At 68.9% G+C, this 57,671-nt stretch carries 48 protein-coding genes (1 of these 48 running past the window's edge); 32 read left to right on the top strand and 16 right to left on the bottom strand.

Annotated elements, in window-relative coordinates; genetic code table 11:
- Window positions 1–104: the start of a DNA-binding response regulator gene (locus LZ199_RS43955; protein ID WP_253999817.1), read on the bottom strand. 310 nt of this gene lie to the left of the window's left edge; the window shows 104 of its 414 coding nt (coding positions 1–104); its start codon is at window positions 102–104; its stop codon lies off the left edge, out of view.
- A 12-nt stretch (window positions 105–116) separates the two neighbouring features.
- Window positions 117–566 carry a DMT family transporter gene (locus LZ199_RS43950; protein WP_253999816.1) on the bottom strand — a complete coding sequence of 150 codons (450 nt, stop codon included), beginning with the start codon at window positions 564–566 and terminating at the stop codon, window positions 117–119.
- 125 nt (window positions 567–691) lie between these two features.
- Between LZ199_RS43950 and LZ199_RS43945 the strand changes: the two genes are divergently transcribed.
- Complete coding sequence (locus LZ199_RS43945; protein WP_253999815.1) at window positions 692–2,071, top strand: DEAD/DEAH box helicase family protein; 1,380 nt, start codon at window positions 692–694, stop codon at window positions 2,069–2,071.
- 147 nt (window positions 2,072–2,218) lie between these two features.
- Window positions 2,219–3,436 (top strand): DUF790 family protein, encoded by a 1,218-nt coding sequence (locus LZ199_RS43940; protein WP_253999814.1) that lies wholly within the window; start codon window positions 2,219–2,221, stop codon window positions 3,434–3,436.
- 15 nt (window positions 3,437–3,451) lie between these two features.
- Here the strand turns inward: LZ199_RS43940 and LZ199_RS43935 are convergent, their stop codons facing one another.
- Window positions 3,452–3,823 carry a helix-turn-helix transcriptional regulator gene (locus LZ199_RS43935; protein WP_253999813.1) on the bottom strand — a complete coding sequence of 124 codons (372 nt, stop codon included), beginning with the start codon at window positions 3,821–3,823 and terminating at the stop codon, window positions 3,452–3,454.
- A 125-nt stretch (window positions 3,824–3,948) separates the two neighbouring features.
- On the opposite strand from LZ199_RS43935, the gene LZ199_RS43930 reads away from it, so the two are divergent.
- A complete protein-coding gene (locus LZ199_RS43930) occupies window positions 3,949–4,353 on the top strand; it encodes a response regulator (protein ID WP_253999812.1) in 405 nt (134 codons plus the stop codon).
- 60 nt (window positions 4,354–4,413) lie between these two features.
- Entirely contained in the window at window positions 4,414–5,247 is an 834-nt protein-coding gene (locus LZ199_RS43925) for a metallophosphoesterase family protein (protein WP_253999811.1), read from the top strand.
- 108 nt (window positions 5,248–5,355) lie between these two features.
- Here LZ199_RS43925 and LZ199_RS43920 read toward each other — a convergent pair whose 3' ends face one another.
- A complete protein-coding gene (locus tag LZ199_RS43920; protein ID WP_253999810.1) occupies window positions 5,356–7,575 on the bottom strand; it encodes a M4 family metallopeptidase in 2,220 nt (739 codons plus the stop codon).
- Window positions 7,576–8,152: 577 nt separating this feature from the next.
- Between LZ199_RS43920 and LZ199_RS43915 the strand changes: the two genes are divergently transcribed.
- The 3 genes from LZ199_RS43915 (at window position 8,153) to LZ199_RS43905 (ending at window position 10,773) form a co-directional block, all read left to right on the top strand.
- Window positions 8,153–9,130: an NADPH:quinone oxidoreductase family protein gene (locus LZ199_RS43915; RefSeq protein WP_253999809.1), complete on the top strand. Its 978-nt coding sequence runs from the start codon at window positions 8,153–8,155 to the stop codon at window positions 9,128–9,130.
- A gap of 127 nt (window positions 9,131–9,257) precedes the next feature.
- Window positions 9,258–9,566 carry a hypothetical protein gene (locus LZ199_RS43910; protein WP_253999808.1) on the top strand — a complete coding sequence of 103 codons (309 nt, stop codon included), beginning with the start codon at window positions 9,258–9,260 and terminating at the stop codon, window positions 9,564–9,566.
- A 28-nt stretch (window positions 9,567–9,594) separates the two neighbouring features.
- A complete protein-coding gene (locus tag LZ199_RS43905; RefSeq protein ID WP_253999807.1) occupies window positions 9,595–10,773 on the top strand; it encodes a winged helix-turn-helix domain-containing protein in 1,179 nt (392 codons plus the stop codon).
- Between the two features lie 22 nt (window positions 10,774–10,795).
- Here the strand turns inward: LZ199_RS43905 and LZ199_RS43900 are convergent, their stop codons facing one another.
- Window positions 10,796–11,200 carry a hypothetical protein gene (locus LZ199_RS43900; RefSeq protein ID WP_253999806.1) on the bottom strand — a complete coding sequence of 135 codons (405 nt, stop codon included), beginning with the start codon at window positions 11,198–11,200 and terminating at the stop codon, window positions 10,796–10,798.
- A 137-nt stretch (window positions 11,201–11,337) separates the two neighbouring features.
- Between LZ199_RS43900 and LZ199_RS43895 the strand changes: the two genes are divergently transcribed.
- The 8 genes from LZ199_RS43895 (at window position 11,338) to LZ199_RS43860 (ending at window position 20,730) form a co-directional block, all read left to right on the top strand.
- A complete protein-coding gene (locus LZ199_RS43895; RefSeq protein ID WP_253999805.1) occupies window positions 11,338–12,960 on the top strand; it encodes a right-handed parallel beta-helix repeat-containing protein in 1,623 nt (540 codons plus the stop codon).
- A gap of 48 nt (window positions 12,961–13,008) precedes the next feature.
- The gene (locus LZ199_RS43890; protein WP_253999804.1) at window positions 13,009–14,430 is read left to right on the top strand and encodes a hypothetical protein; all 1,422 of its coding nucleotides are present in this window, start codon (window positions 13,009–13,011) and stop codon (window positions 14,428–14,430) included.
- A 33-nt stretch (window positions 14,431–14,463) separates the two neighbouring features.
- Window positions 14,464–15,576 (top strand): XdhC family protein, encoded by a 1,113-nt coding sequence (locus tag LZ199_RS43885; protein WP_253999803.1) that lies wholly within the window; start codon window positions 14,464–14,466, stop codon window positions 15,574–15,576.
- Between the two features lie 278 nt (window positions 15,577–15,854).
- Window positions 15,855–16,472 (top strand): nucleotidyltransferase family protein, encoded by a 618-nt coding sequence (locus LZ199_RS43880; protein ID WP_253999802.1) that lies wholly within the window; start codon window positions 15,855–15,857, stop codon window positions 16,470–16,472.
- A 128-nt stretch (window positions 16,473–16,600) separates the two neighbouring features.
- Window positions 16,601–16,945 carry a hypothetical protein gene (locus LZ199_RS43875; protein WP_253999801.1) on the top strand — a complete coding sequence of 115 codons (345 nt, stop codon included), beginning with the start codon at window positions 16,601–16,603 and terminating at the stop codon, window positions 16,943–16,945.
- Window positions 16,946–17,012: 67 nt separating this feature from the next.
- Window positions 17,013–17,588 carry a YqgE/AlgH family protein gene (locus LZ199_RS43870; protein WP_253999800.1) on the top strand — a complete coding sequence of 192 codons (576 nt, stop codon included), beginning with the start codon at window positions 17,013–17,015 and terminating at the stop codon, window positions 17,586–17,588.
- A gap of 176 nt (window positions 17,589–17,764) precedes the next feature.
- Window positions 17,765–19,027, top strand: a complete 1,263-nt coding sequence (locus tag LZ199_RS43865; protein ID WP_253999799.1) for a hypothetical protein — start codon at window positions 17,765–17,767, stop codon at window positions 19,025–19,027.
- A 218-nt stretch (window positions 19,028–19,245) separates the two neighbouring features.
- Window positions 19,246–20,730: a sensor histidine kinase gene (locus LZ199_RS43860; protein ID WP_253999798.1), complete on the top strand. Its 1,485-nt coding sequence runs from the start codon at window positions 19,246–19,248 to the stop codon at window positions 20,728–20,730.
- Here the strand turns inward: LZ199_RS43860 and LZ199_RS43855 are convergent.
- Entirely contained in the window at window positions 20,727–23,480 is a 2,754-nt protein-coding gene (locus tag LZ199_RS43855; RefSeq protein ID WP_253999797.1) for a winged helix-turn-helix domain-containing protein, read from the bottom strand. The two genes, LZ199_RS43860 and LZ199_RS43855, sit on opposite strands and share 4 nt — an antisense overlap.
- A 518-nt stretch (window positions 23,481–23,998) precedes the next feature.
- Between LZ199_RS43855 and LZ199_RS43850 the strand changes: the two genes are divergently transcribed.
- Window positions 23,999–24,256 (top strand): hypothetical protein, encoded by a 258-nt coding sequence (locus tag LZ199_RS43850; RefSeq protein WP_253999796.1) that lies wholly within the window; start codon window positions 23,999–24,001, stop codon window positions 24,254–24,256.
- 30 nt (window positions 24,257–24,286) lie between these two features.
- Here LZ199_RS43850 and LZ199_RS43845 read toward each other — a convergent pair whose 3' ends face one another.
- The 3 genes from LZ199_RS43845 to LZ199_RS43835 all read right to left on the bottom strand — a co-directional run bounded on the left by LZ199_RS43845 (window position 24,287) and on the right by LZ199_RS43835 (window position 27,055).
- Window positions 24,287–25,171: a hypothetical protein gene (locus LZ199_RS43845; RefSeq protein WP_253999795.1), complete on the bottom strand. Its 885-nt coding sequence runs from the start codon at window positions 25,169–25,171 to the stop codon at window positions 24,287–24,289.
- A gap of 102 nt (window positions 25,172–25,273) precedes the next feature.
- Window positions 25,274–26,095, bottom strand: coding sequence for a TIGR02452 family protein (locus tag LZ199_RS43840; protein WP_253999794.1), 822 nt, complete (start codon window positions 26,093–26,095; stop codon window positions 25,274–25,276).
- A gap of 156 nt (window positions 26,096–26,251) precedes the next feature.
- Window positions 26,252–27,055 carry a hypothetical protein gene (locus LZ199_RS43835; protein ID WP_253999793.1) on the bottom strand — a complete coding sequence of 268 codons (804 nt, stop codon included), beginning with the start codon at window positions 27,053–27,055 and terminating at the stop codon, window positions 26,252–26,254.
- 280 nt (window positions 27,056–27,335) lie between these two features.
- On the opposite strand from LZ199_RS43835, the gene gstA reads away from it, so the two are divergent.
- Entirely contained in the window at window positions 27,336–27,944 is a 609-nt protein-coding gene (gene gstA / locus LZ199_RS43830; RefSeq protein WP_253999792.1) for a glutathione transferase GstA, read from the top strand.
- Window positions 27,941–28,300 (top strand): VOC family protein, encoded by a 360-nt coding sequence (locus tag LZ199_RS43825; RefSeq protein WP_163870362.1) that lies wholly within the window; start codon window positions 27,941–27,943, stop codon window positions 28,298–28,300. The genes gstA and LZ199_RS43825 overlap by 4 nt, the downstream gene beginning before the upstream one ends.
- On the opposite strand, the gene LZ199_RS43820 is transcribed toward LZ199_RS43825, so the two are convergent.
- The 3 genes from LZ199_RS43820 to LZ199_RS43810 are packed head-to-tail and all read right to left on the bottom strand — an operon-like array spanning window position 28,284 to window position 33,241.
- Window positions 28,284–28,949, bottom strand: a complete 666-nt coding sequence (locus tag LZ199_RS43820; protein ID WP_253999791.1) for a TetR/AcrR family transcriptional regulator — start codon at window positions 28,947–28,949, stop codon at window positions 28,284–28,286. The genes LZ199_RS43825 and LZ199_RS43820 overlap by 17 nt on opposite strands.
- An 18-nt stretch (window positions 28,950–28,967) precedes the next feature.
- Entirely contained in the window at window positions 28,968–32,093 is a 3,126-nt protein-coding gene (locus LZ199_RS43815; RefSeq protein ID WP_253999790.1) for an efflux RND transporter permease subunit, read from the bottom strand.
- The gene (locus LZ199_RS43810; protein WP_253999789.1) at window positions 32,090–33,241 is read right to left on the bottom strand and encodes an efflux RND transporter periplasmic adaptor subunit; all 1,152 of its coding nucleotides are present in this window, start codon (window positions 33,239–33,241) and stop codon (window positions 32,090–32,092) included. The genes LZ199_RS43815 and LZ199_RS43810 overlap by 4 nt, the downstream gene beginning before the upstream one ends.
- A gap of 295 nt (window positions 33,242–33,536) precedes the next feature.
- Between LZ199_RS43810 and LZ199_RS43805 the strand changes: the two genes are divergently transcribed.
- From LZ199_RS43805 to LZ199_RS43790, 4 genes are all read left to right on the top strand, one after another.
- Entirely contained in the window at window positions 33,537–34,595 is a 1,059-nt protein-coding gene (locus LZ199_RS43805; RefSeq protein ID WP_253999788.1) for a UvrB/UvrC motif-containing protein, read from the top strand.
- 152 nt (window positions 34,596–34,747) lie between these two features.
- The gene (locus tag LZ199_RS43800) at window positions 34,748–35,032 is read left to right on the top strand and encodes a hypothetical protein (protein ID WP_253999787.1); all 285 of its coding nucleotides are present in this window, start codon (window positions 34,748–34,750) and stop codon (window positions 35,030–35,032) included.
- Window positions 35,033–35,182: 150 nt separating this feature from the next.
- Entirely contained in the window at window positions 35,183–36,571 is a 1,389-nt protein-coding gene (locus tag LZ199_RS43795; protein ID WP_253999786.1) for an ammonium transporter, read from the top strand.
- Window positions 36,572–36,797: 226 nt separating this feature from the next.
- Window positions 36,798–39,338 (top strand): hypothetical protein, encoded by a 2,541-nt coding sequence (locus LZ199_RS43790; RefSeq protein WP_253999785.1) that lies wholly within the window; start codon window positions 36,798–36,800, stop codon window positions 39,336–39,338.
- A gap of 5 nt (window positions 39,339–39,343) precedes the next feature.
- Here LZ199_RS43790 and LZ199_RS43785 read toward each other — a convergent pair whose 3' ends face one another.
- Complete coding sequence (locus tag LZ199_RS43785) at window positions 39,344–40,792, bottom strand: hypothetical protein (RefSeq protein ID WP_253999784.1); 1,449 nt, start codon at window positions 40,790–40,792, stop codon at window positions 39,344–39,346.
- 156 nt (window positions 40,793–40,948) lie between these two features.
- Between LZ199_RS43785 and LZ199_RS43780 the strand changes: the two genes are divergently transcribed.
- A complete protein-coding gene (locus tag LZ199_RS43780; RefSeq protein ID WP_253999783.1) occupies window positions 40,949–41,332 on the top strand; it encodes a hypothetical protein in 384 nt (127 codons plus the stop codon).
- A 25-nt stretch (window positions 41,333–41,357) separates the two neighbouring features.
- Entirely contained in the window at window positions 41,358–41,990 is a 633-nt protein-coding gene (locus LZ199_RS43775) for an alpha/beta hydrolase family protein (RefSeq protein WP_253999782.1), read from the top strand.
- A gap of 3 nt (window positions 41,991–41,993) precedes the next feature.
- Here LZ199_RS43775 and LZ199_RS43770 read toward each other — a convergent pair whose 3' ends face one another.
- Window positions 41,994–42,671, bottom strand: coding sequence for a GNAT family N-acetyltransferase (locus LZ199_RS43770; protein ID WP_253999781.1), 678 nt, complete (start codon window positions 42,669–42,671; stop codon window positions 41,994–41,996).
- 162 nt (window positions 42,672–42,833) lie between these two features.
- Between LZ199_RS43770 and LZ199_RS43765 the strand changes: the two genes are divergently transcribed.
- The 8 genes from LZ199_RS43765 to LZ199_RS43730 all read left to right on the top strand — a co-directional run bounded on the left by LZ199_RS43765 (window position 42,834) and on the right by LZ199_RS43730 (window position 53,472).
- On the top strand, window positions 42,834–44,861 hold the full coding sequence (locus LZ199_RS43765) for a serine/threonine-protein kinase (RefSeq protein WP_253999780.1): 2,028 nt from the start codon (window positions 42,834–42,836) through the stop codon (window positions 44,859–44,861).
- A 60-nt stretch (window positions 44,862–44,921) separates the two neighbouring features.
- Entirely contained in the window at window positions 44,922–45,725 is an 804-nt protein-coding gene (locus LZ199_RS43760) for a hypothetical protein (protein ID WP_253999779.1), read from the top strand.
- 15 nt (window positions 45,726–45,740) lie between these two features.
- A complete protein-coding gene (locus tag LZ199_RS43755) occupies window positions 45,741–46,565 on the top strand; it encodes a hypothetical protein (protein ID WP_253999778.1) in 825 nt (274 codons plus the stop codon).
- A gap of 147 nt (window positions 46,566–46,712) precedes the next feature.
- Window positions 46,713–47,180, top strand: a complete 468-nt coding sequence (locus tag LZ199_RS43750) for a nucleoside deaminase (RefSeq protein ID WP_253999777.1) — start codon at window positions 46,713–46,715, stop codon at window positions 47,178–47,180.
- 61 nt (window positions 47,181–47,241) lie between these two features.
- Window positions 47,242–48,558, top strand: a complete 1,317-nt coding sequence (locus tag LZ199_RS43745; RefSeq protein WP_253999776.1) for a hypothetical protein — start codon at window positions 47,242–47,244, stop codon at window positions 48,556–48,558.
- Between the two features lie 72 nt (window positions 48,559–48,630).
- Entirely contained in the window at window positions 48,631–49,566 is a 936-nt protein-coding gene (locus LZ199_RS43740; RefSeq protein ID WP_253999775.1) for a vWA domain-containing protein, read from the top strand.
- Window positions 49,566–50,537 carry a vWA domain-containing protein gene (locus LZ199_RS43735; protein WP_253999774.1) on the top strand — a complete coding sequence of 324 codons (972 nt, stop codon included), beginning with the start codon at window positions 49,566–49,568 and terminating at the stop codon, window positions 50,535–50,537. The genes LZ199_RS43740 and LZ199_RS43735 overlap by 1 nt, the downstream gene beginning before the upstream one ends.
- Before the next feature lie 25 nt (window positions 50,538–50,562).
- A complete protein-coding gene (locus LZ199_RS43730) occupies window positions 50,563–53,472 on the top strand; it encodes a heavy metal translocating P-type ATPase (protein ID WP_253999773.1) in 2,910 nt (969 codons plus the stop codon).
- Between the two features lie 1,646 nt (window positions 53,473–55,118).
- On the opposite strand, the gene LZ199_RS43725 is transcribed toward LZ199_RS43730, so the two are convergent.
- Together LZ199_RS43725 and LZ199_RS43720 are read right to left on the bottom strand one after the other, a co-directional pair.
- A complete protein-coding gene (locus LZ199_RS43725) occupies window positions 55,119–56,348 on the bottom strand; it encodes a hypothetical protein (RefSeq protein WP_253999772.1) in 1,230 nt (409 codons plus the stop codon).
- Window positions 56,349–57,011: 663 nt separating this feature from the next.
- Window positions 57,012–57,557 (bottom strand): hypothetical protein, encoded by a 546-nt coding sequence (locus LZ199_RS43720; protein ID WP_253999771.1) that lies wholly within the window; start codon window positions 57,555–57,557, stop codon window positions 57,012–57,014.
- Between the last annotated feature and the right edge of the window lie 114 nt (window positions 57,558–57,671).

Genomic DNA, 57,671 nt, shown 5'->3' with positions numbered 1-57,671 from the left:
TCGCCGGTGGCGGAGATGAGCAGGCTCTCGTCATCGACAGCGAGCACGCGGCGCAGCAGCTCGCGGGACGCGACATGGGGGCTGGCGATGAGGACGCGACGCATCTGCCGGGAAACCTAACCCTTCCAGACGGCGATGGCCGCACCGGAGAAGGCGACCGCCGACCCCAGCACCCGGGCGAGCGTGGCGGGGCGGTTCTCCACCATTGCATCCCAGACGAGGCTGGTGGCGAGCTGCGCGGCCATGAGCAGCAGGACGGACTGCACGGCGCCCACGCGGCCGATGGCCCAGGGCATGCCGACGACGATGACGACGCCACACAGCCCTGGCAGCAGGTGCCAGAAGGTGAAGCCGGAGAAGCGGCCCTGTGTGGACGCGGCCTCGGGCCACAGGCCGGGCACCGAGCGCGCCACGGCGTACACGGCGAAGGTGGCCACCGTCGCCACCACCATGTTCATCAGCACCGCGCCCAGCAGGCCCCACTGGCCGGCGAAGCGCTTGTTGAGACCACCCTGGGCGACGACCGCCAGCCCACACAGTAGGGGAACGAGCGAGACAAAACGCATGGGCGCGGGTGGGTATCCCGAACGCGGGGCCTCCTGCAAGGAGACATGCGCGGCCCCGGTTTCCCTCTCGCCTTCTCATGAGGCTGGCGAAACGTGGATTGACCGGCTAGGTCCAGGCGACGCCCATGGCCGGCACCTGCGAGCTCCACTTCGACTGCGGCACGCTGGTGGCTCCCACGCTGCCGGAGGACGCGCGGCTGCTCGCCCTCTTCCAGAAGGACGGACGCACGGGGGTGTACCGCGCCCCGGCCTGGCACTACCGCGACGTGGTGCTGCGGCTGCGGGAGCTGGGCGTGGCGTACGAGGACCGGGCGAAGCGCTTCGAGCCGCTCGAGGCGGCGCTCACCGTGCCCATCCAGCCGTTTCCCCACCAGCGCGCGGCGCTGGACGCGTGGACGCAGGCGGGGGGCCGGGGCCTGGTGGAGCTGCCGACGGGCGCGGGCAAGACGCTGCTGGCGGTGCTGGCCATCGCCCACGTGAAGCGGCCCACCCTGGTGGTGGTACCGACGCTGGATTTGATGACGCAGTGGCAGGGCGTGCTCGCGCGCCACTTCGCCCTGCCGGTGGGGATGCTGGGCGGCGGGGTGAATGACCGGCAGCCGTTGACGGTGACGACGTACGACTCGGCGGCGATGCAGACGGAGTTCCACGGCAACCGCTTCGGCCTGCTCGTCTGTGACGAGTGCCACCACCTGCCGGCGCCCAGCTACCGCTTCATCGCGGAGGGCTCGCTGGCGCCCTACCGACTGGGGCTCACCGCGACGCTGGAGCGCACGGACGGCGGAGAGCGGGTGTGCGAGGAGTTGCTGGGTCCACGCGTGCACCGCACCGACATCCGCGAGCTTCAGGGCGAATACCTGGCGCCCTACGAGGTGAAGCAGGTGGCGGTGCCGCTGACGGCGGATGAGAAGGCGCGCTACGACGAGGCGCGGGCGCTCTATCTCAACTTCGTGCGCAAGCTGGGCGTGAGGTTGTCGGCGCCGGACGGGTGGGCGCGCTTCCTGGCGCAGAGCCAGCGCAGCGACGAGGGTCGGGCCGCGTACCGTGGCTATCGCGAGCAGCGCCGCATCGCCCTCACCTCCAGCGGCAAACAGGAGGTGCTGTGGCGCATCCTCCTGGAGCACCGCGAGGACCGGGTGCTCGTCTTCACCGACGACAACGAGACGGTGTACACGCTGGCGCGAAGGCTGCTTCTACCCGCGCTCACGCACCACACGCCCGTGCCGGAGCGCAAGGCGCTGCTGGCGGCCTTCTCCTCCGGCGAGCTGCCCGTGCTGCTCACCTCGCGCGTGCTGAACGAGGGTGTCGACGTCCCGGAGGCTCGGGTGGGCGTGGTGCTCAGCGGAAGCGGCAGCGTGCGCGAGCATGTGCAGCGACTGGGGCGCATCCTACGCAAGCGCCCGGGGAAGCGCGCGCTCTTGTACGAGGTGTGCTCCGCGCAGACGGCGGAAAGCGGCATCAGCGAGCGGCGGCGCCAGCATGACGCCTACCAGGAGGAACCCTGAGGTGAGCGCGCGCTCGTATGAAGTGGGCCCAGCGCAGGCGACGAACAGTGCCGACGCCAGCATGTCTCCCATCGGGATGCCCTCCGAGGTGCTGACACCCACGCGGCCTCATGGACTGTCGCGCCTTGGCCTCGCGCGAGGCCCGATGTGCTGACGCGCGAGCTGCTCGCCTTCCGCGTGAGCAAGGGCGTCCTGCGCCCGGTCTTCGTGAAGCGCGATGACGAGGCCTTGCTGTCCCTCGCTTCGGACCTGCTGGCCACCGTGGAGTCTTCACGGGGCGAGACGTGCGACGACGTGGAGGAGACGCTGGGCCTGTCCGCCGGAGCCTTCGCCCGCCCCAAAATCGCGCGCGGACTGGTGAAGCTGCTCGTGGACCGGCTCGTCTTCGAAGAGCCCGCCCCCGGCGCCTCCGAGGCCCGCTGGGAGCACTTCAAGACGGCCGCCCGAACCCTGCGCACGCTGACGCCCGACACCTCCGTGGAGGGTTATGAGGCGCGCCTGGAATCAGCCCTGGGTGTCCCGCTGACAGACGCGCGCACCGCGCTCTACGCGGACCTGCCCGGCAATCGGAAGCTCTTGGGCTGGGATGGAGACGTGCCCACGGCGCAGGTGCTCCTGGACCGCTACAACCTCGCGCTGGCCCAGGGGCCGCTGCTGTCGGCCCGGCGCCTGACGCTGCGCGCTCGCTCACCGGAGCTGCTGCGCGTGCGCAAGGTGCTGCGGTGGCTGAAGTTCTGCCGCCTCGTCGCGGAGGTGCGACGCGACGGTCCGGACTGGGAGCTGGAAGTGGAAGGCCCGGGCTCCATGCTGGCGATGCAGAAGAAGTACGGCCTGCAGCTCGCCTCGTTCCTGTCCGTCGTCCCGGTGCTGGAGCGCTGGGAGCTGAAGGCCACCGTGGAGCCCTCGCGACGCCAGGCCACGCTCACGTTGAGCGACAAGGACCCGCTCGTCTCTCCCCTACCCGCCGCGTTGGGCCACGTGCCCGAGGAGGTCGCCTCCCTGTCGGCGAGCTTCGTGGATGACGCTTGGGAGCTGGACCTCACGCCCCTGCCCCGGCACGTGGGCGCCGCGAGCCTGTGCGTGCCGGACCTGACCTTCCGCCACCGCGCGTCGCGACATGAAGTCGCCCTGGAGCTGTTCCACCCCTGGCACGCGAGCGCCCTGACACGCAGGCTCGCCGAGCTGCGCACCCGGCCCGACGCGGGACTGCTGCTCGGAGTGGACCGCGCGCTCCTGTCCAAGGAGCCCACCGAGCGCGAGACGCTGGAGGCCCACCCCCAGATCGTCCTCTTCCACGGGTTCCCCTCCGCGAAGAAGCTGCGCGAGCGCCTGGGAAAGCTGGAGGGCGCGCGCGCCGGTACGTAGGCCCGGGCCCGGAGGTCAGCCGTTGCCCTTGGGGCGGAACTGCGCGGCCAGGACGCTCAAGAGGCGGATGGCGCTGCGGTCCAATTGCTTCGCACGACGCAGGAGGCGGCGCAGCTCACCGGACTCGCCATACTCACTGGGAGGCTCCGCGGCCCACTTCACCTCTCCAGACGGCTTGAGACCCAGCGCCTCGTCCGCGGAGATGGAGAGCACCACGCACAGCCGGCGGAAGGTCTGGATGCTCGGCAACATGTGGCCGCGCTCCAGTCGCCCGTAGACTTCACTCGCGATACCGATGCGCTCCGCGACGTCGGCCTGCGTCAGATTCAGGCGGGTCCGGGCGAGTCGCGCAGCTCCTCCGAGGCGGGATGCGAGGGTCTTTTCCATGTTCGTTAACCTAACGGGTCTACCCATGTCGATATGACTTGAGAGGTTGGCATCCAAGAACTTCCCAGGTAGTCTTGAGGGAACCTGACCTGAGGCGTTCCCCTCAACCCGAGGACGTCGAAGCGATGACTGTGATTCCCGTGCTCACCTTCTTGTTCGTGGACGAAGACCCGCGCGCACTCGCCGCGCTGCGGCGACTCGCGAGGGACCTGCCAGGTGGGAAGCGCTACGCGCGAGACATGACCGAAGCGCTCGCGCTCGTGCGTGAAGAGGTGCCGCGCGTGGTGGTGAGCGGGGACCTGCTGCCGGATGGGGATGGGCTCGGTCTGCTGGAGCAGGTGCGCGCGCGCCATCCCTGCACGGCCTGCGCGCTCCACGCGGTACGCCCTCCGGCCCGGCCGTGTCTCCGAGGCATCACCTGGGTGGACCGCGCCGCGCCGCCGTCGGAGGTGCACGCCCTGCTGCGCGCCCTGGGCTCGGTGCCCTCGATGCCCTCGGGGCCCTCGGGCTCCGGGAAGTGCTCGGCCTGAGCCGTGGGCGCCCTCCGTGCGGCGCGCCCCGCCCGCCCGCGTTAAGGTGGCCGCGCCGCCATGAAGCTCTACGCCATCAGTGACTTGCACCTGCGCCACGCCGACAACCGGCAGGCCCTGCAGACCCTCCCCTTCTTCCCAGAGGACTGGCTCATCGTCGCGGGTGACGTGGGCGAGAGCCTCTCCGAGATGGACTTCATGCTGCGCACGCTGACGGCGCGCTTCCGGCAGGTCCTCTGGGTGCCAGGCAACCACGAGCTGTGGACCATGCCCTCCGAGCAGCCCCAGCTGAAGGGCGACGCGCGCTACCAGCGACTGGTGGCGCTGTGCCGCAGCCACGGCGCGCTCACGCCCGAGGACCCGTACCCTCGCTGGCCCGGCGAGGGCCCCCACCGCGTCCTCGTCCCCATGTTCCTGGGCTACGACTACTCGTTCCGCCCGGACCACGTGCCGGAGGACAAGGCGCTGGAGTGGGCGTGGGAGGATGACCTGCTGTGCACCGACGAGGTGCTGCTGCACCCGGAGCCCTACTCCAGTCGCTCCGCCTGGTGCGCCGCGCGCGTGGAGGCGACTCAAGCCCGGCTCGAGGCCCTGCCCGCGGGCTGCACCACGGTGCTCATCAACCACTACCCGCTGCGCTACGAGCACGTGCGCCTGCCGCGCATCCCCCGCTTCTCCATCTGGTGCGGCACGAAGCGCACCGAGGACTGGCACGCGCGCTACCGGGCCGAGGTCGTCGTCACCGGCCACCTGCACATTCCGCTGACGCAGTGGCGGGACGGCGTGCGCTTCGAAGAGGTGTCGCTCGGCTACCCGCAGCAGTGGAAGCACCGGGGCGGAATCGAGCGGTGCCTGCGCGAAATCCTGCCGGGCCCCGCCGTCCGCCCGCTCTGAAGCAGCCCCACACCCCGCACATGACAAAGCCCCGGACGTCCGTGAGGAAACGGACGACCGGGGCCTCTTCCGGCGCGACCCGAGGGCCGCGCCGGTCACGTCAGGTGCTTACTTGTGCGACGCGATGAACGCGATGCCTTCGTAGCCGCCCTTCGCGCCGAAGACCTCGATGTAGTACTTGCCGGCCGGCACGTTGATGAGGTTGCACACCTCGGACTGGTGCTCCTTCACGCTGCGGCAGTCGTAGTCGAACTTCGACGGCGCCGACGCCAGCTTGACGTAGATGTCCGGGTTGCCCTCACCCTCGCCCGTCTGGATGTAGAGGCTGTTGATGCCGGTGCCGGGCTTGCGCTCCGGAACCTGGATGGTGAACACGCGCGAGGAGCCCGCCGCGCCGGAGAGGTTCTTCACGGCCACGCCGCTCTGCACGGGCACGAAGCCACCCTTCCAGGTCACGGTCAGCGTCACGCCCGTGTAGGGGCTGAAGCCGTTGAGCATCACGTACCACTTGCCGTGGTTCGGCGTGGGGAACGGGCAGCTCTCCGCGTTGCCCGAGCGGTACGGACGGCAGTCGTACAGGCTCGTCGTCGGAGCATTGCCGTACCGGACGTACATGTCCGCGTCGCCCGTGCCACCGGAGATGGTGAACGTCAGGTCATACGCGCCTTCCGGCACCTCGACGTCCCAGTACTTCCGCTCGCCGCGGCCACCGGAGATGTCCGAGACGGGGACATCCTTCTCGATGGGGGTGGAGTCGATGATGATGGGAACGCCGACGCCCACGGCCTTCCAGGCGTTGCTCACCGACTCAATCTCGGCGGTCGTGTAGCCCAGCTGCGTCGCGGCCTGCTCGGTGGCGAGCTTGGCGGCCTCGAAGCCGGAGCCGGCCATCAGGATGTCCCGGTTGGCACGGTAGAAGATCTGCCCGGCCTTCTCGATGCCGATGCCAGCAACCACCGTCGTCGTCTTCGCGCGCGGGTGCGTGCCACCCTGCGAGAGGAGGTAGAAGGCCAGGTTGGGGATACCGGAGCTGTAGTGCACGTCCACGCCGGAGGAGTAGTCCGGGTAGTAGTCGAGCGAGTCGCCGTCCTGCGTGGGGTTCGCCATGTAGCGCAGGGCGTCGTTCGGGATGGACGGGGTCCAGATGTCGTCGCCCACCAGCCACGTGCGGGCGCTGACGACGCCGCCGTCGGCGAAGGACTCGCAGACCGCGCCGAAGATGTCCGACATGGACTCGTTCAGGCCGCCGGACTCACCGGAGTAGGTGAGGTTGGACTCGTTCTCCGTCACGGCGTGCGTCAGCTCGTGCGCCGTCACGTCCAGCGAGTTCGCCAGGTTGCTGGCGTTCACGCCGTCGCCATCGCCGTACACCATCTGGGTACCGTCCCAGAAGGCGTTCACGTAGGCGACGCGGTGGTGCACGGTGCTGATGAGGACGCCACCGGTGTTGTCGATGGAGTCACGGCCGTACTTCTCCTGGTAGCAGTCGTAGACGGTGCCCAGGTGGTCGTAGTTGGTGTTGACGACCGGGTCGGCGTGCTCGGGCTGCCCCTCGGAACGAACCAGCACACCCGGCAGGGTGGTGGTGTTGTTGCCGTTGTGCAGGCGGCGGTTGAGCGCCGTGTGGATGCGCGGCAGGCGGGCAATCACGTCGCCGTTCTTCGCGTTCACAATCACGTCGTCGCGAACCGGCGTTCCGTCGCGCTTCTCACCCGTCTGGGTGAGCTTGTACGACAGGATGAGCTGGTCGGAGTCGCGCCAGTAGACGAGCTCGCTCTCCTCCTGGATGACCAGACCCTCGTGCGTCTCGCGGTCGGCCTGGAGGGACGCCTTCGCGACCGACACGTCGACGCCGGCCTTGGCCTCCGCCTTCAGGTCGCTGCGGGTGTTGGTGTTCGCCGCGTAGACCTCACCGTTGCGGGTGTGGATGCGCAGCTCGCCGCCCAGCACGGGGATGTTGTTGACCCGGACGCCATAGCGGAAGTGGCTGTCGCCCTGAGGGTCCGTGTAGGCCTTCTTCAGGAACAGGTCGCCCGTGTTCAGGTGGAACAGGGGGGCCACGAGGGCCACCGCAGGGGCCAGCTCGGCCTCCCGCATGGACGCCGCGCCTGCGGGCGAAACTACCAGCTGACCCAGCTTGCCGGTGATGAACGTCGGGATGCCGGAGGCATCCTTGGCAAGAATCTTCGTCCCAGAGGACTCCAGGGCCGCGGTCTTGCTTGCGGTTTCCTGGGGCTTCGCCTCGGGAGCAGGGGTGGACTCGTTGCAACCAACAAGGAAGGACAGCGCCGCAACACCAAGTGCACCGCGCACTCGCTGATTCACCATTGTAATCCTCCTAAGCGGAAAGATTAGGAAGCACAGTGCCACGGGAGGGTTACGTATTTCAAGGTTGCGCGATAATTTTACTAAGTAGCCTATTCTCAAATTCCGAGTTTAGGGTAAATTACCCAGCCATTTCATGCACTTATGGGTGCCCTACCCGGTACTTTTGAAGAACCATGCGACGTAGTGGGTAACCCCAGCCCCCTCAGAATTTCCCGAAAAAGGCGTGACCGAAGACAGCCAGCCGGGGTCCGCGCGCGAGGCCAAGCGGCATTTTCCGCCGCATTTTCGACAGGAATTGAGGGTGGGAGGGATTCCGGCGTCCGAGTGGCGCGGCCATGCGTTTTCAGGCTCGCGCTCTACCACTGAGCTATCTCCCGGAAAGACAGTCGGGAGAGCTGGATTCGAACCAGCGACTTCAAGCACCCAGGGCGTGTAGGGCCGCACCGGCCGGACGCCGGAATCTCGCCGAAGGACGCGTGCCGCGCACGGCGCCTGACAGGGATATCCACGAGAGCGCGCTGTGTCCCTTTGCGGATGAGGTGCGGTGCGCGAGGCTCGCCCGCCGGGAGGAAGGGACATGCGCGCACTTCAGTTGCAGCGACTGGAAGGACCCGAGGGCCTCACGCTGGTGGAGGTTCCAGAGCCCGACGCAGCGGACGCGGTGCTCATCGACGTGGTGGCCGCGGGGGTGAGCTTTCCGGACCTGCTGCTCACCCGGGGGCAGTACCAGCTGAAGCCGCCGGTGCCCTTCGTGCCGGGCGTGGAGGTGGCGGGCGTGGTGCGCTCGGCGCCCGCGGGCGCGGCGGTGAAGCCGGGCGACCGGGTGATGGCGTTCAGCTTCGGGTTGGGAGGCTTCGCGGAAATCGCGGCGATTTCGCCGGACATGGTGTTCCGCATCCCCGCGCGGTGGAGCTTCGAGGCGGCGGCGGGCGTGGTGATGAACTACCACACGGCGCACTTCGCGCTGCACCGGCGCGGGCGCTTGAAGGCCGGCGAGACCGTGCTGGTGCACGGCGCGGCGGGTGGAGTGGGCACGGCGTCCGTGCAGGTGGCGCGCGGCGCGGGAGCGCGGGTGCTCGCGGTGGTGAGTGACGAGCGCAAGGCGGAGGTCGCCCGCAGGGCGGGAGCGCACGAGGTGCTGCTGTCGAGCGGGGACTGGCTCTCGCAGGTGAAGGAGAAGACAGGCGGCCTGGGCGTCAACGTGGTGTTGGACCCGGTGGGCGGCGACATCTTCGACAAGAGCCTCAAGGCGCTGGCGCCGGAGGGACGGCTGCTGGTGGTGGGCTTCGCGGGAGGCCGCATCCCCGAGGTCGCCGTGAACCGCCTGCTCCTGCGCAACATCGACGTCGTGGGCGTGGCGTGGGGCGGCTTCCTGCTTCATGAGCCGTCGCTGACGGCGACCATCGCCAAGGACCTGGAGGCGATGGCGGACCAGGGGCTCCTGGAGCCGGTGGTGGGAAGCGTCTTCCCCCTGGAGCAGGGAGCGCAGGCCCTGCGGGAGCTGGAGAGCCGGCGCGCCACGGGCAAGGTGGTGCTGCGCATGCGAGCGGGCTGAGGGCGCCTGGGTGGGCGACGGGCGGACACCGCTCGCCCACCGAGCATGCGGCCCGTCATGGCGCCGCGCCGGTTCGCTGCCGTCGTCGGGCGTCGTCCGCACGTTGCTGACAGGAGGTGTCAGCACCATGGCGGACGACCCCATCATCGACCGACAGCACCAGCGCGAGCGGGAGCAGGAGCGACAGCGGCTGCGCGAGCAGGAAGAGAAGGACCTGGCGGTGGAGGCCCGACGAGGCGCTCGTCCCCTGGAGGGCTACGCCGGAGGGCACACCACCTGGGCGAGCGCCCAGGATGACGCGGCGGCCTCCGTCGTCCACGCCCATGACGCGGAGGAGTCCTGGGAGGCCAGCCAGCGACAGGCCCGCCTGGAGCCCGAGCCCGTGGGCAGCGCCGTCGAGGAGGAGGAAGACGAGGCTCCACCCGAGCGCGACTGAGCCGGGGGCACCGGTTAACGTCCGCGCCGTGCCTTCGCCTTCGCTTCCCGCTCCCACCGTGCTGCCGCCCGACGAGGCGCGGCGCTACCTCGTCGGACAACTGGGACTCGCGCGCCCCCTGTCAGCTCCCGGGGCGCGCGGAGTTCGCGCGCTCCTCAAGTCGCTGCGCTGCATCCAGTTGGACCCGCTGGATGTCATCGGCACCAACGCGGACCTGGTGGCGCTGGCGCGCGTGGAGGGAATCACGCGCGGCGACGTGTACCGCCACCTGCTGCCGGGCCACGCCTTCGAGCACTTCGCCAAGGAGCGCTGCCTGCTGCCCGCGAGCGCCTTCCCGTACTACCGCGAGCGCGCGGCCCAGGCGCCCTGGTGGAGGCTGGAGGAGCGGCTCAAGCGCATCCCCGAGCCGGTGTTGCACGCCGTGCTGGACGAGGTGACTCAGCGAGGCCCGTCGTCCTCTCGCGAGCTGAAGGACCATGGCGCGGTGGTGCCCATCGACTGGAGCGGCTGGAAGGGCACCGCGCGCGCCACCGCCATGGCGCTGGAGGTCCTCTGGACGCGCTGCCAGGTGGTGGTGTGCGGACGCGGCCCTGGCGGCAAGGTGTACGACGTTCCCGGACGCGCCCTGCCGAAGATGGCCGAGGCCCGCGTGAAGAGCGCCTTCGAGCACTGGGCCCTGGGCGAGCGCGTGGAGGCCGCGGGCCTCTTGAGCCGCGCGAGCGGACCGCACTGGTCCATGCTGTCCGACGTGCGCACCTCCGCGCTGCCCGACACGCTGGTCGCCGAGGGCGTGCTCGAGGAAGTCACCGTGCCGGGCTCACCCCGTCGGTACCTGGCGCCCTCGGGCTTCCGGGAGCGGGAGTTCCCGGAGCCGGACACGAGGATGCGCATCCTCGGGCCCTTGGACCCGGTGCTGTGGGACAGGGGACTGGTGAGCGTCGCGTTCGGCTTCGACTACATCTGGGAGGTCTACAAGCCCGCCGCGCAGCGCCAGTGGGGCTGGTACGTGTGTCCGCTGCTCCACCGGGGCCAGCTCGTGGGACGGGTGGAGGCCCGCGTGCGCGAGGGAGTGCTCCAGGTGGACAACCTCTGGCGCGAGAAGGGCGTGAAGCTGGACGACGCGGCGTTGGACGAGGCGCTCGCGCGGCACGCGGTGGCCTGTGGCGCCCAGGCCGTTCGCCGGCCCCGGGCTCGCGTCGCGTCTTGAGAAGCGCGGCTCGGGCCCGAACTCAGGTCGGAGGCTTGGGCAGCTCGCGCTCCAGGGCGTCCGCCGCGCCCGCGTCTCGCAGCACGCCGAAGCGCTGGCGGGAGCATGACAGGAGCTGCCCCGCGTAGACGGTGTCCGAGAGGGCGCCCACGAAGTCGCCGTGCTCCGCGAGCGTCCGCGCCCGCTCGTCCATCAGGTGGGCGAGGATGCGCGCCTGCTCCGCGTGCGCGAAGAGCCGCACCACGGAGCGCGCGTCGAACAGCGTCAGCGTGTCCAGCTCCATGCCCAGCGTCGTGAGACAGGCCTCGCGCAGGCTCTGGAGGCTGGCCTCCAGGGAGCGCTCCGCCCGGTTGCGAGCGAGGTCCGGGGCCAGCCGACCGAGCTCGCGAAGGGCCTGGATGATGAAGACCTGACGCAGGTGGGGCATGCGGGGGAGAACTACACCCCGGGCCGGAGGAATCATCCAGTCCCCCTGTCCTCCTTTCCCACGCGCCGGCCCGAGTCGCCCGCCCTGCCACGACACAGGGTGGACCGCTTCCCGACAGCCGCGTCACACTCCGTGAAATGCACCGTTTCCGATGGGTCTTCCTCGTCCTGCTCCAGTCGCTCGTCGCCCAGGCCACCGAGTACCGCGTCGGCCCTGGCCAGCCCTTCGCCAGCATTGGCGCGGTGCCCTGGGAGTCGCTCCAGCCTGGTGACACCGTGTTCATCCACGCGCGCCCGACGCCCTATGCGGAGAAGTGGGTGCTGGGAGTGCGCGGCACGGCCTCCGCGCCCATCACCGTGCGCGGCGTGCGCGACGCGGCGGGCAACCTGCCGGTCATCGTCGGGGAGAACGCGACGACGCGCTCGCAGCTCAACTTCTGGAGCGAGCAGCGCGGCATCCTGAAGATTGGCGGCTCCAACACGCCCGCCGACACGGTGCCCGCCTACCTGGTGGTGGAGGACCTGCACCTGCGCCGCGCTCGAGGGTCCTTCACCGGCCGCAGCGGAGCTTCCACCTACACCACCAACGCCTCCGCCATCTTCATCGAGAAGGGCGAGCACCTCACCATTCGCGGCTGCGTCCTGGAGGACAGCGGCAACGGCCTGTTCGTCGCCAACGAGACGTCGGACCTGCTCATCGAGCGCAATCACCTCTTCGGCAACGGCAACTCCGGCAGCATCCTGGAGCACAACGCCTATACCGAGGCGCTGGGCATCACCTACCAGTTCAACCGCTTCGGGCCGCTGTGCACCGGGTGTCAGGGAAACAACCTGAAAGACCGGTCCGCCGGCACCGTCATCCGCTACAACTGGATTGAGGGCGGCAACCGGCAACTGGACCTCGTCGAGTCGGACAGCGCGACCGTCCGCGCGGCGGCGTCCTACTCGCGCACCTTCGTCTACGGCAACGTGCTGCTGGAGCCCGAGGGCGCCGGTAACCGGCAAATCGTCCACTTCGGCGGGGACAACGGGACGACGTCCACGTACCGCTCCCAGCTCTACTTCTTCCACAACACCGTCGTCTCCTCGCGCACGGACCGCACCACGCTGCTGCGGCTGTCCTCGAATGCCCAGACGGCCCACGTCACCAGCAACGTCGTCCTGGTGGCCGCGGCGGGAGGCAATACGCTGTCACTCACGGACGAGCCTGGCACGTTGCGGCATGGCGGCAACTGGTACAAGCCGGGCTATGTGTCCACCTTCGCCGGAGTTCCGGTCTCCGTCGTGGACACCGGCGGTAACCTGACTGGCACGACGCCCGGCTTCGTGGACCTCGCGGGCCAGGACTTCCACCTGGCCCAGGGCTCGCCGCTGCGCGGGGCCGCCGTGGCAGCGCCCTCGGAGGCCGCCTCCCTCCCCGTGGACTGGCAGTACGTGAAGCACGTCTCGGCCGAGTCACGCACCGTAACCCCACCGAGGCACATCGGCGCATATGGGGATTCGTCCGGTCCGGTTACCGAGACACCCGACGCGGGCAATGGCACTCCAGACGCCGGCAATGGCACTCCAGACGCGGGCGATGGCACTCCAGACACGGGCGCCCCGGACGCAGGGGCTCCTGACTCCGGGCCCGGGGAAGAGGTACCGGGGAAGACCGACGATGACGGTGGCTGCGGAGCGACGGGGAGCGGCTTCGCGGGTCCTCTCGGGCTGCTGACCATGGCGGCCCTCGCGATTCGTCGGAGGTGGGCGCGGGCTTGAGCGTGAGGGCCCCTGTACGGGAGGCCGGAGAGGCTGCGAGACTCCGCCGTGGTGGTTGACTCCTCTCCCCTCCCCTCGGCTCCTTCAGCGAAGCCCGTCCGTCGCGTCGCCAGCCGACGCGAGCAGGGCGTCGTCTTCGCGGCGTCGTTCCTGTTCCTGCTCATCATGGAGGCGCTGTTCCGCCGGTTCACGACGGACGGGCTGCGCTTCCAGGCATGGAACTCCGAGCGGATGATGCAGACGCTGTCGCTCCGGGAGCTGCGTGAGGAGCCGGTGCGCTCGCTCTGGTACCTGCACATCCAGCCTCCCCTGCTGGACGTGTTCCGCGCAGTGCTCGCCTGGGTCCACGGCTCGCTCGACGGCATGGCGCTGGTGGACGCCGTGGACCGGTGGACCTACGTCGCGTGGGCGCTCGTGTTCGCGGCGACGGTGACGCTCGTCTTCACCTGGGTGTATCGGCTGGCGGGCAGGACAGCGGCGCTCATCGGCGCGGGGGGGACGGCGCTGCACCCGGGTGCCCTCGCCTTCGCCACGTTGCTGGACAGCACCGCGGCCAGCGCGCTCGGCTTCCTGTGGTTCTGCTTCGAGCTGTGGCGACTTGAACGCGAGGACGGCTCCATCGCCCGGCTCGCGGCCGCGTCGCTCATCCTCTTCTTCGTGCGCTCCATCTTCCAGTGGCCCTTCTTCCTGCTCGTGGCCCTGTGCCTCCTGCTGAGGAGCGTCCCGTTGCGTCGCGTGGGGCGGTACCTGGCGGTGGTGGCGCTCTTCGCGGGGCCCTACGTCGCCAAGCAGCTCGTGCTGTTCGGCACGTCGATGACGTCCACCTTCGACGGGCTCAACTTCTGCCGAGCCATCGGCCAGGGCGAGCCCGACCTCGGCGGCGTGCGCCTACCTCCGCACGTGTTGCCCGCTTCGCTGCCCTCTCCTTCGAGCGCCGCCGTGCTGCGCCAGGACGAGAAGCTGGGGGGTTACTACAACTACAACCACCTGGATGCCCTGCGCTACTCGGTGGGCTTGAAGTACGTGTGTCGCCGGGCGCTGCTCGAACAACCCCTCTCCGTGACGCTGGCCTCCTTCGCGGAGAATGCGTCGCTGTATGGAGAGCCCTCCAGTCGCTACCAGCCCCATGTCCTGGTGGACCGGCTGCCGTGGCGCGAGCCGCTCGACTTCGTCTTCTCCTCGCCCCTGCTCTGGCTGCTGCTGCTCGTCACCGGGGTGCCCGCCTTGAGGAGACTCGAGGACCGGGCCGCCTGGCTCCGCGTGGCCGGGCTGGTGCTGCCCGTGCTGTTCGTCGTCACGGTGAGCGTCCTGTTCGAGAAGGGCGAGAACATGCGGTTCAAGTACTTCATCGAGCCGGTGCTCCTCGTCTTCCTCTGCGTGGAAGGTGCTCGACTCGCCGCGCGGGTGCTCGCTCGGTTCTCGACAGACTCCGTGCCGGTGAAGCCCCACGACAGCTCCGTGGTCCGCTGACGCCCGCGCCTCTGCTACGATGAGCGGCGGAACATGAAGGACCTGGACGCCATCCTCCGCGCTCGCGCGCACTCGCGAGGCCCCTGGGTACTGGCCACGGTGGTCGCCGTGTCCGGTTCGTCGTACCGAAAGCCCGGTGCCCGGATGTTGATGGGCGAGGACGGCTGGCTCGCTGGCGGCGTCAGCGGCGGGTGCCTGGAGGCCGACATCGTCCGCAAGGCGTTCTTCTGGACGAGCACCGGCCCGCGCGTGCTGCGCTACGACTCCACGGGCGAAGGCGCCGAGGACGAGGGAAGCTTCTCCTTCGCGCTCGGCTGCAATGGCGTCGTGGACGTCCTGCTGGAGCGCTGCGAGCCGGGCCCCGGGGATGCGCTCGCGTTCGCCGCCGAGGCCCGAAACCTGGGACGCCGCGCCGTGGTGGCCACCGTGTATCAGGGGCCGATCCACGCGGTGGGTGCTCGGCTGCTGCTGCGCGATGACGGGCTGGAGGTCGGGCACCTCGCGGGCCCCCTGGGTGACGCTGTTCGCGAGGCCGCTCTCGAGGCGCTGGAAGTGGGCCGCACCTGGAGCGGACCGTGCGGCGGGGCCGACGTGCTGGTGGAGGTGGTGGAGCCGCCTCATTCGCTGGTGCTCTTCGGAAGTGGCTTCGATGTGGCCCCTGTCGTGACCCAGGCCGCGGGGCTGGGATGGCAGGTGACGGTCGTCGCCGACCGTCCCACGGAGAGCTTGCGTCGTCGCTTCCCCCTGGCGCACGCGGTGGTGTCCGCGAAGGCGCGTGAGGCCGCGTCGGCCGTGCCGCTGTCTCCCCGGACGCTGGTGGTGTTGATGACGCACAGCCTGCCTCAGGACCAGGAGCTGCTGGCGAGCCTGTTGCCTCGGCCCTTGCGCTACCTGGGCGTGCTGGGGCCTCGCTCTCGCACGGACAGGTTGCTCGCGGCGCTCTCCTCTGCCCCCAGCGCGGCGATGCTGGAGAAGCTCCACGCACCGGTGGGCCTGGACCTGGGCGCGGAGGGCGCTGAGGAGATTGCCCTGTCCATCGTCGCCGAGCTCCAGGCCGTCGTCGCTGACCGCGAGGGAGGGAAGCTGCGCGAGCGAGACGCCCCCATCCACACGGCGGCGGCTCCTCCCGTGCGGAAGCTCGCGTGACAGAAGACCCGCGACCGGGCGCTTCCCACACGCGTGGCGCCGCAGCTCCTATCCCAGCAGGCACGGCCAGGCGCGAGGAGCCATCGCATCCACGGACACGCCTCGCTTCAGTCGCCGTCTCTCCAACACACACGACCGGGCGCCAGCCGCGGTCGCCGCCACGGACAGGCCTCGCTTCAGTCGCCGCAGGCATGGGGAGCGAGCAACGGGCAACGCCTGACGCCCATGACGCGGCTTCCCGCTCGGATGGCTGTGTAACCGGACAGGGCACTCCAGACGTGGGCGACCCCACCCTCACACGCACGACGGTGGGTGTGGTGTTGCTGGCCGCGGGTGGCTCCTCTCGCCTCGGGCACCCCAAGCAGCTCGTCGTCCACCAGGGAAAGACGCTGATTCGCCGAGCAGCGGAGGCAGCCGTGTCCCTCGGTGGTGGGCCCGTGGTCGTCGTCCTGGGCGCTCACCGGGAGGCCATCGCCTCGGAGCTGAACGGGCTCCCCGTTCAGCTCGTGACGCACCCCGACTGGGCGCTCGGGCCGGGTGGGTCCCTGACGACGGGACTCTCGGCGCTGCTCTCGAACTCCGCCCCCGGCGCGCCCTCGGTGGACGGCGTGCTCGTCATGCTGTGCGATCAACTCACCGTCGGGGCCGCGCACCTCGCGGCACTCGTGGCCACGTGGCGAAGCACGGGTGCCGCCATCGTCGCCTCCGCGTACGACGGAACACGTGGCGTGCCCGCCCTGTTCGCGCGCTCCGTGTTCGACGAGCTCGCGTCACTCCCTCCCGAGCAGGGCGCTCGCGGCGTGATTGCCCATGAGCCCTCGCGCGTCGTCACCGTCCCACTGCCGGGCGGCGACGAGGACGTGGACACTCCCTTGGACCTGGCCCGGCTGAAGTAACCGGTTCGAGTTCCTGGGAGAGCGCGGCGTCGCCCCGCTCTTACAGTCGCCCGCTGTTCAACCTATGCTGTCCCGTCGCGGAACGCGGAGCGTGGCTCGCGTCCGCTGTCGACGCTGGGGGAGGCTTCATGCAGAGGAAGGACAAGGAGACACTCGTCAAGGTGGGCGTGCTCGTCCCCATCGGCATCCTGCTCGCCCTGGCCACCATCGGCATCGTCATCGGACTGGCCGGGTGGCTCCTCAAGTACGGGCTCATCGCCCTCGGCATCTACGTCGTCTTCGTGCTGACGCTGCGCTGGCTGCACGGCGGCAAGAAGCAGAACGCCACGGCCGACCTGGAGCAGCTCACCGCCTCCTCGCGCGAGAAGACCGAGCGGCTCGAGGACATCGACCCCGCCGTGGCCCTCGCCCGCTTCAAGGCGGAGCATCAGGCGGAGCTCCAGCAGCCCGCCCCGCCGCCTCGCAAGCCGTGATGATGGCGGCCTCGACAACGGCGCCTCCCTCGCGTCAGCACGCCGTCATCCGCGTGAGCGCCGCGACGTGAGGACCCTGGTCCGGAGACATGGGGCGCTGTTGTGGCTCCTCGCCGCGCTGTCGATGCTCGTGCTCTTTCCCCGCCTCATCGACATGCTCAAGGCGCTGGAGCACGAGCCCGTGGAGCTGAAGCCAGGCGCGCTCCTCGTCTCCCGGCCCGGTCGCGTGTCGAGCGCCTTCGATGAGACGGTGGTGTTGCTGCTGGAGGCAGGGCCGGCGCGGAGCACCTGGGGGCTGGTCCTCAACCGCGTGCGCACCCACCAGAACCAACCTCTCCCCGAGGGCGTGGACCGCTGGGGTGGCCCGGTCAGCACCGGACACCGCACCACGCTCACGCTGGCCAGCCCACCACCCGAGGGAGCCCAGCCCCTGCTGACCGGCCTGTCCTGGTACGAGGGGAGCCGGGAGCCGCGCCTGCCCGTCGGCAGCTCGCTCACCTTCGATGGCCTGTCGGTCTGGGCCCCCGGCCAGCTCGAGGAGGAGCTCGCCCGAGGAAGCTGGTGGGTCACCGAGGCCCACGCGACGGATGTCTTCACCGCTCCGGGCTCGCTGTGGGTGGAGCACGCCGCTCGGCACCTGTAAGGGCGTGACGCACCCACGCTGAAACAGCCCCGCTGATGAGGCACATGGGCTTCATCCGGTCCGCATTCGTCGTCCTTCGAACACTGCTGCAATACGGCGGAGTCGGTACGGCTTGGGTTGGACATGCCCCGTGACTACCTCCCCAGGGCCCCACACCTGTCTCCGCCGGTGTCCCCATGCGCCTCCTTCGTTCTGCTCCCTCGTCCCGCCTCTTCTGCGTCCTGGCGCTGGCCACCGCTCTGACGTCCGCGTCGACCCAGGCCCAGCCCGCGGCCACTCCGCTGGAGGACAACCGCCGCATCACCCTGGGCTACATCGAGCTCGCCTATGCGGTGGGCGCGGTGCTGGACCCGACGCTCCAACCCGGTGGTGCCAGCGCCGTGCGGCCCAACTGGTTCACCTTCGCCCCCCATGCCTCGCAGACGGGTGGCGAGGGAATGCTCGGCACGGCCATCGCCCGGCGGGTCATCGCCGCCGCGCGCGGACAGCCCTCCTTGTCGGTGCTTCATGCGCTTCAGCGCGTGGGACTCGACGCCCAGCTCCGCGTCGCTCCGGAGCAGCTGGGGTTGGAGCTGGTGTTGCGCGGACTGCCCATCGACGTGGCCGCCTCGCTCGCCTCGCTCATCACCTCCCTCAACAGCGCGGCGCTGCTGGACGTGCGCACGCTGAGCGCCACCGCCGCGCGCTTCGCCGCGCTCTACTCGAGTGCTCCGGGCTTCTGGCCGCTCGACAAGGCGGAGAGCATCGTCGTGACGCTGGAGCGCACGCTCCACGAGGGCAACCTCGCCATCTTCAATGACATCGGCGGCTCGGGCCAGCTGTACATGGATTGGCGTCAGGGCGCGGGCGCGGTGACGCCGGAGCGCGTGCTCGCGGAGTTCACCCTGGTGGACGCGGTGCCCTCTCAGGCCTCGCAGGCCTATGTCTACGCGCTGGCGCACGCGAACGATGTCCCGCGTCCCTACCTGCTCGACCAGGTCTTCCCGGGCATGCACTACAAGAGCCTGCTGGTGGCCGCCTTCGCCCTCTACGAGAAGGCCCGCGTGGCTCCGACGGCGGCCGAGCGCGACGCGCTGGTGGCCATGGGCAACAACTACATCGCCTGGCGCGAGCAGCACGACATGGCCCAGCCTGTCTTCTCGCCCTCGGTCCAGCCGCCGGACGAGGTGTCGCGTGTCGCGCTGCTCCAGATTCTCACCCCGCTGCTGCGCACGGAGTTCGGCACGGTGGTCTGGAACTACGCCGACTATGCGTACAGCCAGCCGGACCGCGATGGAAATCCCCTGACGTCGCCGCCCACGGAGTACAACTGGGCCCTCTTCCCGGACCGGTGGAACGGCATCCTTTACGCCTTCGACCAGGCGTACCTCCAGCCCACGGGCCTGTGGGTCATGCCGACACCCATCGAGGACCCGACCGCGCTCTCAGGCGGGTCCTGAGTCGCATGTCCCGCCCTCCTCGCGGAGTCAGCCGGAAGAGGGGCCGAGGCAAAGGCCGCTGGATGGCCCGGCGTGCGGACGCAGGGCCGCGTCATGACTCTCCAACCGGAGGAGGCGACTTGACGCATTTGGAGCGTCAGGGGACGGTTCAGGTCTACATGAACTCCGCGCCGTCCCCCGTGTCCGGCCCCCCTAAAGACACCTCTCACGACACGCGAGTGTTGCCTGCCGTCGCCGCCGACGAGGCAGGGCTCTCCGCCGACGCGCGCCTGTGCGTCCTGCGCGAGATGATGAGCGAGGCGTTCCTCTCGCTCGACGCCCAGGGGCGCATTCGCGAGGTCAACGGTCGCGCCGCCGCGCTGCTGGGCCTCCCCGCCGACGAGCTCCGAGGCCAGGAGCCCTGGGTGGCGGAGCCCGCGCTGGCGGGCACCTCGCTGCACGAGCGGCTGATGGCAGCGCTCGCCACCCGCGAAGGCGGACGCTTCCTGGCGGAGCTGCCCTCGCGCACCTGGCTGGACGTGAATGTCCAGGTGGTGGGCGAGGAGACGTGGGTGCTCGCCGCCGACATCACCCGCCGCCAGCGCGCGGAGAACGAGGTGGCCCGAACCGAGGAGCGCTTCCGTCAGCTCGGCGAGCGCTTCCAGGTGGCCCTGGACTCGGCGCAGATGGCCGTCTGGGAGACGAACCTGGCCACCGGGCAGGTGTTCCGCTCGGAGGGACATGACCGGCTCTACGGCTACCCCCATCCGCTGGCGGAGTGGACCCACGAGCGCTTCATCGAATCGCTTCACCCCGACGACCGCCCCGGAGTCCAGGCGCAACTGGATGACATCTTCGCGGGCAAGATGGATTCGTACACCTCCACCTTCCGGACGTACTGGCCGGACGGGACGTGGCACTGGCTCACCAGCCGGGCCCGGGTGCTGCGCGACGCGACGGGCAAGGTGGTGGTCTTCCGGGGCGCCATCCTGGACATCACCGCGCTGAAGGAGACGGAGTCCGCGCTGCAGGAGGCGGTGCGCACGCGCGACGACTTCCTCTCGCTGGCCAGCCACGAGCTGCGCACGCCGCTGACGTCGCTGCGCCTCCAGGCCCAGCTGCTGCAACGCATGGGAGAGAACACGCCCATGGAGACGCTCGGCTCCCCCAAGGTCCAGGCGAAGCTGGGGGCCACCGAGCGGCAGCTGCGCAGGCTGAGCGCGCTGGTGGACAACCTGCTGGATGTCAGCCGCATCCGCACCGGCAAGCTGGACTTCCACCTCACCGAGGGCGACCTCGCGGCCGTCGTCGGCGACCTTGTCGCGCGCTTCAGCGACGAGGCCCGTCACATGGGCGTGCAGCTCAACGCCTCGGTGGAGGGGCCGATGATGGGCCGCTTCGACCGGCTGCGGATGGAGCAGGTGGTGAGCAACCTGTTGTCCAATGCCCTGCGCTACGGCTCCGGAAATCCGGTGCACCTCTCGCTCACGCGCTACGGCGGCACCCTGCGGCTCCAAGTCAGAGACAGCGGCCAGGGCGTCCCGGAGAAGGACCGCGAGCGCATCTTCGAGCGCTTCACCCAGGGCGACAACGCGCAGCGGACCGGGGGCATGGGGCTGGGCCTCTATATCGTCCGGCAGATTGTCGAGGCGCACGGCGGGCACATCCGCGTGGAGGACTCGCCCGGCGGTGGCGCGACCTTCGTGGTGGACCTGCCGCTCTAGCTCGCGCCGGGCTCGTCGCGCACGAAGGCGAAGCCCCGAGGCACCTCGAGCCGATAGCCCGGATCCTCGAACACGAGGCGCGCGCCGGTGCCCTCCAGCATCTCCCGCAGGTGGCGCACGTGGACGCGCAGCGCGTTGTCGTGCAGGCGTGGGTCATAGTCCGCCTCCCACATGGCCCGCACGCACGCCTCCTTCGACAGCGTGCGCCCCGGCTGCCGGGCCAGCGCGTACAGCAGGCGGCGAGGAAGCACGCGCTTCGCCAGCGAGACAGTCTGGCCTCCCGCGCGCAGCGCATGGTCCCTGGCGTCCAGCACCACGGCGTCGGACGCGGCGGCGGGTGCCTCGACGGCGAGGCGCGAGCCGTGGGACGTCACCACCCGCAGCGAGGCGAGCGTGCGCGCCAGCTCCGGAATCAGCTCCGGGTCCGCCGCGCCTTCCGATGCGGAGCGAGCCGCCGCCTCCAGCGAGCCTCGGGCCTCACCCGCACGCTCGGAGAGCCGGTGCAGCAGCGCCCGGGACAGGTGGGCCAGCGCGCGCTCCAGCGCGAAGTCCTCGCCTCGCGCCAGGGGCTCCAGTGACGCCAGCAATCCCTCGGCGCGCACGCTGTCGCCCGCCGTCGCCGCGGCCAGCGCCGCCAGGGCCCGCTGTCGCGCCGCCACGCCCGGGCGCACCTCGCGAGGCTCCACGGCGGAGGGGCGCTCCACCTGGCGCAGCACGTCCGAGGAGCGGGCCGCCTCGGCGGCGCGGGCCAGCCCCTCGGCACCGCGCGCGCGTGCGGCAGCCGCAGCCTCTTCCAGCAGCGCCAGTCCCTCCGCGCGGCGCCCCAGCTCCAGCAGCATGCGGCCCGCGCCGACGCGGGAGAGGTGGTGGATGAAGAGATAGCCCCCCTGCTCCGCCCGGCCGGCCACCTCTCGCAGTCCGGCCAGCGCGGCGCGGCGCTCTCCTCGCTCCCCGAGCACCAGCGCGGCGATGCAGTCCAGCTCCAGCGCGAGCCTCGGCGCGCCCAGCTCTCCCAGCCGCTCGCGCGCGCCATCCAGCGCGGCCTGGGCCTGCGTGAAGCGCCCCAGCCGACTGAGGATGCCCGCGGACATCGCGGCCACCAGCGGCCCGCGCGAGTTGAGCGGCGCGCCTTCCAGCAAGCTCAGACACTGGCTCAGCGGCTCCTCGAGCCCCTCGTCCCGGCCTTCAATCCAGCACATCAGCGCACGGGCATAGGCGCACCAGCCCAGCACGCGCTTGTCCTCGGACGCGGTGCCCGCGGCGTCCAGCATCTCCAGGGACTCGTCCAGCCGGCCCTGGAAGAAGCGCAGCGCGGCCCAGGCGAGCAACTGCTGGAGGAAGACCTCCGCGTCGCGCGGCATGGGCATGGCGCCCAGCGTCCGCTCGCACGCGTCCAACTCCAGCGAGAAGAGGGCCACCCGCACCAGCACCGTGCCCACCTGCTCGCTCAGCGCCGCGTCCTCTGCGTCCCCGAGCGAGGCGCGCAGCTCCAGCAGCTCCGAATAGGCCCGGCGCAAGTCCAACAGCCGCACCTGCGCCCGCGCCCTGGCCAGCCCCACGTCCGGCGTGCGCAGCGCGGGCGGCAGCGAGCCCAGCAACGCCAGCAGTTCACCGGCCGCGCCCTGCCGCACGAGCGCCTCCGCCTGCTCGACGATGAAGGTCCGGCGCTGCTCATGGCGCCCCAGGGCCTGGAGGTGTCGGCACATCGCGCGCACCCGCACCACCTCCGGCAGCGGCTCGCGCTCGAGCAGGCACAGGAGGGCCTCGTGCGCGGCGCGCGCCTCGTCGGCCGTCAGCAGCGTCTGGAATGCCTCGCGCACCAGGTCATGCACGCCGTGGCGGCCGCGCGCATCCGTCTCCACGAGGAGCCGCGCGCCCAGCCTTCGCAGCGCCTCGCCAGCGGCCTCCCCGGGCAGCACGTCGCGCAGGGCGGAGGCGGGCAGCGGCAGCTCCGACAGGGCCAGCACCGCGGCCAGGTGTCGCTCGTCTGGAGGCAGCGCGGCGAGGGCCGCCCGCACCGGCTCCTCCACGTCCGCGTCATTCGCATGCGCGCGGCGAAGCAGGAACGGCACGCCTCGCGAGCGGGCCCACGCGGCGGCGAAGCCCTCCCGGGCGCCGTACAGCGTGTCCAGCTGACGCCACAACAGCTTCGCCGCGGCCTCCGGCAATCCATCCAGCCGCAGCTCGAAGCGGTCCGGGCTCGCGGCATGGCGCGGCACCTCCTCGCGCGAGGTGGCCAGCAGCGCGCCGTGGCGCAGCCGCCCGCTGAGCCCTTCCACCAGCGCCAGCCGCTCCTCTGGCCTCAACACGTGCAGGTCATCCAGGACGAACAAGGCCCGGCGCGCCTCCAGCTCCCGCGCCAGGTCCTCCAGTCGCGAGTCGTCCGACAAGGCCTGCGCCACCGGGGCCTCGCGCAACAGGCGCCGCGCGTCGTCGACCACCGCGTCCAGTGTGTCGCCGGGGGCGATGCGGCGGTGGACGACGGGCCCTCGATGCTTCGCGGCCACGGCCGCCACCAGCGCGGACTTGCCCACGCCCGGCAGGCCATAGACGACGCCGGTGCGCACCTTTCGCAACAGCGTGCTCAGCCGCTGGAGCTCCTGCTTGCGCCCCACGAAGACGGCGGGCGGCCCCAGCCCTCGCGGCGTGACGGCCCGCGTGCCCTCCTCACGCGACACGCGGCTCGCTCTCACGGCGGTGCCCGCGGCGGGCCTGCGACGACTGCGATGGGAGGGCGTTCCGGTGGGCATGATGGACCTCGGGCCGACTCAGGAAACGCCCCCTGCCCACCGCGCTCGCTCGCCCTCACCCAAGGTGAGAAGCGTCGGATGCAGCGTCTTGGGGCTCACCGCGCGGCCAGGTCTCATGTACCCCAGCCTGACATACCCTCTGGCCGTATCCCTATGTCCGCCCGTGGACAGGTGAGGGCCCGCGCCTACGCGGAATCCACCCACCCTGTGGGCCAATGCCAGACATCGTGTGTTTCAGGGTCACTCCGATTTTTCACAATTTGTCGCCCTCCGAGAAGGAATTGGCGCGCGAAGAGAAACAACTCGAAGTGAAATCGCGCATCATTCTCCAGCTTCCCGATGGCCAGAGAGCAAGCAGCCTCACCTGGTCAGCGCGCCATTGGGTTTTCCGTCCGGAGGGCGCTCCGATGTGGATTGAGACCATCATCATGCCCCGGGAAGAGCGGGGGCCCCGAGCGGCCCCGCCCCCCCGAGACAGGCGGGCTGTCCTGCAGGCCGCGGGAGAGGAGAACCGCGCCTTGCGCAACGCGGTGACGGACTTCCTGAGCGCGCATCACCTGCTGGGTGCGGTGAAGTGGATGAGCGAGCCGGGCTTTCTTCCCCTCATCACGCTCCACTGTACGGAGCGGGCGCTGGAGAAGCTGCGCGAGGCCGCGGAGTTCGCCGTCGGATGCGCGTCACCCGTGGATGCCTATCAGCCGCTGACCCGCACGGAGCCGGAGCTGTCCACGGAGTCGGTGTCCATGGCCGCGCCCGTCTTCGCTCGCTACCCCTGAAGTCCCGGCGCCGTCTGCGGCGCCCACCCCTCACGCCTGGGCCGTCGCCGCGTCCGCCTCCAGGAGGAACGCTCCCAGCTCCAGCACGCGCTCCGCCACCCGCGCCGCATCGCTCGCGGAGGTGAAGAGCCAGGTGAGGGCCTCCTCCGAGGACTCCGCGCCAGCCATCCGCCGCACCCACTCGGGCGCGCCGTCTTCTCCAGGCGGGTGTCCTTCCTCGGCGGCGCGCAGCCAGTCACGAGCGCCCTGACGAAGCCGCTCGGCCTCGTCCGCCGTGAAGACGAGCGCCGCCGTGTCGCCATGCGCCGCCGTCCTCGGGTGCACCCGGCGCAGCGCCTGCACGAGCTGGTGGGCCACGCCCGTCAACGTGACTTCGTGGAGCTGGCTGCTCGTGTCCCCCACCTCGCCCCGGCTGCGCAGGACCAGGTTGCCCAGGAGCGCGGTGTAGTGGAAGGCCTCGCGTCCGGTCTTCTCGTCGGTGGTGAAGACGCTGGCCTCCTGGCCGAGCCACGTCTGCGTGCGCTCCGCGCCCACGAAGCGGGCCTCCCCCACCGCGACCTGGAGCGTCGCCGTGGAGACGCCGCGCGCCTCGCACACCGCTTCGGAGAGCGTACCGGTGGAGAGGAACTGGTGGTACGCCGCCAACCCCTCCAGCTGGGTGACGTCGAAGTCCACCTGCCACCCGGACCAGCGCAGGACGTCCCCCACCATGCCCGGACTCGCGGCGGCGCCCCCCACGCCGCGCGCGAAGTCCTCCAGCACCGACAGCATCCCCGTGGGGCCGACGAGGACACGAACGGTGCGAGCATCCCGCGCGCGAGAGACCCATGACAGCCCTCCCGCGGACGCGGCGACGTCCGACGCCCGCGCCACACCCACCGGCGATTCCCCCGGACCGCCCCAATCCCCTCGCATCGGCTTCCCCCTGAAGTGAACGCTTGAGGGAGTTGTCGTCCAAACCGGAGCGGAGGTGGAATTAAACCGAGTTAAATCCGCGCCGCGCCCCGGCCTTCCGCGTCAGGAGAAGTGCTCGCGGAAGGCGCGCAGGTTGGGCCCGTCTCCGCCCCGCTCGTACACGGCGAACACCACGCGCTTGAAGGCGCCGGGCAGCGCCGCCAGCGCGAGCGAGAAGGCGTGGGCCGCCTCCGCCGGCTCGTTGCGGAAGACGCCGCAGCCCCACGCGCCCAGGACGAGGACCTCGTGCTCCTGGTGCGCCGCCACTTGTAGAACCTTCAGCGCCCGCGCTCGCAAGGCGGCATGGACCTGGGGACGCGCGCGCGGGTCCACGCGGAGCGCCTGGCCGGCATTGGGCGCGGGCGCGGTGAGCACGGAGAGGCAGAAGGGCCGCTCCAACAACTCCAGCGAGTCGTCCCGGAAGAACGGCACGTCCGGCGAGTAGATGAGGTGGTCCGTGTACAGCATCGAGCGCTCGGCCCGATTCGTGTCGTAGTAGTCCCGCTGCGACATGAGGCACGGGTAGAGCGCCGAGCAACGCGCCAGGTCCTCCTCCTGCGCCTTCGCGCCACCCAGGAAGCCACCTCCGGGGTTCTTCGCGGAGGCGAAGTTGAGCGCGGCGACCCGCGTCTCGCCCTCTTCTTCCATCAGGCGCCGCGCGGCCTGTCCCGTCTTCTCGCCCGTGACTTCCAGGCGGGGCACCCGAGGCTCCGGGCTCCGCTCCGGCACGGAGAGCCGCTCGAAGTCGCCGGGGCGATACAGCACCGTCCCGCTCACGGCGCGCTCCACCAGGCTCCCCAGCGAGACGTGCCGCCCCGAGGGCGCGACATACGTCCCCTGCTCCGTGATTCGCACCGTTTGCCGCGCCAGCTCCTTCAACGACATGACCCGCTCCTGACAGACCTCCGCCGCGAGAAGACGGCGAGGCTTCGTGTCTAAACAACACGAACATTGCCAGGCGGCCCTGACATCCATCGAGAGGAAGGGGCCACGCGAGCCGCCAGCCCAGGGGAGCTCCCGGGCCGGCGGTGACGACGCGTGCTACTCGCAGCCGACGCGCTGGGTGCGGCTGACGACGAGGTTGTCGATCCACGTCTCGGAGGCGGACGGCCCCTGGGGGTGCACGAAGCCGTAGCCCACCCAGAAGTTGTTGAAGGAGCGCATGCCGATGTCGGTGAAGTCGTGGGCCAGCGCGCCGTCCACGTAGACGCGCGCGTTGCCGTGGGTGCTGGACGCGGTGGGGCGGCGCACCTCCCACTCCAGGCAGACCCAGCGGCCAGCGGACATGCCCAGGTTGACGGGCGGCCCCTGCCGGTTCCAACCCTGCCCCGAACGGGCGGACCAGTCATCGAGCGCGAAGCCCGTGTCGCGGATGACCTGAAGCTCGATGCCGCCGAAGTCCGAGTCCCTGTCGGAGAAGAGGACGAAGTAGGTGCCCATCTGCCCCTGGTCACCGGGGAAGGCCTTCATGAAGACGTGCGCGCGCACGAAGAGCTGCGTCTCGAACGCGGGGATGGTCCTCATCCATCGGGCAATCGCCTCGCCCTCGCCCTGCTTCTCGTCGATGCCGTCCTCCGTCACGACGTGCAGCGAGCGCGCGCCGGTGTGCGGCTTCGTGGTGTCCGCCTCGATGGTGGAGTGCGTGTTCCCGACGTCCCAACCCGAGGAGCCGTTCTCGAACGTCTCGCAGATGAGGGCGCCCGTGGGGCAGGACGCGGTGCCCGTGCCGCCGTCGCTCGGGTTGCCACCGGCGTCGGGCTTGTCGTCGTCATCACCGGAGCACGCCGGCATCACGCCCCACGCCAGCAACGCGACGGGCAGCAGCAGAGTGACTTTGAAACGCATAGGGTCCTTCCAGGTTCGGGCGCGAGGCCCGGCCATGTCTGACGGAGCGCCCCGGGGGCCGGGCTCGCTCTGGGGGTAAGGAGGCGTGGCGGGCTCCCCGAGCCGGCGCCGACCTCCGAGCAAAAGAACTACCACTCCGCGCACGCCCCCGGCAGCGGGGCCCCTCGGACCCAGGAGCCAGGCAACCTGCCGGGCCTGCCCTCTCGAAACGGTGGAATCCCTCCTCGGGAAGGTGCAGAACTGCGCGCCTCGAAACCCCACACGTGAGGAATCCGCTCCCATGAAGCTCTTCTACTCGTCCGGTGCCTGTTCGCTGTCCCCGCACATCGTCCTGCGTGAGGCGGGCCTGAAGTTCGACATCGAGAAGGTGGACCTGCGCTCCAAGAAGACGGAGACCGGCGCGGACTTCTTCGCCGTCAACCCCAAGGGCTATGTCCCCGCCCTCCAGTTGGACAACGGCGCGGTGCTGACGGAGGGCCCCGCCATCGTCCAGTACCTCGCGGACCAGGCGCCCGAGGCGAAGCTGGCCCCGGCCAACGGCACCCTGGAGCGCTACCAGCTCCAGGAGATGCTCAACTTCATCGGCACCGAAATCCACAAGTCCTTCAGCCCTCTCTTCAACCCGGCGTTTCCGGACGAGGGGAAGAAGATCTACAAGGACCGGCTCGCCACGCGCTTCAAGACGCTGGACGCGCTGCTCTCCAAGCAGAGCTTCCTCCTGGGTGAGCAGTTCTCCGTCGCGGACGCGTACCTCTTCACCGTGCTGAACTGGGCCAAGCCCATGCAGCTGGACATGGAGCCGTTCCCGGCGGTGCGGGCCTACCACGCGCGCGTCGGTGCTCGCCCGCACGTGCAGGCGGCGCTGGTCGCCGAAGGCCTCACGAAGTGATTCCGGCCTTCGTCAAGCTGCTCGTCTCGGACCTGACGCGCTCGCTCGCGTTCTACGAGGCGCTCGGCTTCGAGCGAACCCAGGCGGAGCCCCCCTTCGTCCGCCTCCAGTGGGCGGGCGCGGTGGACGTCTACCTCGTCGCGCCTCCAACGCAGTTGCAGCTGGAAGGCCGGCGGGGACTGGGTGTCCTCGTAGGCTTCCGCGTCGAGGGACAAAGCGGCCTGGACGAGCTGCTCCTGCGGGCGCAGGCACAGGGGGCCGTGGTGGAGGGCCCCGCCATCCAGCCGTGGCACACCCGGGAGGTCATCGTCACCGACCCGGACGGCTACCGGCTCAACTTCATCGAGCCCGCGTAGCGCCGCCTGCCTTGGAGGGCTTGCAGAGGCCCTCCAGGAGCAGGTCCGTCATCAGCACCGCGGTGCGCATGAGCGGGCGCATGTCGATCCACTTGTCCTCGGGCCCCATCACCAGGTGCAGCGCGACCAGGCCATGCAGGCCGCCCCAGAGTGCCTGGCTCACCATGTCCACGTCCTGGTGCTCGGGCTTGAAGCAGTCCGCGTCCTTCGCCTCCTGCACGGCGTGGCGGAGGAAGGCATAGGCATCCTGCTCGGGGTTGCCCTGCTCCGGGCCCTCCGCGCTGGTGGCCCCCACTTCGGCCGGGCGGCGCTCCATGAAGAGCAGGCGGTAGGTGGTGGGGTACTCCTGGGCGAAGTCGATGTACGCCCGCCCCATCTTCCGCAGGCGCTCCACCGGGTCCTTCACCTTGGCGACCTTGTTGAGCACCTCCGCGAAGCGCAGGAAGTCATGGGCGCACAGCTCCTGGATGAGCGCGGCCTTGTCCTTGAAGTGCACGTAGATGGCGGTGGCGCTGTACTCGATTTTCTCGGCGACGCGCCGCATCGTCATCGCCTCGTAGCCCTCCTGGACGTAGAGCTCGCGCGCGGCGTCCAGGATGCGCTGCCGCGTCGCCTGCTTCTCCCGCTCTCGTCGCTCCTTGATGCCCATGGTGCCTCTCGAGTGCCGCTATGCCGCGCCCCCGGCCGATGCGACGGAGCCGGGCAGAAGCGGAGACGTCGGCCCTTCACTGGCCGGTGCCTCGCCCTCCCGCTCCACCTCCGGGGCCAACAACTTGTACACCACCGGCGTCACCACCCGGGTGAGGACGGTGGAGGAAATCAGCCCGCCGATGATGACCCACGCCAGGGGGGAGTAGAGGCTGCTGTGCTCCAGCGCCAGGGGCAACAGGCCCCCCAGGGCGGTCAGCGTGGTGAGCAGGATGGGCAGGAAGCGCGTCTCGCCCGCCTGCTCGATGGCCTGGTCCACGGACAGGCCCCGCGCGCGGAGCTGATTCGTGAAGTCCACCAGGAGGATGCTGTTCTTCACCTCGATGCCCACCAGGGCGATGAAGCCGATGGAGGCGGTGAAGGACAGCGTGTTGCCGGTGAGGAACAACGCGAGGATGCCGCCCACCAACCCCAGCGGAATCACCGACGCGACGATGAGGGTGCTGCGGAACGTGCGGAACTCCAGCACCAGCACCGCCAGCACGCCGAAGGCCGCGATGATGCCGGCCGCTGACACACCGTCGAAGCTCTCCTGGCGGCTCTCCAATTCTCCCGCCGCTTCCAGGCGGTAGCCCGGCGGAGGCTTCACCTCCGCGTCCAGCCGGCGCAGCACCTCCTGGATGACGTTGTCGTTGATGTACCCGGTGGCCACGCTGGCGGAGACGGTGACGGAGCGCTCGCCGTCATGGTGGGTGATGCGGTTGGGACTGGCCTCCAGCCGCACCTGGGACACCTGCCCCAAGGGCACCTGCGCGCCGGTGATGCTGGCCACGTGTAGCCGCTCCAGCGAGCCCAGTGCCGGCCAGGTGCCGGACTCCAGCGGCATCCGGACGAGGATGGGATGGTCCTCGCCCTCCTCGTCGCGGAAGGTGCCCGCCGGCAGGCCCGCGAGCCCGAAGCGCACCGCGCGAGCCACCTCCGCCGCGGGCACGCCCAGCCGCCCCGCCTTCTCCCGGTCCACCTCCACCTGGAGGTCCGTGCGGCGCGTCTGCACCGGGTTCTTCACGTAGAGGGTGCCCGGCGTCGTCTCCAGCACCTGCTGGGTCCGCGCGGCCAGCGTGCGCAGCGTCTCCAGCTCCGGCCCCACCAGGCGCACCGCCACGGGCGCTTCGATGGGAGGCCCCTGCTCGAACTCGCGCACCTCGATGCGCGCGCCGGGGTACGCGGACAGCTCCGCGCGCAGCGCGTCCAAGAGCGCGGGCGTCGTCTCCGAGTCGTAGTCATGGAGCTGCACGAAGACCTCGCCCACGTTGGGCCGCTCCGCGCTCGGCTGCACGTTGTAGTAGACGGACGGGTGGCCTCGCCCCGCGTTGGCGGAGACGGAGACGACCTCCGGCCGGCGGCGCAGGGTGTCCTCCACGAAGCGCACGGCCCGGTCCGTCTCCGGCAGGCTGGCGCCCTCGGGCGTCTCCACCTTCACGTAGAACATGGGCGTGCCGGCCTTCGGGAAGAGACTGAAGCCCACCACCGGGACGAGCGCCAGGCTGCCCACGAAGAGCGCCGCCGCCACCACCACCGTCAGCACCGGCCGCGCCAGCGCGCGGTGCAGGAGCGGGCGGTAGCTGCGCTCGATGAAGTGGTGGAAGAAGCGCAGCACGCGGTTGCCCTCCGGGTGCTCGCCCTCCGAGAGGAAGAGGCTGGCCAGGAGCGGAATCACCGTGAGGGACACCAGCAGCGAGGCGAGGATGGTGAACACCACCGCCATGGGCAGGCTGCGGATGAACTGGCCGGACGTGCCGGGCAGGAACAGCAGCGGGACGAAGGCCAGCACCAGCGTGGCGGTGCAGCCCAGCACGGCGAGTCCAATCTGCGATGTGCCTTCAATCGCCGCCTTCACCCGGCCGTGCCCCAGGCGCAGGAAGCGGGCGATGTTCTCCACCACCACGATGCTGTCATCCACCAGCAGTCCCAGGGCGATGACGAAGCCGACGATGGAGAGCTGGTTGAGCGTGAAGCCCGCGTGGTGCAGCGCCGCGAGCCCCAGGGCCAGGGACAGGGGAATGGACACCATGACGATGAGGCTGGCCCGGAAGCCCAGGGGCAGCAGCGTCAACAACACCAGGGCGAGCGCCAGCGCGAAGTCCGCCGCGAAGCCGCCCAGCCGCCGCTCCACCTGGAGCGACTGGTCGAACCCCGTCTCCAGGCGCAGGCCCTTCGGCAGCTCCCGGGCCCACTCGCGAGCAACCTCCAGCGACGCATCCCTCACCGCGAAGACATTGCCGCCTTCCTTCTGCGTGACGCCGACGAAGACCGCGCGCTCGCCGTTGTAGCGGCCCAGGTGCACCGCGTCCTGGTCTCTAAACGACACGTCCGCCACGTCCTGCAAGCGCACCACGCCCGCCGCGCCGCCGGACACCACGGTGGCGCGCACCTGCTCCAGCGACGTGTACTCGCTGCTCGTCTTCACGTTGAAGCGCCGCGCGCCCAGGTCCACGCTGCCAGCGGGCACATTGAGGTTGGCGCCGCCGAGCGCCTGCAGCACCCGCTCCAACGACACGCCCACGCGCGCGAGTCGCTCCGGGTCCACCGACACGCGCACCTCCTGCTTCGCCGCGGCGAAGACCTCCGCCTTCTTCACGCCGGCCACGTGCTTCAGCCGGTCCGACAGGGCGTCCGCGTGCCGCTCCAGCTCCCGCGCGGAGACGTGAGGCCCCACCAGCGCCAACTGCACCACGCTCACGTTCGCCGCGCTGTATCGGATGACCTCCAGGCGCACCAGCCCCGCCGGGAGCTGGGGCCGCGTGGCGGTGACCTGCCGCAGCACCTCCGCGTGCTTGTCATCCGGGTCCGCGGATGACTCGAACTCGATGTCCACCTGCGCCAGCCCGTCCTCCATCCGGCTGCGCACCTCCTTCACGTCATCGAGCTCCTCGAAGGCGTCCTCCAGCGGGTCCACCACGAGCTGCTCCAGGTCCGCCGGGCTCGCGCCGGGGTAGACGGCGACGAGCGTGAAGCCCGGCATCGGGAAGACAGGGTCCTCCGCCCGGGGAATGGACAGCGCGCTGGAGACGCCCAGCGCGACGAGCATGGCGAACACCACCAGCGTGAGCTGCGGGTTCTTCACGGCCGCGGTGGAGAGCTTCATCGCGCCCCCACCACCGCCACCGCCTGCCCGTCCCGGAGGAAGGCCACGCCGTCCGTGACGACGTGGGCACCTACCTCGGGCCCCTCGGACAGGGCCGCGCGGCCGTCCTCGGAGGAGAGGAAGGCCACTCGCACGCGCTGGCGTCGAGCACTCCGTCCATCCGGACTCATGATGAAGACGCTGGCCACGTCACCATCCCCCTCCAGCAGGGCCTCCACGGGGATGAAGCGCACCGCCTGGCGCTCGGACGGGAGGACGCGGGCCTTGGCGGAGAGCCCCGACAGCAGGCGCGGCGGGAGCTCGGCGACACCGCGCTCGTCGGCGCCAGCCACACGGACTGGTGGCACCGTCGGCGGGCGCAGCTCCAGCTCGACTTCCGCCGTACCGAGGCCCGGCGTGGCGGCGCTGGCAATCTCACTGACGCGCGCGGGGAACGTCCGGCCGGGGTAGGCGTCGAGTTCGACCTCCGCCGCGTCACCTTCCTGCACGCGCACGACCTCGCGGTCCGTCAGGCCCACGCGGACCACCCAGCCGCCGTCCTCGCTCGCGAACTGGAACAGCGCCTGTCCCGGGGACACCACCTCGCCGGGCTCCACCATCCGCCGGAGGATGCGTCCGTTGGAGGGCGCCACGAGCGTGGCCTGACGCTGATTGAAGGCAGCGGCGCTCCAGGCGGCGTCAGCGACCTCGAAAGCCGTGGTGGCGTCCTGCAGCTGCGCGCGCGTGGCCACCTGGGCTTCGTGGAGCTGCTTCGCGCGCTCCAAATCTCTCGACGCCTTGTCCCTCGCCTCGCGCGCCTGGGCCACCTGCGGGCCAATCTCCGACGGGTCCAACGCGGCCAGCACCTGCCCCCGCTTCACCGACCGACCTTCGTCCACCGCGACCTGCCTGACGATGCCCCCCAGCTTGAAGGACAGCCGCAGCTCCTGCTTCGCGGCGAGCACCCCGCTGGCGCGCACGGGCCGCACGACGTCCTCCGCCACGACGGGCGCGGAGCGCACCTGGACGGGCGCCTCACGGGCGACGGGAGGACCGGAGGCCGCGGTGGCCGGACGTGAGCACCCCACCAGGGACAGCAGGCCCACGAGGAGCACGAGGAAGCCGCTCACCCACGCGGCGGAGAGGGTCAACGACGGGACACGCACCATGGCGGCGACTCCTTCCCGCCCCTGTCCGGGCGGGAGCCCCCAGCCTCCGGACGAGGGTGGGATTACATGGGCACATGGCTTAACGCCGTTAACCAAACGAGAAAAGGTGCTTCACATAACTTCATCAACCGACAACAGGTGGCCCTCCCTCGCCCGCCTGGGTTGAGGCGCGTGGCAGGCCCGTCAGCTCCCCGGACAGGCTCCGCCGCCAGGCGAGGCCCGCACGCATCGGGCTCGCGCCCGGGTGTACGGTGAGCCGTCCTCTGGCCCGCATGGGTCGCGCCACCGCTTCACGATGTCCTCCCGCGTCGCCTCACTCCTCGACCACGTCCGCGCGCATGCGGAGAACCGGCCCGGCATCTACCGGATGCTGGGGCCCTCGGGCGAAGTGCTCTACGTGGGCAAGTCCGTGCGGGTGCGCTCGCGGCTGCTCTCCTACTTTCGCGCGGAGCCCGGCGACAAGGCGGCGGACATCATCGCCCACGCGCATCAGGTGGAGTGGGAGCACACGCCCAGCGAGTTCGCCGCGCTGCTGCGCGAGCTGCGCCTCATCAAGTTCCACCGCCCGCTCTACAACGTGGAGCACAAGAGAGACAGGGGCCACTGCTTCCTGCACCTCACCAAGGAGGCCGTGCCCCGCCTGCACGTCGTGGGGCGCGTCACCGGCGCGAGCGGCGACTACTACGGCCCCTTCCAGGGACAGGGCGCCGTCTCCGACGTGGTGCGCGCGGTGAATGACTTGCTCGAGCTGCGGGACTGCGCGGCGGACACGCCCATGCGCCTGGCCAACCAGGGGCAGCTCTTCCCGCTGAAGCAGGAGCCCCTGTGCATGCGAGGCCAGCTCTCCCGCTGCCTCGCGCCCTGCGCCGGCGGCTGCACCCATGAGGAGTACGACGCCCGCATCGCCCAGGCCCGCGCCTTCCTGGAGGGCACCTCCGACGTTCCCCTCACCCTGCTGCACGAGCGCATGGCCCTGGCCGCCCGACGCCTCCAGTTCGAGTACGCGGCGGAGCTGAGGGACCGCGCGGAGCGCCTGAAGAACCTCCGCGAGTGGATGGTCTCCCTGGGCCGGACGATGAAGCGGCTGTCCTTCGTGTACACGGTGCCGGGCCACGCCGGAGAGGACCGCGTCTACGTGCTGCGTCGGGGCAGCGTGCGCGACGAGCGAGCCGCGCCGCGCACGCCCGAGGAGCGCGAGGCCCTGGAGGCTCGCGCCCGCGAAATCTTCGAGCGCCCGGAGCCCGAGACGCTCGGCCTGCGCGCCCACGAGGCCCAGGAGGTGATGCTCATCGCCCGCTGGTTCCACCTCCACCCCGAGCAGCTGGAGCAGGCCTCGCCAGCGCCTCCCGCGTGAGCCGCGCGCACGCGCCGACTCGTATGTCCGCGTAGGACTCCACGCGGGGATGAAGCGTGCAGTGCCGGCGGGTACGTCCTCGTCGCAGGGCGAGCGCGCGTCAGGGCCACCGGGTATGACTGCGCCGATTTCCTTCAAGGGAGGATGGGGACATGAAAGCCAGGCTCTGGAGCGCCACCCTCGTGGCTGGCCTGCTCGCGTCGTCGGCAGCGTGGGCCGCCGTCACCGTGCGCTATTACAACCGCGACTCACGCGACTACACCTGGACGGCGGTGTGCAGCGGCGTGCGGACCACCGTCTCGTTCGGCAAGAGCCAGACGGCCTCCGTCACCATCCAGGGCGCGCGTCCCTGCACCGTCCAGACAGACGGCGGCAACGTCGTCCTCAAGGGCGGAGAGGACCTGGACATCAAGGATGGCCGCATCATCGTGAAGTAGACGAACCCACATCCAGGCCAGATTCATCCAACTTTATCTCAAATCTTCCTATTTTTAGCTCTGGACACATCAATTTTAGCCTCCAGCCGTTGAATCTGGACCACACCGACCCCATACTGCATTGCGTCAGGTCTTCCTTGAGGTGACGCGATGAAGAAGTGGTTGGCACTGGCCCTGCTGGTGGGAGTGGGCGTGGCGGGCATGTTCGTGACGCCGGCGGCGCAGGTGAAGCAAGGGGGGCCCATCAACCCAGCGGACACGGCGTGGATCCTCACCGCGACGGCGCTGGTGCTGTTGATGACGCCGGGCTTGTCGTTCTTCTACGGCGGCATGGTGCGGCTGAAGAACGTCGTGTCCACGCTGCTGCAGAGCTACATCGCCATGGCGGTCATCAGCCTGCTCTGGGTGGTGGTGGGCTTCAGCCTCTGCTTCGGTGACAGCATCCACGGCCTCATCGGCGATCCGCGGACGTTCTTCATGTTCAGCGGCGTGGGTGGGGAGACGCACCCGGACCTGGCGCCCACCATTCCCCTGCTGCTGTTCGCGCTGTTCCAGCTCAAGTTCGCCATCATCACCCCGGCGCTCATCACCGGCGCCTTCGCGGAGCGGGTGCGCTTCAAGGCGTACGTGCTCTTCATGGTGCTCTTCACGCTGGTCATCTACGCGCCGCTGGCGCACATGACGTGGCACCCGCAGGGCTTCCTTCGCCAGCTGGGCGTGTTGGACTTCGCGGGCGGCACGGTGGTGCACATGTCCGCGGGCTTCGCGGCGCTGGCGGGCGCGCTGGTGCTGGGGCGTCGGCAGGTCCATCTGGAGAACGCTTCACACACGCCGGCCAACCTGCCCTTCGTGATGCTGGGCACGGGCATGCTGTGGTTCGGCTGGTTCGGCTTCAACGCGGGCTCGGCGCTGTCCGCCTCGTCGCTGGCGACGCTGGCCTTCGCCACCACGAACACGGCGTCCGCGGCGGCGATGCTGGGCTGGATTGCCTTCGACTGGCTGCGCAATCGCAAGCCGAGCGCCATGGGCGCGTGCGTGGGCGCGGTGGTGGGCCTGGTCGCGGTGACGCCGGCCGCGGGCTTCATCACCGTGGGGCAGAGCATCATGGTGGGCCTGGTCGCCAGCTTCGTGAGCAACGCGGCGGTGCACTTCAAGAGCCGCACGTCCATCGACGACACGCTGGACGTCTTCCCCTGCCACGGCCTGGGCGGCGTGGTGGGCATGGTGCTCACCGGCGTGCTGGCCAAGGACGTGGGGCTCATCTACGGCGAGACGAAGACGTTCTTCATGCACATGGTGGCGCTGGCGCTGGTGTCCGCCTTCTCCTTCATCGGCTCGTACCTGCTCTACAAGCTGGTGGACCGCATCGTCCCGCTGCGCGTCACCCGCGAGCAGGAGGAGCAGGGACTCGACTTGAGCCAGCACGGCGAGACGATGGGCGAGTCGACCATCGCCCCCGCGCCGCACGTCGCCGCCAGCACCGCGCCGTCCACGCCTCTGGCGACGACGCAGGGCTCCACGGACCCGCTGCCTGCTTGAGCGGAGCAAGCACGCGGGCCCATCGGTCCACCGGGCCGGGCACGCGCCGCGGCTGTTGACCACCGGGTGCGCCGGGGTGAGTCCCTCCCCCGTCCACCCGGTCATCCGTGCGGTGTTCGACGCTCCCCGCACATCCCCTGGGAGGGGGCGGGAGCACGACTCCTAGTCTCCCCGCATCGCGAGCGCCTCCCATGAGGCACGGCGCCGCGAGTGCCGGGGGGACACCATGCGCCAGGGTATCGCGGTCCACGCCGCGCGGATTGCACTGCTCGTGGGCTTGCTGACGGGCTCGAGCGACGCGAGCGCATCCGAGCCCCCGACGCGCGAGGAGTACTTCCGCTTCGTGCCCCTGGCCTACCCGCGCATCGTCCGACAGACGACGGCCAGCGAAGCGCTCTCGCTCTACGGCGACACGACGGACCCGTCCTATCGCGACGAGGCGCCGCGCGACGGCATGGACGACAACCGGTTCCGGGTGCTGCAGGCGCTGGCGGTGCGCTTCGCGCCCATCCTGGTGAAGAACACGTACACCTTCCCCATGGACCACAAGGCGTTCCGGAACCTGCCCGGAGGCCTGCTCTTGAGCATGGACACGTGGGATTTGGCCAAGCCCGGCTCGGTGTTGATGCGCAGCGACTCCATCAACTTCTCCTCACTCGGCCACCCATGCCCCGAGGACGGCGCCCCCGAAGTCGCGCTCCAGACGGAGCAGTCCGGGAGGGATGCGCGCGACGACTGCCGCCTCATCGCGCTGCTGCGGGAGTTCCACCCGGACCACCCCACCATCCCCCGACTGCGCCAGGACGCGGTGGCCGCCGAGCAGGCGCCCTTCACGGTGATGTACTTCGACTTCCCGGGCTTCGACCCCTCCTCGTGGCACGAGGCGTATGCCAGCCCCATCCCGGACGAGATTGCCCGCCGCTACCTGGGCACGGAGAAGGTCTACGCGCATCCCTTCCTCGCGGAGGTGCGCGACGCGGAGCGCGGACTGCGTGGCTACGAGCTGCTCATCCAGTTCTGGTTTTTCTATCCGTTCAACGCCGGAGGCAACAACCACGAGGGCGACTGGGAGCACGTGAGCGCCGTCATCTCCCCGCTGTCCGCCGTGGAGCGCGCGCTCACCGAGGACGAGGTGCGGCGCATCCTCGCGGGCGGCTGGGCCGCCGACGGCCCGGACCCGCTGGTCCTCAAGCGCACCGAGTACTTCTTCCACCGCAACTCCATGGTCTTCGACTTCGCGCACCCCAACGCATACCTGCCCCGCGAGCGCTGGGAGGAGCTGCTGGAGCTGCGCGGCGAGGACCACCCCGGCGAGAAGAAGCTGCTGACGCGGGTGCGCAGCTACGTCTGGGCGGACGAGAAGGAGACGCGCATCAACACGCACCCCATCGGATACATCGGCGCGGACTCGAAGGGACTGGAGCAGCTGCTCGCCTCGCCCGGCCCTCACGCGCGCGAGTCCCACGCCACGTATCCGCTGCCCGGCGTCTTCAAGGGCGTGGGCCCCGCGGGCTCCACGGAGGCGGTGCCCAAGCACTTCGACCACCAGGAGTACCTGTCGGACCCGAAGCGGCCCCTGCCCGAGGACGTGGTCCGCTATGACATGGCGGAGCGCATCGACCTGGTGCCGGACTGGGAGCGCGTCTACGACCTGGCCATCGAAGACCCCCACGTGCGCCGCGAGTGGTCCTGGCTCATCCTGCCGCTGCGCTGGGGTTATCCCTCCGCCGCGTCGCCCCTGGCGGGCATCGTCGCGCACTCGGACATGGGCAACCTGTCAATCACCGGCCCTGCCTTCAGCGAGGGCTGGAACCGGCCCGCGCCCAACGCGGGCTTCGTCCGCTACGCGCCCGGAGAGCTGCCCTGGTTCTTCCCGCTGGACGTGCAGGACGACTTCTCCAACAACCTGGGCTTCCTCAACGGCCCGGTGGCCATCCTCATCAGCCTGCCGCCGTTCGACTTCCTCTACCGGGTGGTGGGGCTGCCCGTGCGCGCGCTGGTGGAGAATCACGAGCCCGTCTACACGCCCCAGAAGGAGCTGCCCCGACGACGCGTGAGCGTGGAGGCGGGCATCAGCATCGGGCTGCTCGACAAGGACTTCGCCGCGCTGCTGCTCAATGACCGGCAGTTCGCCGAGTGGGGCCCGCAGCTGCTCGCCCTGGACCCGACCCTCAGCGAGCAGCCGTCCCGGTTCATCCAGCCGGTGGTGGACACGGCCATCTCCCCCACGCTGAAGGTGAGCTTCTATCTGGGCAACCGCTTCACGTCGGAGAACACGCTGCTCCACTCGCGCAGCGACCTGGGCATCGACGTGCCGCTGGCGGGCGAGGACAGCCTCTTCCGGCTCCGCGCGAAGCTGAACCTGTGGGAGTACGCGGGCAGCATCCGCTACAACATCCTGCCCGGCGGCTTCCAGCCGTACGTCAAGGTCGGCTACGGGCTGACGTGGTACCGGCTGGAGGAAGGCAACATCAACGGCGTGGGGATGGCCAACCCCAACTCATACTGGATTCGCCTGCCCGGCTTCTTCCGCAACCTGTGGCCCAACACGCTGCACCTGGGCGCGGGACTGGATGTCATCCTCGTGAAGGGCTTCTTCCCCGGGCTGCGCGGCCTCGACGGCGGGCTTCGCGCCGGCTACGTGCTGTCCCGCCACGAGCTGGGCATCCGGGACCTCACCGCGCCCGGCTCGCTCGAAGGCGCGGTCAGCGAGCCCGTGCACGTCTACCGCAACACCTTCGAGCTGCTCGGCACGCTGAGCTTCTGACTGCGCTACCGCGCACCGTCCTCGTCCACGAGGGGCACCTCCAGGTCCGACTTGGGGCGCGCCTCGTCCTCCTCCCGCTCGCCGCCTCCCAGCCCCAGGGTGAGGCCGACGACGAGCGTGGCGTGGAAGACGTGGACCGCCTGCGACTCGCTCGGAGGGGGCAGGCCCGTCTGAGCGAGCAGGTCGGAGAAGCGCTGCGTCGACTGACGGCCCCACGCCAGGTCCGTGCCCACGGTGACGCGTGAGTGCCGCACGGGGAAGTAGACGCCGGTGGCCACGTGGTACAGGTCACCCGTCGCCAGCAGCGTGCTGGTGTTGGGCAGGTTGATGGCGGCGCTGAAGTCCGTGTGGACGCTCAGGTAGACGCGCAGCTTGTCGCCCACGCGGTGCTCCGCGCCCAGCGCCGCGTTGACCACCGGCTCCAAGCCATAGAAGACGTCGCTGCTCAGCACGCGCTCCGGGCCCTCCACGGGGATGGGGTCGCTGTCGAGGATGCGGAACACCGGCACGCGCGCGAAGACCTCCACCGCCGCGTGCAGCGTGGTGCCGCCGAACACCCGACTGCCGCCGAGCCCCACGGACAAGGGACTGCGAAAACGCGCGGGCGTGCTCGGTTGGAAGTCGGAGACCCGCGAGGGGCCCTCCAATGGGAAGCCCTGCTGACTCAGCGCGCGCTCCAGGCCGACCTCCCCCTTGCCGTAGAGGCCCACGCTGGGCGTCGTCACCGTCAGGCCCATGGCCCACCGCTCCTCCTGGTAGCTCACGCCGACCTTCGCCAGCAGCCTCAGGTGCTGGAGCCGATAGGTGCGGCTCACCGTCGCGAGCAGCTCGCGCCCGTCCGCGCCCTCCCCCTGGGAGATGGCCAGGAAGTCCGCGTGCTGCTGCCGGCCCGCGAGGAACGGGGTGATGCCCACGCCCAGCGACTTGCTCAGCGGATACGCCCAGCTCATGCCGGCCCACAGCTCCTTCACGCCGTGCTCCAGCCGCACGTCGGAGGAGAGTCGTGAGAGGCCCGGGACTCCCACGAGGTCGGTGCCGGAGAAGTCCTCGCGCCGGGTCAGCAGCGTCTCGAAGCCCTGCCGCGTGAGGAGCGCGTAGCCCATGCGCGCGCGGCCCAGCCCCTTGAAGCGCAGCGGGCCCGCGATGAAGGCGGGCAGCGCGTCGAAGCGCGAGGTCTTCAGGTCCTTGCCGGGCCCCAGGCCGTTGACCAGCGACAGGCGCGAGTACTCGAAGACGCTTCCCGTCAGCTCCAGCTCCAGCGAGCCCACCAGCACCAGCGCTCCGGGGTTGTAGTAGACGGCGCTGATGTCCGCGGGGTCGCCCAGCAGCGCGCCCCCGAGCAGCCACGCCCGGTTGCCGAACTGCCGTGTCCAGTAGTGCGCGTCCTGAGCCGCCGCGCCTCCCGCGATGAGCGAGGCCACGAGCAGCAGCCATCCGCGCCACGGCGTCTTCATCAGCGCCTGTCCAGGTCCACTCCCGAAGTGAGGCAAGGGGCGCGAGCATGCGGTCCACGCCCCGTGCGGCCCATGCGACTCCAGTCGCAACCCCGTGTCGTCCAGCATCACCCTCGACAGCTGCAATCAAAGTCCGGTTCGGACGATAAGGAGGCCATGACGACTTCCGGGAAACTTGGTGGCACCGTGCTCCCCAGGGCCTTCGCGCTCGCCGCCCTGCTCGTGGCGGCCTCCGCTTCTGCCTCCACCATCCGAGGCGTGGGCTACCGCGAGCTGGCCATGAAGGACCCCGTGAATGGCGGGCCCCTGCGCGGCGTGGTGCTCTATCCCTCCACCCAGCCCTCCAAGCCCATCCCCATGGACCTGCTCCAGCTCGACGCGAGCAAGGACTTGCCGCCCGTCTCCGGACGCCATCCGCTGGTGCTCATCTCGCACGGCCACATGGGCACGCGCTGGGGGACACAGCGACCTGGGCGCGGCGCTCGCGCGCAAGGGCTACGTCGTCGCCTCGCTGGACCACGCGGGCAACACGCACGGTGACGGCGAGCGCTCGGGCACGGACGAGGTGTTCCTGGGACGCGCGTGGCAGGTGCGGACGCTCCTGGACGCGGTGCTCGCGGACGCGACGCTCGGCCCGCTCGTGGACCCGGCTCGCGTGGGCGCCATGGGCTTCTCCCTGGGCGGCTACACGGTGCTCCTGCTGGGGGGTGCGTCACCGGACTTCGACAAGCTGGCGCCTTATTGCGCGGAGGCCGCGCACGCGAAGAGCGTCCTGTGCACCGAGATGAAGGCCGTGCGCGCCGTCCGCCCCGAGCTGCGCGGTGGCACCCATGAGCCGCGCATCCGCTCCCTCTTCGTCATGGCGCCCGTGGGCGTCTTCTTCGACAAGGCCGGACTGAAGGACGTGAAGGTGCCCGTCCGGTTGTACTCGGCGGAGCAGGACGAGGTGCTCGACGGCGCCGCCCAGGCCCTCCAGGTTCGCGACGCACTGCCCAAGCCGCCCGAGTACACGCAGGTGCCCAAGGCCGGGCACTTCGTGTTCCTGGCGCCCTGCCGACCGGAGATGGCGAAACACGCCCCCGAGATTTGCGTGGACCCGCCGGGAGTGGACCGCGTGAAGCTGCACCGCCAGCTCGGCCAGGACGCCGAGCGCTTCTTCCACCGCACCCTCGCGAGCCCCACCGCGAAGGCGCCGTGACGCTCAGCTCCCCTTCTTCGCCGCGGGCGCGCGTCCCTTGCGTGCGCCACCGCGCGTCGCGGGGGTCGCCGGCATGGGTCCGGTGTTGGGCGAAGTCGCCTCGCCGTCAGTTGCCTTCGTCCGGCGCTTGATTCGACGCGGCGGGAGCAGGTCCGGCTCTCCCGGCACCTTCTGCGCGAGGAAGATGGCGGCGTCGAGCTTGTAGAACGTCCGCGCCCGGTACCACGCCAGCGCGGCCTCGTTGTTCTCCGCCACCTCCAGCACCAGGTGCGTACAGCCACGCGTGCGGGCCAGGTGCTGGAGCTGATCCAACATGAAGCTGCCCACCCCGCGCCCCTGGTAATCCGGGTGCACCGCGAGTTCCTCCACGAAGAGGGGCCGCATGCCGCGCTTCTCGAACCAGCGGGGGTTCACCCAGTTGTCGTCGCCGGTGGCCTCGAAGGCGCACTCGGAGTAGCCGACGATTTCCCCGTCCACCTCGTAGAGCAGCTGCTCTATCCACTCGGAGGTGTAGACCTCCATGAAGCGGCGCTTGGAGCGGGGGCGCTGGTACTCCACCGTCTCCCGATTGACGTCGCGGAAGACGAGCTTGAGGAACTCCCAGGTCCGGTTGAGGTCCCGGCGATGGATTCGGCGGACGCGGACCTCGAGCAAGTCCTTGGGCGGCGCGACTTTCGTCATACAGGCTGCCTCCTTAGCAGGCTGGCGGAAAGCCACCAGGGGTTCTCACCGCTCAAGAGAGCCTCCGTCCGGAATCCCGCCTCGTGAGGGTTGCTAGAGGGTGGGGTGGGAGGATGGAATGGGGAGGAACACCCCTGAGAATCCCGTGCGAGCCACAGCCCCATGAATCGACCGTCCGACGGTGACCTGTCCATCGATACGGTCCTGCGCAATACCTACAAGGTCCTGTCCATCCTGGGGCGAGGAGGAATGGGCTCGGTGTACCTGGCCCAGCACCTGCGCCTCCCGGGCAAGCAGGTCGCGGTGAAGGTGCTGCGCGGTGGAGACCACCTCACCGCCGAAATCTTCGCGCGCTTCCGCCGGGAGGCGGAGATTGCGTCCCGGCTGGGCCACCCCAACATCGTCGAGGTGCTCGACTACGACACGCTGGAGGACGGCACCCCGTTCCTGGTGCTGGAGTTCCTGCGCGGAGAGAGCCTCCAGTCCCGACTGGAGCGGGGGCGGCTGCCCTTGCACGACGTCTACTCCTTCACGCGGCAGATGGGCTCCGCGCTCCAGGCCGCCCACGGCGCGGGCATCGTCCACCGCGACTTGAAGCCGGCCAACGTCTTCCTCGTGCCCACGGACTCCGGGGGCGTGGTGGGCGAGCGGCTCAAGCTGCTCGACTTCGGCATCTCCAAGGTCCTCGACTCCGGCACGGTGCAGACGCAGGAGGCGATGCTCATCGGCACGCCGCAGTACATGTCGCCCGAGCAGGCCCAGGGCCGCAACCGCGAGATTGACGCCCGCACGGACATCTTCGCGATGGGCTGCATCGTCTACGAGATGATGACGGGCACTCCCGCGTTCGGCGCGGGGGGAATCGCCCAGATGATCTTCCGCGTCGTCTACGAGCCGGCGGCGCCACTCGCCCCGCTGTGTCCGGAGGCTCCGGCCCACGCCATCGCCGCGGTGGACAAGGCCCTGTCCAAGCGCATCGAGGACCGCTACCCGGACATCGCCTCCTTCGTGGAGGACCTCACCGGCAGCCCCCTGCACACGCTCAGCCCGGCCGCGGGCTCTCACGGGGGACACCCCCGCCCCACCGGCTCGCCGTCCGGCATCGCCCTGCCCTCCGAGGGCCCGCCCTCGCTGTCCAACACGCTGGCGCCGAGCAGTGTTCGCAAGGGCCCCGACACGGGCCGCATGGGCTTCGAGGACACCATGGCCCCGGGCAGCAGCGGGAGCATGGGCATCGTCCCGCCCGCCGCGCCCGCGGGGTTCGCCGCTGGAGGCACCGGGCAGATGGGGCTCGTCCAGCCCGCGGGGTTCGCCGCTGGAGGCACCGGGCAGATGGGGCTCGTCCATGCTTCGGCGCCACAGGCCGCGCCCTTGATGGACCCTCCGGGGTTGGACCCCACGCTCATCTCCCAGCAGGCAACACCCCTGCCGCCGCCCGTCGCGCCCCAGAGCTACCTCCCGCCGTCCCCCACGTTGCAGCCCGGCGCCGTCCAGCCCGCGAGCGCCGCCGCGGTGGTCCACCCGGTGGCCACGCCGCCCCCGTCGGCGCCGAAGAGCCGCGCGCCGGTGGCCGCGCTCGTCGTGGCGGCGCTCGTCGTCGTGGCCGGAGGCGGCTGGTGGTTCACCCGTCCCCAGCCCACCACGCCGACCGGCGGCACCCCCACGCCCCCGCCGGTGCAGCCCGTCGCCACGGGCAACCAGGGCACCACGGGCACCCCTCCGACCGTCGTCGCCACCGGCACCACGGGCACCCAGACCGCCACGGGCACCCAAGGCACCACGGGCACCCAGGTGCCCCCTCCGGACAACGGGACGAAGACGGGCGCGCCGACGCCGGCGGACCCGCCTCCGGACGACCCCACCGGTGTGGCGACGAAGAACCCGCCCCCCTCCACGCGTCCTTCCACCCGACCCGAGCCTTCCGAAAAGCTCTCTGACGAGGTGCGGCAGCTTCTGGCGGACGCGGAGCGTGCTTTAAACGGGGGAGACACCGTGGAGGCCATCCGTCTGGCGCGCAGCAGCCAGCGGCGGGAACCCAAGGTCATCCCTCTGGCGTCTTATTCGCTGCTCACGCGGGCTTTCTGCCGGCAGGGGGACCTGAGCAACGCCAAGGCCCAGTGGCCCAAGGTCCCCCGGCTGGAGCAGGCCCGGGTCCGGAAGTTTTGCAAGCAGCACGACATCGAGTTCTGACACATGGCGCCGTCCGGATGGGACGGGCCCCTGCCTCATGAGGTGAATCGCTTGAGAAACATGGTCGCGGTATTCGTCACCACGCTGCTGCTGGGGGCTACCTCCAGCCTCGCGGCGGCCCCCGTTGAAGCCGGCAAGGTGTACTCCGGCTCCGAGGGCGAGGAAGTGGCCGTCGTCCCCCTCTCCCCGCGCTCGTCCAAGAAGTACATCCTGCGTGTGCAGGGCACGGGCTCCGAGTTGGACGGCAAGGTGATGCCCTTCGAGCTCAAGGACTGGAGCACCAACAGCACCGAGCAGCACAACTACGTCACCCAGTGGCAGGGGCGTGGCTACACGGTGCTGTACATGCGCAACTCGAACTACGAGCTGAACGTGCCGGGGCGCGCCAAGGAGATTCGCGTCAGCTTCGACGAGAAGCGCACCAAGGCGCTCAACGCGGAGGAGGTCTACAAGCAGCACCAGAAGCAGCAGGCGGACGGCACGCTGACGAAGCTGATGGCGTTCGACCGCAAGGGCGAGATGGCGAACCACGACAAGGACTACGGCGCCACGCTCCAGGAGATGAACAAGTCCTGTGGCACCTCCGTGGCGGCGAGCATCGACTGGAGCACCATCACCGATGACCAGCTCAAGGAGCTGAGCATCAGCAGCTTCTGTGAGCCCTCGCTCAGCGCGCTGAAGGCCCTGTGTGACGTCTCCAACGTCGCCAAGCAGACCGTGAAGGAGAAGGTGAAGCAGGTGAGCTGCCGCCTGGGCGCGAGCCTGGAGCCGAAGTTCGACGCCGAGCGCCTCATCTGGACCACCTCGAAGGACGCCTCCAACCAGGAGACGTTCGCCAAGAAGTTCTACAAGACGAACCTTTAGTCCAAGAGACCTCCGATGAACTTCCAGCGTATCGCCGCCGTGGCGGCGTCACTCGCCTGTAGCGCGTCCTTCGCCGCCGAGACCCTCCAGCCCCCGTGGGGCAAGGAGGAGAACCTGGGCCAGAAAATGATCATGGAGGCCACCACCGTCTGCACCGACGGCAAGGGGCACTACTCCGTCGTGAGTCCCGACAACGATGAGCGCGGCCGGGACGTGCTCTATTACGGCGACGGGAAGACCTTCTTCGAGGTGCCCGCGCTGCCGTACACCTCCGGCACCAACTTCCTGGAGCCGCGCTTCTTCCGGAAGGACGCCAACCCCAACTTCCGGGGCCAGGACTGGCGCGTCGTCTCCGAGGTGGACTACGACCGCAAGGAGAAGAGCTGCGCGGTGCGGTGCGGCGAGAAGAACGTGCCGCTCACCATCATGGAGCCTGCCCAGGCCGCGGAGCTGCTGCGCAAGGCCACGTACGCTCCCAGCCCGCAGCAGTTCGCGCCGTACGCGCTCCTGCGCGACACCAAGGGCAACTACTACTTCGTGGACAAGGGCATCCGCACCACGGACCAGAAGAACTACCGCGTCTTCATCGGTCCGCGTGGCGCGCTCAAGCCGCAGAAGATGACCAACGTCATCTCCGACTCGGAGGGAGAGATCTTCTCCACCAAGAAGGGCGACCTCCGGCTGGTGCTGGACAAGGCCAAGTCGTCGGTCTGGATTGAGAACACGAAGAAGTCGCTGGAGCTGCGCCAGGTGCCCGTCGACGAGAACCTGCCGCTCATCTACAACGACCTGGGCGTGTACGAGGGCATCCGCCTGGGCACCCCCTGCGACGACCAGTAACCGCTGAACGTGCCCGGGCGCCTGGACTCGCTTCCAGGTGCCCGGGACACGGCGCGGGTCGAGGAGCCGACGTCCCTCCTCCCCGTGGAACCGTGGCACGCTCCTGGGTGCATCGTTAGGTTGCCGCCCCGAACCGGAGGCTGGCCCATGCGTCCCGAGGAAACCCGATTCCTGCTGCAGCCCATCGAAGCGGCGCGCCGTGCCAGGGCGCGCGGGGACCAGCCCTTCGGCGCGGTGCTGGTGGACGCCCAGGGCCAGGTGCTCCTGGAGGGCGAGAACACGGTGGAGACGCAGCGCGACTGCACGGGCCACGCGGAGTCCAACCTGATGCGGGACGCGACGAAGCGCTTCACGCCGGAGGTCCTCGCGGGCTGTACGATGTACGCGAGCACGGAGCCGTGCGCGATGTGCGCGGGCGCCATCTTCTGGGGCGGCGTGCGGCGGGTGGTGTTCTCCCTGTCGTCCGCGGAGTTCGCGAAGCTGCTGGGCACGGCCCGGGGTGGGCTCGCCATGTCGTGCCGGGAGGTCTTCGAGCGGGGCAGCAGCCCCACCGAGGTGGAAGGCCCCATCGCCTTGCAGGAGGCACGCGACGTCCACGAAGGCGCCTGGGGCTGAATCAGGGACCCGTGCCGAGCTTGCGTGGTCCGCGCGGTTGCGGGAGCCTGACGCCGCCGCCGTGAACCTGCCCCGCTACTTCATCCCCCACGCCGCCACGCCGCCGGAGCCCGTCCAGTCGGACGCCTCCGAGATTGCGCACGTGGTGGACGCCTTCCGGCTGGACTCGAATCACGTCCTGGAGCCGGAGTGGCTGGTGGGCCTGGACGCGCTGGGCGGGATTCACGTCGTGCCCGCGAGCGAGCGAGGCCTGTTGCCGGCCGCCGCGCGCGCGCAGCTCACGCACCATGAAGTTGCCTCCGGGCGCACGCCTCGGCGCATCGCCGCGTCGGAGCTGTTCTTCTTCTCCATCGAGCTCGTCGAGCACCCCGCCGACGCCGAGGGCTTCAACGACCCGGTGTACCTCTACGGGCACCTGTCCGGCCCCTGGCCGGGCACCTCGCCGCAGCGCGTGCCGGGGCAGCTCACGGTGACTCGCGGAGACGTGCTCGCGGGGCTGACGCACGGCGCGGTGGACGCGTTCCACTATGTGCAGACGCCGGAGAGCTCCACCGCGCCCCGGGGCTACGTCGCGCTCTTGCCGGGAGACAGGCCGGACGTCATCGCGCAGGGACAGGGGCTGGTGCTCGCGTGGCCGTCGGTGCCGCCGGAGCTCCAGATGGGCAATGCCTCCAACGGCCCCATGGTGGCGCGCATGCTCCACGACGTGCTCACCCAGCTCCAGGAGGACGCGGGGACGAACCGTGGACCGGAGGCGCTCGCACAGATGGAGCTGCCCGTGCCCAGCCGCGCCATGGCCATCGCCGAGCTGGAGCTGCGCGGCTACGAGGTGAAGGGCGACGTGGCCATCCTGCGCCGCCAGCACCCGGGCCTGCTCACGCGCATGGCGGAGTGGCTGCGCGCGGAGAAGGTGAAGATTCCGCCGGAGGCCAGTGCGCCCGCGTTCCTGGAGCTGGCGCGTCAGGCCCTGGCCGCGCTGCCGGGGTGGCCCACGGAAGCCGAGCGCGCGCTTCGCTCGCGGGTCCGCGCGGGCGGTGGCACGCCCCATGTCTCCGCGCCGCGAGTGACGAGCCCTGCGCCCCAGCGTCCCCTGCCCCCGCGCGCGCCGCCCAAGCCTCCGCGTCCGAGCGACTGGATGCAGGACTTCCTGAACGCGCACGCGGCGGCGCATCCGGAGGCGGCGAAGCCCCGCCTCACCCGGGCGAAGCCGTCAGCGCCACCGCCTCCCTCGAAGCCCGGCACGCCCTCCTGGATGGAGGACTTCGGAGCGAGGCCACGCCCGGCGGCTCCCTCGGCGAAGACTCCGAGTGAGTCGTCCACGCCCTCGTCGCCCGCGCCCGCGAAGAAGCCCGACTGGATGACCGACTTCGAGGACTGAGGGCGCCTTTCGCGAGGGCGTGGAACCCCGCCGGAAGGTGATAGCCTCACTCGCCACCTAGCAGGGGGAACGATGGGTCACGAGAAGCCGGTCGAGCCGTTTTCGGATCTTCACGTCGAGGAGGGGAAGGTACGTGCGGTGTTGCTGCACGACCCCACCGTCGAGGGCCTGGACGTCGCCATCTACATGGACGCGTCCGGCAGCATGCAGGAGGAGTACAAGTACGAACGTCCCAACCGCTCCTTTCTGGAGTGGCTGCGTGGCGCGCCCCTGAAGGACCCCGCCAACCAGGTGGAGCCGCAGGTGCAGTGGATGCTGGAGTACCTGGCCACCAAGGACCGCAACGGCATGCTCCGCGTCGCGTACTGGGCCAGCGGCTCCTCCGGCAAGGACGTGGAGGTGGTGGGCGAGCTCAAGGGCGTGGACGTCAAGCAGTACAAGTTCCCCGGCGCGAAGAGGCTCGGAAAAAATACGTTCCTGGCGCCGGCGCTGAAGGACTACGTGCGCTACCTCAAGGAGCAGGTGCCGCAGGGCGCGCGTCGCGGCTGCGCGGTCATCGTCACCGACGGGCAGTTGCATGACGCCGAGGAGGTGGAGCGCTTCTCCGCGCAGGTGGCGAAGGACATCGCGGCGGGACGGCTGCCCCGGCTGAACTTCGTGCTGGTGGGCGTGGGTGACGCCATCGACGAGGAGCAGCTCGAGAAGATTGCCCACATGGAGTACCCGGGCGTGGGGCACCTGTGGTGCCACCGCATCGCGAAGGAGATCAACCAGGTCGCCGAGCTGGTGGCGGTGCTGGTGGACGAGAACATGACGGTGGCCGCGGGCGGCACCATCTACGACGACAAGGGCAAGGTGCTGAAGACGTACGAGGGCCGCCTGCCCGCGGTGCTGGAGTTCGACGTGCCCGAGGGCGCGGAGAGCTTCACCCTGGAAGTGAACGGCCAGCGCTTCACCCAGCCGCTGCCGGACGAGGACCACCACGAGGAAGACGAGGACCATCACTGATGGCCGGGCACGAAGTCATCGTGCGTCCGTTCTCGGACGTGCATCGGATGGGCAACAAGGTGGTGGCCACGCTGCTGCATGACCCCACGGTGGAGGGGTTGGACGTGGCCCTCTACATGGATGGCTCGGCGAGCATGGAGGACGAGTACGGTCCTCGCGGCGTGCTGGCCAAGCTGGCGCCGGTGAAGAACCTGGTCGAGCCGCAGATGCGGTGGATGCTGGAGTACCTGGCCAGCAAGGACCGCGACGGCCAGGTGCGCGTGGCGTACTGGGCCACCGGGGATGGCAGCCAGTTGGAGGAGGTGGGGCTGCTGTCGGCGGTGCAGGCCAAGGACTTCCGCTTCCCGGGACCGAGGGCCTACGGCAAGGCCACGGTGATGCTGCCGGTGCTGCGCGACTTCGTGGCGCACATGAAGCAGCAGGTGCAGACGGGGGCGCGGCGGGGGCTGGCGGTCATCATCACCGACTCGCAGCTGTCCGACGGTCCTGATGTGCGGGCCTATGCCACGCAGGTGGCGAAGGAAATCGCGGCGGGCCGGCTGCCTCGGATGAGCTTCGTCTTCGTCGGCGTGGGCGACCAGGTGGACGAGGAGCAGATGGAGGAGATCTCCCACGAGACGTATCCGGGCGTGGGCCACCTGTGGTGTCACCGCATCGCCGACCGCATGGAGGAGATGGCGGAGCTGGTGGCGGTGCTGGTGGACGAGACGATGACGGTGGCCGCCGGTGGCACTGTCTACGACGAGCAGGGCAAGGCGCTGAAGTCGTACGAGGGTCGGCTCCCGGCGGTGCTGGAGTTCGACGTTCCGCCGGAGTGCAAGGCGTTCACCCTGGAGGTCGCGGGGCAGCGCTTCACGCAGCCGATTCCGGAGGAGCACGAGGACGAGGACCACCACGAAGAGGAGGAGCCGGTGCGTGCTCCGACTCCCGCTCCCGCCCCTGCCCGCAAGCACGGCGGACACCGCCACTAGGTTTCAGCTTCAGGAAGAAGACGCCATGTCCGAGCAGAAGAAGACCGATGCCCAGGCCGCCCACGTCCACGGACCGGACTGCAAGCATGACCACGGACATGGCCACGGGCCGTCCCTCGCGGCGGTGAAGCCCGCCGCCGCGAAGCCCGTGCTGAAGGGATTGAAAATCATTGGACCCAAGCGCCAGGCGAAGCACGTCCACGGGCCGGGGTGCACGCATGACCATGCCGCGCACGGTGGCGACGGGCATGACCACGCGCACGGTGGCGCTGCGCATCAGCACGGTCCCGACTGCAAGCACGACCACGCGCACGGTGCCGACGCGCATCAGCACGGCCCTGACTGCAAGCACGACCATGGGCATGGTGCCGATGAGCACCAGCATGGTCCGGGGTGCGACCACGACCACGGGAATGCCGCCGCGCATGAACACGGGGCCGGGTGCGACCACGACCACGGGGACCATGGGCATCACCATCATCACCCGAAGCCGAAGCGCGTACGTCCGCCCGGCTACCGCTCGGCGGAGGGCGGAGGCGTGGCGCTCCAGCTCGACCTGGAAGACGCGCTGCCGGGAGAGACGGACGATGCGGGCCGCTTCCGGAAGCTGGAGGCCGCGCTCGAGGCGCACCACGGTGTCATCGATGTGCACCTGCGTCGGGACCAGGGCTACGCGGAGGTTTGCCTCCACTACAACCCCGGGCTGGTGAACCCGGCGGCGCTGCTGACGACGGTGAAGCGCACGGGTGAGCAGGTGGCGAAGCGGTACAAGAGCCACACGTGGTTCGTGCGAGGCATGAGTTCGGCCGACTCAGCGACGGCCATCGAACATGGGCTCGGCAAGCTCCCGGGCGTGCTGTCCGCGAACGTGGCGTACGCGAGCGAGCGGCTCGTCGTCGAGTACGACAGTGAAGACATCTCGCTGAAGGGCATCGAGACCGGGGCGAAGAAGCTCGGCTACACGCTGGAGGTGCCGAGCCACGGCCATGCGTGTTCGCACCACGCGCACGGAGGCGGGCTGGCGCCGCTCCTGGAGATGCCGCTGGTGGTGGCCTCGGGCGTGCTGCTCGTCGCAGGCTGGTTGCTGGAGCGCTTCGCGCCAGTGCCCGCGTTGGTGCCCACTGTGGTGTGGGCGCTGTCCATCCTGAGTGGCGGGTTCTTCGCCATCCGGGGCTCGGTGAAGTCGCTGCTCCAGCTGCGCATCGACATCGAGACGATGATGGTGGTCGCCGCGCTGGGAGCGGCGGTGCTGGGCTCCTGGTTCGAGGGCGCCTTCCTCCTCTTCCTGTTCAGCGCGGGTCACGCGCTGGAGCACCGGGCGATGGACCGTGCGAGGCGCTCCATCGAGTCGCTCGGCGCGCTGCGTCCCGAGGTGGCCCGGGTGCGCAGGGGTGGCGAGCTGGTGGAAGTGCCCGTGGCGCAGGTGCTGCGAGGAGACCGCGTCGTCGTCCGTCCGGGTGACCGCGTTCCCCTGGACGGCATCATCCGCGAGGGAAAGAGCTCCCTGGAGCAGGCCGCCATCACCGGCGAGTCCATGCCCGTCCCGAAGAAGCCGGGCGACGAGGTGTTCTCCGGAACGGTCAACTGCGAGGCGCTGCTGGAGGTGGAAGTCACGCGGCTCTCCTCGGAGTCGGTGCTCGCGCGCGTGGTGGACATGGTGGCCGAGGCCGAGGCCCAGAAGGGGCCGAACCAGCGCTTCGCGCAGCGGCTGGAGCGCACCTTCGCGCCGCTGGTGATGATTGGCGCGGTGGTGTTCCCCGTGGTGCTCGTGCTGATGGGAATGCCGCTGAAGGAGGCGATTTTGCGGGCGGTGTCCCTGCTCGTCGCCGCGTCTCCGTGTGCCCTGGCCATCTCTACGCCGTCGGCCGTGCTGTCCGCGGTGGCGGCGGCGGCGCGAGGTGGAGTGCTCATCAAGGGTGGCATCTATCTGGAGCTGCTCGGGAAGGTGAATGCCATCGCCTTCGACAAGACGGGCACGCTCACGGTGGGCAAGCCGAAGCTGCTCAGCACGGCGCCAGTGGAGGGCGTGACGGACGAGGAGCTGCTCGGAGCGGCGGCGGCGGTGGAAGCGCTCTCAGCGCATCCGTTGGCGCACGCCGTGGTGGAGGCCGCGTCCGCGAGGGGCATCCAGGCTCCGGCTGGAAGCGACATGGAGGCCATCCACGGCAAGGGCCTGCGCGCGAAGGTGGGTGACGCGCTCGTGGACGTTGGGAGCCTGGCCCTGTTCGAGGGGGAGACTGTTCCCTCCGACATCAAGGCGCAGGTGGACCGACTGGAGGAGGCGGGGCAGACGACAATGGTGGTGCGCAAGGCAGGGCGCTACCTCGGAGTGCTTGGAGTCGCGGACACCGTGCGAGCAGGAGCGCGGCATGTCATCGAGACGCTCAAGCAGCAGGGCATTACCCGGACGGTGATGCTGTCCGGAGACAATGCGCGAGTGGCGAAATCCATCGCAGCGCAGGTGGGGCTCGACGAGGCGCGAGCGCCGATGATGCCAGCCGACAAGGTGACGGCTGTGCGTGAGATGGGGCGTCAGGGCTCCGTGGCCATGGTGGGCGACGGAGTCAACGACGCGCCCGCGCTGGCGGCTGCGGCGGTGGGCGTGGCGATGGGTGGTGCAGGTTCGGACGCGGCGCTGGAAACGGCCGATGTGGTGCTGATGAGCGACGACCTGTCCCGCTTGCCCTTCGCGTTGGGCCTGGCGCGTCAGGCCACGGCGGTGATGAAGCAGAACCTGGTCATCGCGCTAGGCATCAGCGCGATACTCATCATCGCGACCCTCTTCGGCCTGACGCAGATCAGCCACGCAGTGGTGTTGCATGAAGGAAGCACGCTGCTCGTCGTGGCCAACGGCCTGCGGTTGCTCGCCGTCAGGCCCAAGGTGATGGGCTCCACGCCCTTGCCGTCGATGGGCATCCAGCCCGTGCCCCGGTGAGCCACGAGAGGTGAGCGACACGAGACTTGTCGCCTGAGATGCACTTCGATGAGCGGCAAGGCAGTTGTCGCGTGAGAGGATTCAAGCGAAGCGATTCAACTCCTGCAAGCGCAGTCTAGACAAGCAACGCGTAGCCAAGACAAACGAGGCCCGCCGTTGAATAGTTGCGTATACCATAGTTCCAATAGCCCAGACACTGGGCAGCCGGCAGTAATCGACCAATTAGTGAGAGCAGGCGCCGCGAACCATTTGGCCGGCCTTCACATAGTCCATACCCTGGTCCTCGAGACAGCACCGAGCCAGGAGTTTTGTTACTAAAGGAAGAAGGGACAGCTCTTTCATCTGTCCCATCGACTGGCTTCGAAATCAGCTCTACTTATGAAGAATGATGAGGGACTCTCGAAGTGGGGGCTTCGCACCAGGAGAAAGATGCTTCCAATGCTGGCCAGAGGCCCGAAGCCCTCTGAGCACATTGACTGAAACCAATAACCAGCCCTGGCGCGTCGCAATGTCTGCGATGATAAGATCGACTGGGATTTCGATTCCATCGTAGGCAGACGTGCTTACCACGATCCATGCTTGGCCTCCTTTCCTGGTCGCACGGTACCCTTCCCGAAGGATGTCCTGCATGTCTTCGAAGTAGGCCTGAACCATGCTCGGGATGCGATGGTCCCACAAGCGATCCGAGCCGTTCAGTCGTTCCAACAGTGGAACAAGCATTGGAGATGCAACATTGATCGGCTTCCGCCAATTGGCCTGAACGTGAGAACGAACGGTGCGCAGTCGAACTTCGTAGAGGTCTTGATTGTCCTGTACAAATCCACCCAGGAACATTTCCGGTCGATATACATCGGTATAGTCGAACGAGTTCAGGTAGGGGGGGGACGTCACTAGGAGATCATGACTTTCGCTTCGGATCCTTCGAATTGACGCCCTAGCATCCCCATGGCGTACCTTTACGGCATTGCGAGGGAGCGGCTGTGCGGTCAAGTCCTCAAAAATGATTCGCGCCCGTTTCTGAAACGAAGCACGCAGATCCTCAGACGAATAGCCGAGGGACTCCCAGTTCTGTCTGTATCGGAGGCATTTCCCGTCAGGCCTAGCATTGCAGCACTCCATTGCGGCCGCCAGCAAAGCAAGTCTAAGGGGCGCATAAGGCCCGGTCCTGCGATCCAACTTAGAGTCGATTGCAGAGAAGCCACGCGCAACGCTCCTATTGAACAACCACCGAGAAGCTCCCTCGCGCTCAGTAAAAGTAGAGACACCTTCCAGCGGAGATCGAACCTCTAGCCTTCCGTTGCCGCACAGGCGATCGATCGTCCGATTGAAGCCCTTCTCTGCCCAAGTACCTGCATAGCATTTCGCGCCGGCTGCGAACGCCAGGAATGGGTTAACCTCAAGCCCTGTTGCTGAGTGGCCCAACCTCGCGGCGGCTACAAGCGAGGTCCCGCTACCTGCGAACGGGTCAAGGAGTCGCAGTCGCCTGCCGCATCCGCGCATCTCCGAGAGCGCCTCTTCAACAAGTTCATCAGAAAACCCTTCTTTGAACTCATACCACCGGTGCCGCGGCTTACTGCGGTTGGGTGTGAAAACGGAAAGTTCTCGACCTACAAAACGATTGTCAAAGTTCGGCTGAATCACTTTGCTTAGGCTTTCTTCTTCCGTCCCTTTGGAGTCGAAGGAGCGCGTCGGGGTGCCTTCCGAATTGTGGGTTTGGGCGCACTTGACGTGGACCCCTTAGGGATAGTCGCAGGCCGCTTTGCCTTCCGAGCTGTTGGCATGGGCACGCTTAGCGCGGCACCCACAGGGCCAGTTGCGGGCCGTTTAGCCTTCCGCGTTGTCGGTTTGGGCGCACTTGGCGTAGAACCCTTAGAAGCAACTGCAGGTCGATTTGCCTTTGCCGCCGACCTACTTGGAGTATCACTCGCAAGAAACACAACATATGGATTTGGACATCGGAGAGGCCGGATCCCATCATCATGCACTGAGTTTGACACGTGCATATCAGAAGGCCGCGCGTCATAAACAACGACGTGCCCAGCCACCAACTGGGGATCATTCTTAAGGTATGTGCCGACCTGAGTAAGCCCTTCATTAATCCTGGGCGGGTGCTTGTACTCTGTCGAAGCATCGTTTTGCCCAAGCCATTTGACCTCAATAACATGACTTCCTGAGGCGGTAACCACGGTAATGTCGGTTGCGTCCTGACCTAAGCCACGGGTTTCGCCAACCACCTTAAGAGCGTCGTTCACATAAGTATTGAGCCACCAGAAAAGCGGTAGATGAAAAATATGTTCCGTCCCTCGCTTCCCCGACAAGAGAACTCTATTTTTCTTGTCCGCCCAGTACTCAAATTGCCGCTCATCTACTATGGCATTTTCGATATGATCATTGAGAATTTTGCCAAAATCCTCAATGGGGCGATTCCACGTAGCAGCCAAGCGGCGGCTGCTCACCTCTGAGGGCTGCCAAAGGGCAACAAGCACACCCTGAACTACGATCCGCGAATACCCACCCGTTGCCGTCAAGACCTCGACAATGCCTTGCTGTTCAGAGCGCTGTGTAATGTCGAGTTCAGAAATCGAGGCCGATTCAGCCTGAACCAATCTTAGCTTGAAATCTACCGTAAATCTGTTCAGAGCTGACGAGGCGGCAATCGTTGCGCTAGTAAGCGTCGCTGAACCAGCCCCGGTCGGAAGCAGCGCAATGGAGTAATCATGCTTAACGATCCCCCGCGCACTCTCTGTAAGTTTTCGCAATAGATCAAAAAAGGACTGAGTGGCGTCGAAGTCTAGGTTAAGGCGGCTTCCGACCTTAGTGCCCAGTTCCCCCAATACCGCCTTGAGGGCCAACTGCTGATCAATTGTGAGACTCAAGCCCGCCTCCTCTTGGCGTTGAAGTCCTGCGCTTCGAGTAGGCATCCAAGTAGCGAAAGAAGACGTCGGCAACAACGTCCTCGCTGACTCGAAAGTTGGGCCAGCCCGTCTCAAGCGCTTCGCATATTATGCTAACAAGCTCGCGAGTAGACGCATCGAAAGCAGTTGCAGGTGAGAGTTCTTGACCATACCCAGCCGATGCTCGTTCGACAAATGTAGGCTCTGCATAAACTAGCTCACGAAGCCGTGCCCACCCGATCCGGTCGACTCGTCGAGCAATAGATTCTCCGGCTCGAAACCTGCGGTCCAACAAACTCGTTTGACGAAGAGCACCAACCCAACGGCTTCCGTCGGCCGTGAGTCGATATCGGGCCTGGACGCCTCCGCTGCTATGGCGCTTGACCGCTTCGATCCTAACGAGCCCCCGAAAGGCAAGGCAGTCGACCGCATCTTGAATGGCCCAATCGTAGGGCCCGTGGAAGTAGGTCCGATGCGACTCAGCGGGAGAAAGCGTTTCAAACACTCCCCCCAAGGCATCAAGCAGATAAATATACTTCTGCAACTGAAGCTTCCCTAGTGACTGATTAAACGCGCCCGCCGACGCAAGTGTCACACCGACATCACGCATTCGCAGCGCAATCCGAGTTGATCTCACTGTGGACCTCATGTCTTCGGCGAGTGCTTCCGCAGACCATTGACTGCCGCCTTGTGGACCTTGCTAAGGAGTCCATAGTCCAGCAGATTGAGCACTCGTTGTCGGGTTTGCTCCGGATTGATTTCGCCCAGGAAATGATGATACAGCCCATGTTCTTGAATATTCGCTGTCAACACGACTGAATGGCGCTCTTTGGCGAACTTGGTGAACATGGTTGCCACATTCTGAACGTAGCTCATGTCCAAGGCGTTTTCCGGCGTCTCACATAAGAAGGTTCCAGGCTCCCCAGATAGTCTTCGACTAAGGCTGATGAAGGCCATACGAAGCGCAATATCGAGGAAGAACTGCTGTGCTTCTGAACAGGACTCCGGCTGCTGCCGGACGACACCATGAAAGCACGGAACCAATTGCTCAAGGCGAAACAGCCTGTCGCTGTTTTTGACATCTACGAGTGTGCATTCGTACCCAAGGAATGCAGTGGCGTATTCAGCATACAACTCGCGCAATTCTTCGAGGCGATCCGCTATGCCCGTCTTAAAGCCAATGCCGTTCACTTTAGGAACGGACGCGACGTAGGGGCCTGCGGGAGCGTGCTCGACGGACCGGGCGGGGACGCTTCCGTGGGTAGCTGCTCATCTTGATTTTCACCGCACGCGGATACCGTCTGT

The sequence above is a fragment of the Myxococcus qinghaiensis genome, assembly GCF_024198215.1.
GTDB lineage: Bacteria > Myxococcota > Myxococcia > Myxococcales > Myxococcaceae > Myxococcus > Myxococcus qinghaiensis.
The sequence above is the reverse complement of the archived record's forward strand: the minus strand, read 5'-3'. Positions and strand labels throughout refer to the sequence as shown.

Bases quoted from the DNA above. Each gene is read 5' to 3' on its own strand.
- LZ199_RS43750 (WP_253999777.1), top strand. From the start codon at position 46,713: ATGCGTCCCGAGGAAACCCGATTCCTGCTGCAGCCCATCGAAGCGGCG.
- LZ199_RS43915 (WP_253999809.1), top strand. From the start codon at position 8,153: ATGCGCGCACTTCAGTTGCAGCGACTGGAAGGACCCGAGGGCCTCACG.
- LZ199_RS43755 (WP_253999778.1), top strand. From the start codon at position 45,741: ATGAACTTCCAGCGTATCGCCGCCGTGGCGGCGTCACTCGCCTGTAGC.
- LZ199_RS43770 (WP_253999781.1), bottom strand. From the start codon at position 42,671: ATGACGAAAGTCGCGCCGCCCAAGGACTTGCTCGAGGTCCGCGTCCGC.
- LZ199_RS43765 (WP_253999780.1), top strand. From the start codon at position 42,834: ATGAATCGACCGTCCGACGGTGACCTGTCCATCGATACGGTCCTGCGC.
- LZ199_RS43815 (WP_253999790.1), bottom strand. From the start codon at position 32,093: ATGAAGCTCTCCACCGCGGCCGTGAAGAACCCGCAGCTCACGCTGGTG.
- LZ199_RS43930 (WP_253999812.1), top strand. From the start codon at position 3,949: ATGACTGTGATTCCCGTGCTCACCTTCTTGTTCGTGGACGAAGACCCG.
- LZ199_RS43875 (WP_253999801.1), top strand. From the start codon at position 16,601: ATGCAGAGGAAGGACAAGGAGACACTCGTCAAGGTGGGCGTGCTCGTC.
- LZ199_RS43935 (WP_253999813.1), bottom strand. From the start codon at position 3,823: ATGGAAAAGACCCTCGCATCCCGCCTCGGAGGAGCTGCGCGACTCGCC.
- LZ199_RS43900 (WP_253999806.1), bottom strand. From the start codon at position 11,200: ATGCCCCACCTGCGTCAGGTCTTCATCATCCAGGCCCTTCGCGAGCTC.
- LZ199_RS43740 (WP_253999775.1), top strand. From the start codon at position 48,631: ATGGGTCACGAGAAGCCGGTCGAGCCGTTTTCGGATCTTCACGTCGAG.
- LZ199_RS43925 (WP_253999811.1), top strand. From the start codon at position 4,414: ATGAAGCTCTACGCCATCAGTGACTTGCACCTGCGCCACGCCGACAAC.
- LZ199_RS43760 (WP_253999779.1), top strand. From the start codon at position 44,922: ATGGTCGCGGTATTCGTCACCACGCTGCTGCTGGGGGCTACCTCCAGC.
- LZ199_RS43835 (WP_253999793.1), bottom strand. From the start codon at position 27,055: ATGCGTTTCAAAGTCACTCTGCTGCTGCCCGTCGCGTTGCTGGCGTGG.
- LZ199_RS43800 (WP_253999787.1), top strand. From the start codon at position 34,748: ATGAAAGCCAGGCTCTGGAGCGCCACCCTCGTGGCTGGCCTGCTCGCG.
- LZ199_RS43895 (WP_253999805.1), top strand. From the start codon at position 11,338: ATGCACCGTTTCCGATGGGTCTTCCTCGTCCTGCTCCAGTCGCTCGTC.
- LZ199_RS43805 (WP_253999788.1), top strand. From the start codon at position 33,537: ATGTCCTCCCGCGTCGCCTCACTCCTCGACCACGTCCGCGCGCATGCG.
- LZ199_RS43820 (WP_253999791.1), bottom strand. From the start codon at position 28,949: ATGGGCATCAAGGAGCGACGAGAGCGGGAGAAGCAGGCGACGCGGCAG.
- LZ199_RS43795 (WP_253999786.1), top strand. From the start codon at position 35,183: ATGAAGAAGTGGTTGGCACTGGCCCTGCTGGTGGGAGTGGGCGTGGCG.
- LZ199_RS43910 (WP_253999808.1), top strand. From the start codon at position 9,258: ATGGCGGACGACCCCATCATCGACCGACAGCACCAGCGCGAGCGGGAG.
- LZ199_RS43780 (WP_253999783.1), top strand. From the start codon at position 40,949: ATGACGACTTCCGGGAAACTTGGTGGCACCGTGCTCCCCAGGGCCTTC.
- LZ199_RS43855 (WP_253999797.1), bottom strand. From the start codon at position 23,480: ATGCCCACCGGAACGCCCTCCCATCGCAGTCGTCGCAGGCCCGCCGCG.
- gstA (WP_253999792.1), top strand. From the start codon at position 27,336: ATGAAGCTCTTCTACTCGTCCGGTGCCTGTTCGCTGTCCCCGCACATC.
- LZ199_RS43790 (WP_253999785.1), top strand. From the start codon at position 36,798: ATGCGCCAGGGTATCGCGGTCCACGCCGCGCGGATTGCACTGCTCGTG.
- LZ199_RS43810 (WP_253999789.1), bottom strand. From the start codon at position 33,241: ATGGTGCGTGTCCCGTCGTTGACCCTCTCCGCCGCGTGGGTGAGCGGC.
- LZ199_RS43950 (WP_253999816.1), bottom strand. From the start codon at position 566: ATGCGTTTTGTCTCGCTCGTTCCCCTACTGTGTGGGCTGGCGGTCGTC.
- LZ199_RS43920 (WP_253999810.1), bottom strand. From the start codon at position 7,575: ATGGTGAATCAGCGAGTGCGCGGTGCACTTGGTGTTGCGGCGCTGTCC.
- LZ199_RS43785 (WP_253999784.1), bottom strand. From the start codon at position 40,792: ATGAAGACGCCGTGGCGCGGATGGCTGCTGCTCGTGGCCTCGCTCATC.
- LZ199_RS43735 (WP_253999774.1), top strand. From the start codon at position 49,566: ATGGCCGGGCACGAAGTCATCGTGCGTCCGTTCTCGGACGTGCATCGG.
- LZ199_RS43840 (WP_253999794.1), bottom strand. From the start codon at position 26,095: ATGTCGTTGAAGGAGCTGGCGCGGCAAACGGTGCGAATCACGGAGCAG.
- LZ199_RS43885 (WP_253999803.1), top strand. From the start codon at position 14,464: ATGAAGGACCTGGACGCCATCCTCCGCGCTCGCGCGCACTCGCGAGGC.
- LZ199_RS43730 (WP_253999773.1), top strand. From the start codon at position 50,563: ATGTCCGAGCAGAAGAAGACCGATGCCCAGGCCGCCCACGTCCACGGA.
- LZ199_RS43865 (WP_253999799.1), top strand. From the start codon at position 17,765: ATGCGCCTCCTTCGTTCTGCTCCCTCGTCCCGCCTCTTCTGCGTCCTG.
- LZ199_RS43945 (WP_253999815.1), top strand. From the start codon at position 692: ATGGCCGGCACCTGCGAGCTCCACTTCGACTGCGGCACGCTGGTGGCT.
- LZ199_RS43845 (WP_253999795.1), bottom strand. From the start codon at position 25,171: ATGCGAGGGGATTGGGGCGGTCCGGGGGAATCGCCGGTGGGTGTGGCG.